The sequence below is a fragment of the Isoptericola haloaureus genome (assembly GCF_036689775.1).
In the GTDB taxonomy this organism is placed as follows: domain Bacteria; phylum Actinomycetota; class Actinomycetes; order Actinomycetales; family Cellulomonadaceae; genus Isoptericola; species Isoptericola haloaureus.
Map to the genome: position 1 here is coordinate 397418 of NZ_JBAGLP010000116.1, position 57169 is coordinate 454586.

55 protein-coding genes (2 of these 55 cut by a window edge) are annotated in these 57169 nt (G+C 73.7%); 3 read left to right on the forward strand and 52 right to left on the reverse strand.

Annotated features, from left to right (window positions below):
• Positions 1–576, reverse strand: partial view of a proline--tRNA ligase gene (locus tag V5O49_RS07285; RefSeq protein WP_332901637.1) — the beginning only. It extends 1251 nt beyond the left edge of the window; 576 of the gene's 1827 nt are visible here — the first part of the coding sequence; its start codon is at positions 574–576; the stop codon falls past the left edge of the window.
• A gap of 59 nt (positions 577–635) precedes the next feature.
• Here V5O49_RS07285 and V5O49_RS07290 point away from each other — a divergent pair, with 59 nt between their 5' ends.
• Positions 636–1514, forward strand: a complete 879-nt coding sequence (locus tag V5O49_RS07290) for an Fpg/Nei family DNA glycosylase (protein WP_332901638.1) — start codon at positions 636–638, stop codon at positions 1512–1514.
• 12 nt (positions 1515–1526) lie between these two features.
• Here V5O49_RS07290 and V5O49_RS07295 read toward each other — a convergent pair whose 3' ends face one another.
• From V5O49_RS07295 to rpsB, 11 genes are all read right to left on the reverse strand, one after another.
• Positions 1527–2450 (reverse strand): GNAT family N-acetyltransferase, encoded by a 924-nt coding sequence (locus tag V5O49_RS07295; RefSeq protein WP_278237075.1) that lies wholly within the window; start codon positions 2448–2450, stop codon positions 1527–1529.
• A 29-nt stretch (positions 2451–2479) separates the two neighbouring features.
• Positions 2480–3640, reverse strand: a complete 1161-nt coding sequence (ispG, locus tag V5O49_RS07300) for a flavodoxin-dependent (E)-4-hydroxy-3-methylbut-2-enyl-diphosphate synthase (protein ID WP_278237074.1) — start codon at positions 3638–3640, stop codon at positions 2480–2482.
• 89 nt (positions 3641–3729) lie between these two features.
• A complete protein-coding gene (locus tag V5O49_RS07305; protein WP_278237073.1) occupies positions 3730–4995 on the reverse strand; it encodes a M50 family metallopeptidase in 1266 nt (421 codons plus the stop codon).
• Between the two features lie 93 nt (positions 4996–5088).
• The gene (dxr, locus tag V5O49_RS07310) at positions 5089–6273 is read right to left on the reverse strand and encodes a 1-deoxy-D-xylulose-5-phosphate reductoisomerase (RefSeq protein WP_332901639.1); all 1185 of its coding nucleotides are present in this window, start codon (positions 6271–6273) and stop codon (positions 5089–5091) included.
• Positions 6274–6290: 17 nt separating this feature from the next.
• Positions 6291–6842, reverse strand: coding sequence for a DivIVA domain-containing protein (locus V5O49_RS07315; protein ID WP_332901640.1), 552 nt, complete (start codon positions 6840–6842; stop codon positions 6291–6293).
• Positions 6839–8029 carry a dual-specificity RNA methyltransferase RlmN gene (gene rlmN / locus V5O49_RS07320; protein ID WP_479686917.1) on the reverse strand — a complete coding sequence of 397 codons (1191 nt, stop codon included), beginning with the start codon at positions 8027–8029 and terminating at the stop codon, positions 6839–6841. The genes V5O49_RS07315 and rlmN overlap by 4 nt, the downstream gene beginning before the upstream one ends.
• An 18-nt stretch (positions 8030–8047) precedes the next feature.
• Positions 8048–8881: a phosphatidate cytidylyltransferase gene (locus V5O49_RS07325; protein WP_332901641.1), complete on the reverse strand. Its 834-nt coding sequence runs from the start codon at positions 8879–8881 to the stop codon at positions 8048–8050.
• Positions 8881–9438 (reverse strand): ribosome recycling factor, encoded by a 558-nt coding sequence (frr, locus tag V5O49_RS07330; RefSeq protein ID WP_278237069.1) that lies wholly within the window; start codon positions 9436–9438, stop codon positions 8881–8883. Before frr ends, V5O49_RS07325 begins: the two co-directional genes overlap by 1 nt.
• A gap of 42 nt (positions 9439–9480) precedes the next feature.
• A complete protein-coding gene (gene pyrH, locus V5O49_RS07335) occupies positions 9481–10245 on the reverse strand; it encodes a UMP kinase (RefSeq protein ID WP_332901642.1) in 765 nt (254 codons plus the stop codon).
• 161 nt (positions 10246–10406) lie between these two features.
• Positions 10407–11246: a translation elongation factor Ts gene (tsf, locus tag V5O49_RS07340; RefSeq protein WP_278237067.1), complete on the reverse strand. Its 840-nt coding sequence runs from the start codon at positions 11244–11246 to the stop codon at positions 10407–10409.
• Positions 11247–11327: 81 nt separating this feature from the next.
• A complete protein-coding gene (gene rpsB / locus V5O49_RS07345; RefSeq protein WP_332901643.1) occupies positions 11328–12275 on the reverse strand; it encodes a 30S ribosomal protein S2 in 948 nt (315 codons plus the stop codon).
• A 457-nt stretch (positions 12276–12732) separates the two neighbouring features.
• On the opposite strand from rpsB, the gene V5O49_RS07350 reads away from it, so the two are divergent.
• Complete coding sequence (locus V5O49_RS07350) at positions 12733–13386, forward strand: M23 family metallopeptidase (RefSeq protein ID WP_332901644.1); 654 nt, start codon at positions 12733–12735, stop codon at positions 13384–13386.
• A gap of 12 nt (positions 13387–13398) precedes the next feature.
• On the opposite strand, the gene V5O49_RS07355 is transcribed toward V5O49_RS07350, so the two are convergent.
• The 33 genes from V5O49_RS07355 to ileS all read right to left on the reverse strand — a co-directional run bounded on the left by V5O49_RS07355 (position 13399) and on the right by ileS (position 49124).
• Positions 13399–14343: a tyrosine-type recombinase/integrase gene (locus tag V5O49_RS07355; protein WP_332901645.1), complete on the reverse strand. Its 945-nt coding sequence runs from the start codon at positions 14341–14343 to the stop codon at positions 13399–13401.
• Positions 14344–14431: 88 nt separating this feature from the next.
• Complete coding sequence (gene dprA / locus V5O49_RS07360) at positions 14432–15715, reverse strand: DNA-processing protein DprA (RefSeq protein WP_332901646.1); 1284 nt, start codon at positions 15713–15715, stop codon at positions 14432–14434.
• Complete coding sequence (locus V5O49_RS07365; RefSeq protein ID WP_278237062.1) at positions 15708–17246, reverse strand: YifB family Mg chelatase-like AAA ATPase; 1539 nt, start codon at positions 17244–17246, stop codon at positions 15708–15710. Before V5O49_RS07365 ends, dprA begins: the two co-directional genes overlap by 8 nt.
• On the reverse strand, positions 17246–17602 hold the full coding sequence (locus V5O49_RS07370; protein ID WP_332901647.1) for a YraN family protein: 357 nt from the start codon (positions 17600–17602) through the stop codon (positions 17246–17248). The genes V5O49_RS07365 and V5O49_RS07370 overlap by 1 nt, the downstream gene beginning before the upstream one ends.
• A gap of 115 nt (positions 17603–17717) precedes the next feature.
• Positions 17718–18017, reverse strand: coding sequence for a DUF2469 domain-containing protein (locus tag V5O49_RS07375; protein ID WP_278237060.1), 300 nt, complete (start codon positions 18015–18017; stop codon positions 17718–17720).
• 7 nt (positions 18018–18024) lie between these two features.
• Positions 18025–18837 carry a ribonuclease HII gene (locus V5O49_RS07380; RefSeq protein WP_278237059.1) on the reverse strand — a complete coding sequence of 271 codons (813 nt, stop codon included), beginning with the start codon at positions 18835–18837 and terminating at the stop codon, positions 18025–18027.
• Positions 18834–19685, reverse strand: coding sequence for a signal peptidase I (gene lepB, locus V5O49_RS07385; RefSeq protein WP_332901648.1), 852 nt, complete (start codon positions 19683–19685; stop codon positions 18834–18836). The genes V5O49_RS07380 and lepB overlap by 4 nt, the downstream gene beginning before the upstream one ends.
• A 121-nt stretch (positions 19686–19806) precedes the next feature.
• A complete protein-coding gene (rplS, locus tag V5O49_RS07390) occupies positions 19807–20163 on the reverse strand; it encodes a 50S ribosomal protein L19 (RefSeq protein WP_278237057.1) in 357 nt (118 codons plus the stop codon).
• A gap of 168 nt (positions 20164–20331) precedes the next feature.
• Complete coding sequence (gene trmD / locus V5O49_RS07395) at positions 20332–21120, reverse strand: tRNA (guanosine(37)-N1)-methyltransferase TrmD (protein WP_332901649.1); 789 nt, start codon at positions 21118–21120, stop codon at positions 20332–20334.
• Between the two features lies 1 nt (position 21121).
• Positions 21122–21661 (reverse strand): ribosome maturation factor RimM, encoded by a 540-nt coding sequence (gene rimM / locus V5O49_RS07400; RefSeq protein ID WP_332901650.1) that lies wholly within the window; start codon positions 21659–21661, stop codon positions 21122–21124.
• 104 nt (positions 21662–21765) lie between these two features.
• Positions 21766–22005: an RNA-binding protein gene (locus V5O49_RS07405; RefSeq protein WP_278237054.1), complete on the reverse strand. Its 240-nt coding sequence runs from the start codon at positions 22003–22005 to the stop codon at positions 21766–21768.
• Positions 22005–22418 (reverse strand): 30S ribosomal protein S16, encoded by a 414-nt coding sequence (gene rpsP, locus V5O49_RS07410; protein WP_278237053.1) that lies wholly within the window; start codon positions 22416–22418, stop codon positions 22005–22007. The genes V5O49_RS07405 and rpsP overlap by 1 nt, the downstream gene beginning before the upstream one ends.
• A gap of 192 nt (positions 22419–22610) precedes the next feature.
• Complete coding sequence (locus tag V5O49_RS07415; RefSeq protein ID WP_332901651.1) at positions 22611–23723, reverse strand: amidohydrolase family protein; 1113 nt, start codon at positions 23721–23723, stop codon at positions 22611–22613.
• 18 nt (positions 23724–23741) lie between these two features.
• Positions 23742–25376: a signal recognition particle protein gene (gene ffh, locus V5O49_RS07420; RefSeq protein WP_332901652.1), complete on the reverse strand. Its 1635-nt coding sequence runs from the start codon at positions 25374–25376 to the stop codon at positions 23742–23744.
• A 55-nt stretch (positions 25377–25431) separates the two neighbouring features.
• The gene (locus V5O49_RS07425) at positions 25432–27294 is read right to left on the reverse strand and encodes a [protein-PII] uridylyltransferase family protein (RefSeq protein ID WP_332901653.1); all 1863 of its coding nucleotides are present in this window, start codon (positions 27292–27294) and stop codon (positions 25432–25434) included.
• A gap of 5 nt (positions 27295–27299) precedes the next feature.
• Positions 27300–27638: a P-II family nitrogen regulator gene (locus V5O49_RS07430; RefSeq protein ID WP_278237049.1), complete on the reverse strand. Its 339-nt coding sequence runs from the start codon at positions 27636–27638 to the stop codon at positions 27300–27302.
• Entirely contained in the window at positions 27635–28921 is a 1287-nt protein-coding gene (locus V5O49_RS07435) for an ammonium transporter (protein WP_332901654.1), read from the reverse strand. The genes V5O49_RS07430 and V5O49_RS07435 overlap by 4 nt, the downstream gene beginning before the upstream one ends.
• 194 nt (positions 28922–29115) lie before the next feature.
• Positions 29116–30264, reverse strand: coding sequence for a signal recognition particle-docking protein FtsY (gene ftsY / locus V5O49_RS07440; RefSeq protein WP_278237047.1), 1149 nt, complete (start codon positions 30262–30264; stop codon positions 29116–29118).
• A gap of 39 nt (positions 30265–30303) precedes the next feature.
• Positions 30304–30633, reverse strand: a complete 330-nt coding sequence (locus V5O49_RS07445) for a hypothetical protein (protein WP_278237046.1) — start codon at positions 30631–30633, stop codon at positions 30304–30306.
• A gap of 10 nt (positions 30634–30643) precedes the next feature.
• A complete protein-coding gene (gene smc, locus V5O49_RS07450) occupies positions 30644–34210 on the reverse strand; it encodes a chromosome segregation protein SMC (RefSeq protein ID WP_332901655.1) in 3567 nt (1188 codons plus the stop codon).
• 146 nt (positions 34211–34356) lie between these two features.
• On the reverse strand, positions 34357–34797 hold the full coding sequence (gene ndk / locus V5O49_RS07455) for a nucleoside-diphosphate kinase (protein WP_332901656.1): 441 nt from the start codon (positions 34795–34797) through the stop codon (positions 34357–34359).
• 52 nt (positions 34798–34849) lie between these two features.
• Positions 34850–35296 (reverse strand): DUF4233 domain-containing protein, encoded by a 447-nt coding sequence (locus V5O49_RS07460; protein WP_278237043.1) that lies wholly within the window; start codon positions 35294–35296, stop codon positions 34850–34852.
• Positions 35293–36996 carry an MDR family MFS transporter gene (locus tag V5O49_RS07465; RefSeq protein WP_332901657.1) on the reverse strand — a complete coding sequence of 568 codons (1704 nt, stop codon included), beginning with the start codon at positions 36994–36996 and terminating at the stop codon, positions 35293–35295. The genes V5O49_RS07460 and V5O49_RS07465 overlap by 4 nt, the downstream gene beginning before the upstream one ends.
• Before the next feature lie 52 nt (positions 36997–37048).
• Entirely contained in the window at positions 37049–37654 is a 606-nt protein-coding gene (locus V5O49_RS07470; protein WP_278237041.1) for a TetR/AcrR family transcriptional regulator, read from the reverse strand.
• Between the two features lie 58 nt (positions 37655–37712).
• On the reverse strand, positions 37713–38474 hold the full coding sequence (dhaM, locus tag V5O49_RS07475; protein WP_332901658.1) for a dihydroxyacetone kinase phosphoryl donor subunit DhaM: 762 nt from the start codon (positions 38472–38474) through the stop codon (positions 37713–37715).
• On the reverse strand, positions 38471–39076 hold the full coding sequence (gene dhaL / locus V5O49_RS07480) for a dihydroxyacetone kinase subunit DhaL (protein WP_278237468.1): 606 nt from the start codon (positions 39074–39076) through the stop codon (positions 38471–38473). The genes dhaM and dhaL overlap by 4 nt, the downstream gene beginning before the upstream one ends.
• Positions 39077–39108: 32 nt before the next feature.
• Positions 39109–40104, reverse strand: a complete 996-nt coding sequence (dhaK, locus tag V5O49_RS07485) for a dihydroxyacetone kinase subunit DhaK (RefSeq protein WP_332901659.1) — start codon at positions 40102–40104, stop codon at positions 39109–39111.
• A gap of 87 nt (positions 40105–40191) precedes the next feature.
• Positions 40192–40977, reverse strand: coding sequence for an iron ABC transporter ATP-binding protein (locus tag V5O49_RS07490; RefSeq protein ID WP_332901660.1), 786 nt, complete (start codon positions 40975–40977; stop codon positions 40192–40194).
• Positions 40974–42020 carry an iron chelate uptake ABC transporter family permease subunit gene (locus V5O49_RS07495; protein WP_332901661.1) on the reverse strand — a complete coding sequence of 349 codons (1047 nt, stop codon included), beginning with the start codon at positions 42018–42020 and terminating at the stop codon, positions 40974–40976. Before V5O49_RS07495 ends, V5O49_RS07490 begins: the two co-directional genes overlap by 4 nt.
• Complete coding sequence (locus V5O49_RS07500; protein ID WP_332901662.1) at positions 42010–43014, reverse strand: ABC transporter permease; 1005 nt, start codon at positions 43012–43014, stop codon at positions 42010–42012. Before V5O49_RS07500 ends, V5O49_RS07495 begins: the two co-directional genes overlap by 11 nt.
• 4 nt (positions 43015–43018) lie before the next feature.
• Positions 43019–43999, reverse strand: a complete 981-nt coding sequence (locus tag V5O49_RS07505; protein WP_332901663.1) for a siderophore ABC transporter substrate-binding protein — start codon at positions 43997–43999, stop codon at positions 43019–43021.
• 168 nt (positions 44000–44167) lie between these two features.
• On the reverse strand, positions 44168–45589 hold the full coding sequence (locus tag V5O49_RS07510) for a bifunctional folylpolyglutamate synthase/dihydrofolate synthase (protein WP_332901664.1): 1422 nt from the start codon (positions 45587–45589) through the stop codon (positions 44168–44170).
• 211 nt (positions 45590–45800) lie between these two features.
• Complete coding sequence (gene ileS, locus V5O49_RS07515) at positions 45801–49124, reverse strand: isoleucine--tRNA ligase (RefSeq protein ID WP_332901665.1); 3324 nt, start codon at positions 49122–49124, stop codon at positions 45801–45803.
• A gap of 351 nt (positions 49125–49475) precedes the next feature.
• On the opposite strand from ileS, the gene V5O49_RS07520 reads away from it, so the two are divergent.
• Positions 49476–50807, forward strand: a complete 1332-nt coding sequence (locus V5O49_RS07520) for an MFS transporter (RefSeq protein ID WP_332901666.1) — start codon at positions 49476–49478, stop codon at positions 50805–50807.
• Between the two features lie 130 nt (positions 50808–50937).
• Here V5O49_RS07520 and V5O49_RS07525 read toward each other — a convergent pair whose 3' ends face one another.
• From V5O49_RS07525 to V5O49_RS07555, 7 genes are all read right to left on the reverse strand, one after another.
• Positions 50938–51723 (reverse strand): SDR family oxidoreductase, encoded by a 786-nt coding sequence (locus tag V5O49_RS07525; RefSeq protein ID WP_332901667.1) that lies wholly within the window; start codon positions 51721–51723, stop codon positions 50938–50940.
• A gap of 19 nt (positions 51724–51742) precedes the next feature.
• Complete coding sequence (locus V5O49_RS07530) at positions 51743–53086, reverse strand: aspartate aminotransferase family protein (protein WP_332901668.1); 1344 nt, start codon at positions 53084–53086, stop codon at positions 51743–51745.
• Positions 53087–53167: 81 nt separating this feature from the next.
• A complete protein-coding gene (locus V5O49_RS07535; RefSeq protein WP_332901669.1) occupies positions 53168–54316 on the reverse strand; it encodes an ABC transporter substrate-binding protein in 1149 nt (382 codons plus the stop codon).
• 72 nt (positions 54317–54388) lie between these two features.
• Positions 54389–55171: an ABC transporter permease gene (locus V5O49_RS07540; protein WP_332901670.1), complete on the reverse strand. Its 783-nt coding sequence runs from the start codon at positions 55169–55171 to the stop codon at positions 54389–54391.
• Positions 55168–56055: an ABC transporter ATP-binding protein gene (locus tag V5O49_RS07545; RefSeq protein WP_332901671.1), complete on the reverse strand. Its 888-nt coding sequence runs from the start codon at positions 56053–56055 to the stop codon at positions 55168–55170. The genes V5O49_RS07540 and V5O49_RS07545 overlap by 4 nt, the downstream gene beginning before the upstream one ends.
• Positions 56052–56912, reverse strand: a complete 861-nt coding sequence (locus tag V5O49_RS07550) for an ABC transporter permease (RefSeq protein ID WP_332901672.1) — start codon at positions 56910–56912, stop codon at positions 56052–56054. The genes V5O49_RS07545 and V5O49_RS07550 overlap by 4 nt, the downstream gene beginning before the upstream one ends.
• Positions 56909–57169 carry the 3' end of a TIGR03842 family LLM class F420-dependent oxidoreductase gene (locus tag V5O49_RS07555; RefSeq protein ID WP_332901673.1) on the reverse strand. Its footprint extends 771 nt past the window's final position, so only the last 261 of its 1032 coding nucleotides appear in the window; its start codon lies off the right edge, out of view; its stop codon occupies positions 56909–56911. The genes V5O49_RS07550 and V5O49_RS07555 overlap by 4 nt, the downstream gene beginning before the upstream one ends.

A 57169-nucleotide genomic window follows, 5' to 3' on the forward strand; every position in this document is an offset into this window, starting at 1 on the left:
GTAGGCGCCGCGCTGCTTGTCGTACGCCGCGGCGAGACCGTCGTCGTCCAGGTCGAAGGAGTAGGCGTCCTTCATGATGAACTCGCGGCCGCGGATCAGCCCGGCCCGCGGACGGGCCTCGTCGCGGTACTTGGTCTGGATCTGGTACAGCGCCAGCGGCAGGTCCTTGTACGAGGAGTACAGGTCCTTGACCAGCAGCGTGAACATCTCCTCGTGCGTCGGCGCCAGGAGGTAGTCGGCGTCCTTGCGGTCCTTGAGCCGGAACAGGTTGGGGCCGTACTCGCTCCAGCGGCCGGTGGCCTCGTAGGGCTCGCGCGGCAGCAGCGCCGGGAAGTGCACCTCCTGGGCCCCGATCGCGGCCATCTCCTCGCGCACCACCTGCTCGACCTTGGCGAGCACGCGCAGTCCCAGCGGCAGCCAGGAGTACACGCCCGGGGCCGCCCGCCGGATGTAGCCCGCGCGCACCAGCAGCCGGTGGCTGGCGACCTCGGCGTCGGCGGGATCCTCGCGTAGGGTGCGGACGAAGAGGGAGGACAGGCGCAGCAGGTCACCGCTGCGGTGGGACGCGATCGACATGGGGCACAGCCTAACGGCGCGCACCGGCGTGCATCGGCGCCGTCGGCGACACTGGGACCATGCCGGAGCTGCCCGAGGTGGAGGCGCTGGCGCGCTTCCTCGACGAGCGCACGCGCGGTCGGACCGTCGTGGCCGCCGACCTCGCCGCCGTCGCCGCGCTCAAGACCCACGACCCGCCGGTGTCGTCCCTGGTGGGCGCCACGGTGCGCGGGTGGACGCGCCGGGGCAAGTGGCTGGTGCTCGGCACCGACGGCCCCGTGCTGGCGGTGCACCTGGCCCGCGGCGGCTGGGTGCGGTGGCGGGAGGACGCGCCGACGACGCCGGTGCGTCCTCGGCTGGGCGGCTCGTCCCGGGGTGCGGCGCTCGCGCTGCGGCTGCGGTTCGACGACGACGCGGGTGCGGACGTCACCGAGGCCGGCACGCGCAAGCGCCTCGCCGTGCACGTGGTCCACGCGGCCGAGGACGTCGAGGCGATCCGGACCCTCGGCGTCGAGCCCCTGTCCGAGGCCTTCACCCCGGCGGTGCTGGCCGAGCTGATGCGCGGGCGCAACCAGCAGCTCAAGGGGCTGCTGCGGGACCAGCACGCGATCGCCGGGATCGGCAACGCCTACTCCGACGAGATCCTGCACGCCGCCCGCCTGTCCCCCTTCGCCCTGACCCGGTCCTTCGACGCCGCCGGGGTGGCGGCGCTGCACACGGCCGTGGTGGGCACGCTGGCCGCCGCGGTGGACGCGGCGACGGGACGCCCCGCGGCCGAGCTCAAGGACGCCAAGCGGCGCGGCATGCACGTGCACGGCCGCACCGGCGAGGCATGCCCCGAGTGCGGCGACGTGGTGCGCGAGGTGTCGTTCGCCGACCGCTCGCTGCAGTACTGCGCGACCTGCCAGACCGGCGGTCAGGTGCTGGCCGACCGGCGGATGTCCCGGCTGCTGCGCTAGGCGGACCGCGGGCTAGAACAGGACGGTCGCGAAGGTCCCGGCCTGCTCGAAGCCCACCCGGCGGTAGGTGGCCAGCGCAGGGGCGTTGAACCCGTTGACGTACAACGAGACCACGGGGGCGACGTGCTGCCGGGTCAGGGCGACCACGGCGGCCATCCCCGGGACGGAGAACCCCCGCCCGCGCAGCTCCGGGTCGACCCAGACACCCTGGACCTGGGCCACGCCGCCGGACACCGCGCCCAGCTCCGCCTTGAAGACCACCCGGGGCGCGCCGTCGTCGTCGGGCTCGATGCGCACGAACGAGCGCCGCTCGGCCACCAGCGACCGCACCCGGGCGGCATAGGCGCTGCCGCCGCCCGCCACCGGGGAGTAGCCCACCTCCTCGGTGAACATGCGGACGCAGGCGGGCAGGACCAGCTCCAGCTCGGACAGGTCCGCGTGCCGCACGCCCGGGTCGGGCGCGACGAGCGGGTCGCGGTCGAGCACGAGGGAGGGCTGGTCGGTGCGCACCTCGCGCGGCGGGGGCCAGACCCGCGAGAGCAGCTCCCACAGGCGCAGCGTGGTGCGCTGCTCCCCCACGACCGAGCTGGACCGGCGGCCCTGCTGACGCGCCAGGGCCGCGAAGGACGCCACGGCGTCGTCGGCCTCGGCGGGGTCCACCGACGACGGCACCACCGGGACGAGGTTGGCCCCGGCCCAGCACACGGCGCGCAGCTCGCCAGTGGCCGGGTAGCCCCACACCTGCCCGCCGGCAGCGGCCAGCCCGACGTGCAGGGCCACGTCGAGCCGGGCGGCGGCGAGCACGGACGCCACCGGGTCGCGCGTGCAGACCCGGCGTGCCTCGACCAGGTCGTCGGGTCCCAGGACCCGAGCGCCGGCCCCGGAGCCGTCCCCGGGCGCGGCCGACCGGCTGCGCAGTGCCGGTCGCCATCCCATCGCGTGTGCCCCCTCGTCGTCGCTCTGGCCTAGGAGACCGTCACCACGGCGCCGGCCTGGTCGTCGTTCTCCGGCGCGTCCATGGTCGCGGCGATGCGGTTCGCCTCGTCGATCAGCGTCTCGACGATCTGGGCCTCCGGGACGGTCTTGATGACCTCGCCCTTGACGAAGATCTGCCCCTTGCCGTTGCCGGACGCCACACCCAGGTCGGCCTCGCGCGCCTCGCCGGGACCGTTGACGACGCAGCCCATCACGGCCACGCGCAGCGGGACCGCCATGCCCTCCAGCCCCGCGGTGACCTTGTCGGCGAGCTCGTAGACGTCCACCTGCGCCCGCCCGCAGGACGGGCAGGAGACGATCTCGAGCTTGCGGGGGCGCAGGTTGAGCGACTGCAGGATCTGCGTTCCGACCTTGACCTCCTCGACCGGAGGCGCCGACAGCGAGACGCGGATGGTGTCGCCGATACCCTCGCTGAGCAGCGCGCCGAAGGCCGTGGCGGACTTGATCGTGCCCTGGAAGGCCGGACCCGCCTCGGTGACCCCGAGGTGCAGGGGCCACGCACCCCGCTCGGACAGCTGCCGGTACGCCTCGACCATGACCACGGGGTCGTTGTGCTTGACGGAGATCTTGAAGTCGTGGAAGTCGTGCTCCTCGAAGAGGCTCGCCTCCCACACGGCCGACTCGACCAGCGCCTCGGGGGTCGGCTTGCCGTACTTCTCGATGAGGCGCTTGTCCAGCGACCCGGCGTTGACGCCGATGCGCAACGAGGTGCCGTGGTCCTTCGCCGCCTGGGCGATCTCCTTGACCTGGTCGTCGAAGCGGCGGATGTTGCCCGGGTTGACCCGCACGGCGGCGCAACCGGCCTCGATGGCCGCGAACACGTACTTCGGCTGGAAGTGGATGTCCGCGATGACGGGGATCTGGGACTTCTTCGCGATGATCGGCAGCGCGTCGGCGTCGTCCTGGGTGGGGCACGCGACACGGACGATGTCGCAGCCGGCGGCCGTCAGCTCCGCGATCTGCTGGAGGGTGCCGTTGATGTCGGTGGTCTTGGTCGTCGTCATCGACTGGACGCTGATCGGGGCGTCGCCACCGACGTAGACGTCACCGACCTTGATCTTGCGGGTCTTCCGGCGCGGGGCGAGCGTGGGCGCGGGGGGTGCGGGCATGCCGAGGTTCACTGCAGTCACCACGCCAGTATCGCGCGGTTTCGACCGTGCTGTGCACCTGTCGGCCCGGTGACGTCCCGATGGTCACCGGATCCCCACGTCGTCCGCCGTCAGAACAGCCGGACGGGATCGACCAGGTCGGCGACCATGAGTACCGCACCCACGCCGATGAGCAGCACGAAGACCACGTACGCCACGGGCATCATCCGCGCCACGTCGGCCGGTCCCGGCACGGCGCGACCGCGGACCCGGGCGACCTGGCGCCGTCCGCCCTCGTAGAGCGCGTTCGCCACGTGGCCGCCGTCGAGCGGCAGGAGCGGGATGAGGTTGAACATGAACAGCGCGACGTTCAGCGACGCCAGGAGCATGAGCATGAGCTGGACCCGGGCGAGCACCGAGTAGTCCTCGGCCCCCGCGGTGTCCACAGCGGCACGGCCCACGCCGACCACCGACATCACCGAGTCCTGCGAGCGCGGGGCGTCGGTGAACGCCTCGTAGGCGGCGTCGTAGATGCGCACCGGCAGGGTGACGATCGCGCGGGCGGTCTCCGAGACCTGGAGCCAGACGGCCTCGGGCACCGACGAGACCGGCAGGGCCTGACGCTCGACGCTGGAGGTGACGCCGAGCAGGGCGCCGTCGATCATCACGGGCTCGCCGTCGTCGTCGAGGACCGGGTAGCCCTGGTCGTCGGTCGCCGGCCGCTCCGCCGGCACGGGCGTGACGGTCAGGGCGACCTGCTCGCCGTCCCGCTCGACGACCATCGGCACGGCCTCGCCGGCCGAGTCGTTGACCATGCCCACGAGCTGGTTCCACTCCTCGACGGGCACCCCGTCGAAGGCGACCACCTCGTCACCGGCCTCGACCCCGGCGGACGACGCGGCGGAGTCGTCGCCGACCTGCGCGACGGTGGTCGTCGCCGTCGGCATGCCGATCGCCAGGAACACGACCGCCAGCAGCACGACGGCGATGACGAGGTTCATCACCGGACCGCCGAGCATGACGACGAGCTTCTTCGGCGTGGACAGCCGGTAGAACGCGCGGTGCTCCTCGCCGGGTCGGATCTCGGAGACGCTGGCGTCGCGGGCGTCGGCGATCACCTGGCCGAAGAACCCGCCGCGCGGACGGCGGCCCGCCGGGGCGGGCGGCATCATGCCGACCAGCCGCACGTAGCCGCCCAGCGGGATCGCCTTGAGGCCGTACTCGGTCTCGCCCTTGCGACGCGACCAGAGGGTGGGCCCGAAACCCACCATGTACTCGCTCACGCGCACGCCGAACTTCTTGGCGGGCACCATGTGCCCCACCTCGTGCAGGGCGATCGAGACGAGGATGCCGAGCACGATGACGACGATGCCGACGACGAGAGGAAGGATGTCCACACCAGCAGGGTAGGCGACCATCCTGGGAGCCGGGTGCGGGCCCCGTGCAGGTCCCCCGGAGCCGTCGGCGCCGGATCGACGGTCGTGCGGGCCTCAGCGGCGGGCGAGCAGCTCCTCCGCCCGGGCGCGCGCCCAGGTCTCGGTCTCCTCGACGTCCTCGAGCGTGACGTCCGCGGCCGCCGCGCCGTCGTGCTCGCCGAGCACCCGCTCGACGGTGCCCACGATGTCCAGGAACCCGATCCGCCCCTGCAGGAAGGCGGCGACGCCCTGCTCGTTGGCGGCGTTGTAGACGGCCGGGTGGGTCGCCGAGGCCGCAGCCGCCGCCCGCGCCAGCCCGACGGCCGGGAACGTGTGCTCGTCCAGCGGCTCGAAGGTCCAGCTCGCCGCCTGCGTCCAGTCGCACGGCGGGGAGACGACGTCGAGGCGCTCGGGCCACGACAGGCCCAGCGCGATGGGCAGGCGCATGTCCGGCGGCGAGGCCTGCGCGATGGTCGAGCCGTCGCGGAACTCGACCATCGAGTGCACGACCGACTGCGGGTGCACGACGACGGTGATGTCGTCGGTGGGGACGTCGAACAGCAGGTGCGCCTCGATGAGCTCGAGCCCCTTGTTCATCAGGGAGGCCGAGTTGACCGTGACCACCGGACCCATCGCCCAGGTGGGGTGGGCGAGCGCCTCGTCCGCGGTCACCGCCTCGATCTCGTCGCGGGTCCGGCCCCGGAACGGTCCGCCGGAGGCCGTCAGGACGATCCGGCGGACCTCTTCGCGGGCCCCGCCGCGCAGCGCCTGGGCGATGGCGGAGTGCTCGGAGTCGACCGGGACGATCTGCCCCGGGGCGGCGGCCGCCTTGACGAGGGCGCCGCCGACGACCAGCGACTCCTTGTTCGCCAGCGCCAGGGTCGACCCGGCGCCCAGCGCCGCGAGGGTGGGCCGCAGGCCGACCGACCCGGTGATGCCGTTGAGCACGACGTCGCTGCCGCGCCCGGCCAGCTCGGTGGCGGCGTGCGGGCCCGCGAGGACCTCGACGTCGGCCGCCCCCGGACCCATCGCCCCGACCAGCGCCTCGCGGAGCGCGTCCGCACGACCGGCGTCGGCGACCGCGACGGCACGCACCCCGTGCCGGGCCGCCTGGGCGGCGAGCACTCCGACGTCGGACCCGCCGGCGCTGAGCGCCTCGACCTCGAACCGGCCCGGGTGGGCGTCGACGACGTCGAGCGCCTGGGTGCCGATCGATCCGGTGGATCCGAGCAGGGTCAGGGTCCGTGCAGCGTGGGGCATGGCCCCATCATCCCAGGTCACTCGACCCCGAGGAGCACCTCGATCGCCCGGGCGAGGAACTTGTCCACCGCTCCCTCGGCGTAGGCGTCCTTGCCCTTGGCGCGGCTGAACGTGGCCGACCGCAGCTCGGCCGCCGTCAGCGGCTCCTGCCGGTCGAAGTAGCCCACGAGCCGGTCGCACAGGGCGTCGACGTCGTCCATGTCGTAGCCCTGCTGCCCACGCTCCGCCGGGGCGAACTTCAGCCCGTCGGGGCGGCCCAGCCGGCCGTACAGCGTGCGGGCACGCTCGGCCAGCGCCGCCATCCAGGCGTCCTGGCCGTGCTCGTTGACGAAGTCGGCCCGCTGGCGGGCGATGAAGGCACCCTCCAGGCGGTCCAGCGCCGCGTCGACCTCGTGAGTGTTGTAGCCACCGCGCACCAGCTCGAACGTGGACGCCGCGACGTCCGCGTTCGTCATCGGCTCGGGGGTCTGCCCCTCGTACGCCTGCCGGGCGTGGTCGAAGAACTCGTCGACCTCGTCCGGTTCATAACCCTGTCGCACCTTCGACACGGTGGAAAAGAGCGTGCTCACTCGTCGTCGTCCTCCTCGGCGGCCAGCTGCCCGCAGGCGCCGTCGATGTCGCTCCCGCGGGTGTCACGGATCGTGGTGGGGATCCCGTGCCCGCGCAATCGTGCCACGAACTCGTCCTCCACGGAACGGTCGGACGCTGTCCAGATCGAGCCGGGGGTCGGGTTGAGCGGGATCGGGTTGACGTGCACCCAGCCCCGGCCGCGGGCGTTGAGCTTCTCCGCGAGCAGGTCAGCACGCCAGCCGTGGTCGTTCATGTCCTTGATGAGCGCGTACTCGATGGACACGCGCCGGCCCGTCACCTCGTAGTAGTGCCGCGCCGCGTCGATCGCCTCGTCGACGCTCCAGCGCGTGTTGATCGGCACCAGCTCGCTGCGCAGGTCGTCGTCCGGGGCGTGCAACGACAGGGCCAGCGTGACGGGGATGCCGAGGTCGGCGAGCTTGCGCATCGCCGGCACGAGTCCGACGGTCGACACCGTGATGTTGCGCGCCGACATCCCGAACCCCTCGGGAGCGGGCGCCACCAGGGCCTTGACCGTCTCGATGACGGCGCGCGGGTTCGCCAGCGGCTCCCCCATCCCCATGAACACGAGGTTGTTCAGCCGGGCCGGGCCGCCCGGGATCTCGCCGCGGTCCAGGGCACGGAAGGCGTCCCGGACCTGCTCGAGGATCTCGGCCGTCGACAGGTTGCGGGTCAGCCCGAGCTGACCCGTGGCGCAGAACGGGCAGGCCATGCCGCAGCCGGCCTGGGACGAGACGCACAGCGTGGTGCGGTGCGGGTAGCGCATCAGCACCGACTCGACCTTGGCGTCGTCGAACAGGTGCCACAGCGTCTTGACGGTGGTGCCGCCGTCCGCCTCCATGCGGCGCGTGGGCCGGATCAGCGGCGGGAACATCGTGGTGGCCAGCTGGTCGCGGGTCGCCTTGGGCAGGTCGGTCATCTCCGCCGGGTCGGAGGTGTAGTGGGTGAAGTAGTGCGCCGCGAGCTGCTTGGCCCGGAACGCCTTCTCCCCCATCTCGGTGACGCTGGCGACCCGCTCGTCGGCGGTGAGGTCGGCGAAGTGCTTCGGGGGCTTGCCCCGGCGCCGCGGCGCCATCTGCAGCGGGATCGGGCGGGTCTCGTCGGACGGCCGCACCGCGGGGATGCCGAGGTCGGCGCCGGCGCCGGAGGGCGCGGTCGGTGATGCCATGGGTGTTTCCTTCGCAGCTCAGACGGTGGCGGCCAGGACCAGGTAGACGAACGGGGCGGTGATGACCAGGGAGTCGAGACGGTCGAGCACGCCCCCGTGGCCCGGCAGCAACGACCCCATGTCCTTGAGGTCGAGGTCGCGCTTGATGAGGGACTCGGCCAGGTCCCCCGCGGTGGCGGTGACGGCGGTCAGCACCCCGAGCGCGACGCCCAGCCACCAGGGGGCGTCCAGGACGAACAGCGCCCCGGCGACGCCGACGGCGGTGGTCAGGGCCACCGAGCCGGCCAGTCCCTCCCAGCTCTTCTTGGGACTGACCGAGGGCGCCATCGGGTGGCGCCCGAAGAGCACCCCGGCGACGTACCCGCCGACGTCGTTGGCCACCGCGAGGAGCACGAACAGCACGACCCGCAGCTCGCCGTCCGGCTGGTCCAGGACGAGCAGCACGAACCCGGCCAGGAACGGCAGGTACGTGGCGGCGAACACGCCGGCGGCCGCGTCCCGCAGCGCCTGCGGTCCCGAGCCGTCCAGCACGCGCCACACGACGACGGCGCCCACGGTGAGCATGAACGCCACGAGCAGCGCCTCGGGCCCGGCGACGTACGCCGACACGGCCATGCCGGCCCCGCCCACGAGCAGCGGGGTCAGCGGGACATGGATCTCCCGTCGGGCGAAGGCGACGCGCAGCTCCCACAGGGCCGCGCTCTGGGCCACGACCACGAACGCCACGAAGGGCTCGGGACGGAACCAGAGGGACGCGGCGAGCAGCAGGAGCAGCCCGACCCCGACCGCGACGGCGGCCGGCAGGTTGCGCCCGGCGCGGGACGGCCGGCGCTGCGCGTCGACGGGGGACATCAGACCTCGAGCAGCTCGCTCTCCTTGTGGGCGAGCAGCTGGTCGACCAGCTCCACGTGCTTCTTGGTGAGCGCCTCGAGCTCCTTCTCCGCCCGGGCGCCCTCGTCCTCGCCGACGTCGCCGTCCTTGACCAGCTTGTCCAGCTGCTCCTTGGCCTTGCGGCGCACGCCGCGGACCGAGATCCGGGCGTCCTCCGCCTTGGTCTTGGCCAGCTTGACGTAGTCGCGGCGGCGCTCCTCGGTCAGCGTCGGCATGATGACGCGGATCGCGTTGCCGTCGTTGGACGGGTTGACGCCGAGGTCGGACTCGCGCAGCGTCTTCTCGATGGCCGACATCGAGCTCTTGTCGAACGGGGAGATCAGCACCGTGCGGCCGTCGGGGATGTTGAACGAGGCCAGCTGCTGCAGGGGCGTCGGCGCGCCGTAGTAGTCCACCTCGAGCGAGGAGAACATGCCGGCGTTCGCGCGCCCGGTGCGGATCGAGCCGAACTGCTCCTTGGCGACCTCGATCGCCGTGTCCATCTTCTCCTCGGCCTCGAGGAGGGTGTCGTCGATCACCCGGTGCTCCTTGCTCGTGATGGGTTGGGGGGACGGTGCCGCTCAGCGGGTCGTGACGGAGGTACCGATCTTCTCGCCGAGCAGTGCACGGGTCACGTTACCGGTCTCCTCCAGGCCGAAGACACGCATGGCCACGTCGTTGTCCCGGCACATCGACAGCGCGGTGGCGTCCATGACGTTGAGCCCGCGCACGAGGGCGTCGGTGTAGGTGAGGTGCTCGAGCTTCTCGGCGTCGGGGTCGGTGCGGGGGTCGGCGGTGTACACGCCGTCGACCCCGTTCTTGCCCATGAGGACCTCGTCGCAGTGCGTCTCCAGGGCGCGCTGGACCGAGACCGTGTCGGTGGAGAAGTAGGGCATCCCGGCCCCCGCGCCGAAGATGACGACACGGCCCTTCTCCAGGTGACGCATCGCGCGCAGCGGGATGTACGGCTCGGCGACCTGCCCCATGGTGATCGCCGTCTGGACGCGGGTCTTGACGCCGTCCTGCTCGAGGAAGTCCTGCAGGGCCAGGCAGTTCATCACCGTGCCGAGCATGCCCATGTAGTCGGCGCGGGCCCGGTCCAGACCGGCCCGGGACAGCTCGGCGCCGCGGAAGAAGTTGCCCCCGCCGACGACGATGGCGACCTGGATCCCCTGACGGACCGCCTCACCGATCTCCTGGGCGACACGGCGCACGACGTCGCTGGCCAGCCCGACGGCGCCGCCGCCGAAGGTCTCGCCGGACAGCTTGAGCAGGACGCGCCGGGTGTCGGGGTCCTTCGGCGGGACGTGTCCGGTCGCCGTCTGGGTCTGGTCGATCTGCGTCATGCCACCGTCCGTCTCGTCGTCGTCCGGGTCAGCCCCGCACGGGTCTCTCCTGGGCGCATCCTGGCACCGGATGCCGTCGTCCGCCCTCCGGGGAGTGACCGGGAGCGGACGCACGACGGCCCGGCCGCATCCGTCGCCGGTGCGGCCGGGCCGTGGTCGCGTCAGCTGCCGACGCGGAAGCGGACGAAGCCGAGCAGCTCGCCGCCGGCGGCCTCGACGTGCTTGCCCACGGTCGTCTTGGTGTCCTTGGCCAGCGGCTGGTCCACCAGCACGGCCTCCTTGAAGAAGCCGTTGAGACGACCCTCGACGATCTTCGGCAGCGCGGCCTCGGGCTTGCCCTCGGCGATGGACCGCTCGCGGGCGATCTCGCGCTCCTTGTCGACGACCTCGGCCGGGACGTCCTCACGGGTGAGGTACTGCGGCGCCAGCGCGGCGACGTGCTGCGCGACGTCCTTGGCGACGGCCTCGCCCGCGGCGTCCGTCACGACCAGGACGCCGATCGACGGCGGCAGGTCCTTGGCGGTCTTGTGCAGGTAGGCGGTGACCTTCGGGCCCTCGACGCGAGCGACGCGGCGCAGGACGACCTTCTCGCCCATGGTCGCGCCCTGGGCGGCGATCGTGTCGGCGACCGTGCCGTCGGCGGCCGGGGCGGCCAGCGCCGACTCGGCGTCGGTGGCACCGGCCGCGGCGGCGGCCGCGAGGACGGTGTCGGCCAGCGCGACGAAGTTCTCGTTCTTGACGACGAAGTCCGTCTCGGCGTTCAGCTCGATCAGCGTGGCGACCTGGCCGTCGCCCGCGTCGGTGATCGTCGCGGCGACGAGACCCTCGGAGGCGGTGTTGCCCTCACGCTTGGCGGCCTTGGCCAGGCCCTTCTTGCGGATGATCTCGATGGCCTGGTCGGCGTTGCCGTCGGCCTCGTCGAGCGCCTTCTTGACGTCGAGCATGCCGGCGCCGGTGCGCTCGCGCAGCGCCTTGATGTCAGCGGCGGTGTAGTTCGCCATGGGGGGATGTCCTCCGTGCTGGTGATCGATGTGCGTTCCGAGAGGCGGGCCGGCCGCGCGTGCGGCCGGCCCGCCAGGGGCTCACTCGGACTTCTCGGTCTTGGCCTCGGCCTCGGGCTCGGCCACGGCGACGGCCTCGGCGGCCGGAGCGGCGTCGGCACCCGGGGCGACGGCGTCCCCGGCGCCCGTGGCACCCTCGGTCGCGGCGGCGCCCTCGGCCGGCGCGACCGGCTGCGCGGCATCCGCGGCCTGCTCGCCCTCGGCACCGGCGAGGAGCTCGCGCTCCCACTCGGCCAGCGGCTCGGACTCCTCGGGGGCCGACTCGCCCTTCTTGCCGGCGGCGCGCTGCATGAGGCCCTCGGCGACGGCGTCGGCGATGACCCGCGTGAGCAGCGTGACGGAACGGATCGCGTCGTCGTTGCCCGGGATCGCGTAGTCGACCAGGTCGGGGTCGCAGTTGGTGTCCAGGATCGCCACGACCGGGATGCCCAGCTTGCGGGCCTCGTCCACGGCGAGGTGCTCCTTGTTGGTGTCCACGATCCACACGGCCGACGGCGTCTTGGCCATGTCGCGGATGCCACCCAGCGTGCGCGAGAGCTTGTCCTTCTCGCGGCGCAGGACGAGGAGCTCCTTCTTCGTCAGGCCGGAGCCGGCGACGTCGTCGAAGTCGATCTCCTCGAGCTCCTTGAGGCGCTGGAGCCGCTTGTGCACGGTGGTGAAGTTGGTGAGCATGCCGCCGAGCCAACGGTGGTTGACGTAGGGCATGCCGACGCGGGAGGACTGCTCCGCGATGGCCTCCTGGGCCTGCTTCTTGGTGCCGACGAACAGGATCGTGCCGCCGTGGGCGACGGTCTCCTTGACGAACTCGTAGGAGCGGTCGATGTACGACAGCGACTGCTGCAGGTCGACGATGTAGATGCCGTTGCGCTCGGTGAAGATGAACCGCTTCATCTTCGGGTTCCAACGACGGGTCTGGTGCCCGAAGTGGACACCGCTCTCGAGGAGCTGACGCATGGTCACGACGGCCATGGCTGGTCCTTTCGCCGTGCGGCCCGGGATCCTCCCGGCTCCGCACGCATCGGGCGACCGCCGACGGTGTCGACGGTCGCGGGTGCTTCGGTTGTCGGTGGTGGGCATCGGGCCCGGCCACCCCTGGCGTCACGCCGCTCCGGCACCGCACCCGGGGTGCGGACCGCTGCCGACGCGGCGGTGCCGGTCGGTTCCCTGCGGGAGCCTCCGAGCACCACGTGACGCGCGATGTCGACCGTTCGTGCCGGACCACCCCGCGCAGGCGTCCGTGGCGGACGGAACGAGGTGGGGGTGGACACGAGTGGTCGCACGGGCGAGTCTACCCGACGCCGCCGCGCCAGGACGACGACCGTCGTGGTGTTCTCGCGCACGTCGTGAGCCACGCCCAGACCGGTTCGTCCACAGGTCCGGCCGGCCGGGGGGACGGCGCGGTCCACCGGTGCGGGACGGTGGCGGGATGACGCCCGACCCCCACCCCGACCGCCGTCCGCGCCGGCCCGGTCGTCGCCCACGTCGGCCCGTTCGCCGCCCGCGACGATCACGGCTGCGCGCCGCCCTGCCCGCGGCCGTGCTCACCGGTGCGGCCGTCGTGCTCACGACCGGACCGGCGGCGCCCGCTCCCCCGCCGCGCGCGGTCGTCGTCGCGGCCGAGCGACCCGTCGCGGCCCAGCCACCCGCGGCTCGCGAGCGGCCAGGGGCCCCCGACGGGTGGCGTCTCCCCCTGCCCGGACCGGTCCGCGCGGTCGTCGACCTGCCGGCCGAGCCCTGGCGGCCCGGGCACCGCGGCGTCGACCTGCCCGCCGCTGCCGGCTCGACCGTCCGCGCCCCGCGGGCCGGGACGGTCACGTTCGCCGGTCAGGTCGGCGGCAAGCCCGTCGTGGTCGTCGCGCACGGTGCGTTGCGGTCGACGTTCGAGCCGGCCGTGGCCCTGGTGGAGGTGGGAGGCACCGTCCGCACGGGCCGGCCGGTGGCCGTCGTCGCCCCCGCGGGCACGGGGCACTGCGCTCCCGGCCGGTGCCTGCACTGGGGCGTCCGACGCGGGGACCGCTACCTCGACCCGCTGGTCCTGGTCGGACGAGCCGTGCCCGTCGTGCTGCTCCCCCACGGCTGAGACCGGTCGGGTTCAGGCGCGGGGGAACGCCTGCTCGAACACCTGCCGCAGCCGGTCGGCGTCCACGTGGGTGTAGCGCTGGGTCGTGCCCAGGTCGGCGTGCCCGAGCACCTCCTGCACCGACCGCAGGTCGGACCCGCCGGCCAGCAGGTGCGTCGCGGCCGAGTGCCGCAGCGCGTGCGGGGCCACGTCGTCCACCTCGGCCCGGGCGGCCAGGCGGTGCACGGCGTCGCGGGCCTGCCGCTGCCCCCAGCGTCCGCCCCGGTCACCGAGGAAGAGCGCCGCCGGGCTCGCGGCACGCACGAGGGCGGGCCTGCCGTCCGCGACCCACGCCTGCAGCGCGCGGGCCGCCGGGACGCCGAACGGCACGACGCGTTCCTTGCCGCCCTTGCCGAGGACGCGCACGATCCGCTCGGAGACGTCGACGTCGGTCAGGTCGGTCGCCGTCAGCTCCCCGATCCGCACGCCGGACCCGTAGAGCAGCTCGGCCGCCGCCCAGGCACGCAGCGCCGCGGGCCGGTGCTCGGGCTCGGCCGCCTCCGCGTCGGACCGGGCGGTGTCGAGCAGCCGCGCCGCGGCCCGGGTCGAGAGCACGGTGGGCAGCGTCCGCGGGGTGCGCGGGGTGGCCAGCCGGACGGACGGGTCGCTCGCCACGAGGCCCTCGTGGTGGGCCCAGCGCAGGAAGGCCCGCGCCGCCGCGCCCCGCCGCGCGAGCGTCGCGCGCGACAGCCCGCGGTCGGCCTGCGCGCCGAGCCAGCCGCGCAGCATGGTCAGGTCGAGGCCGTCGAGACCGTCGGCACCGTGCCGGACGGCGTACCGCAGCAGCGCGGTCACGTCCGCCCGATAGGCGCGCCGGGTGTGCGCCGAGTGACCCTGGCGGGTGGCCAGGTGCCGCGAGAACCCGTCCACCGCGCCGGCGAGCGCGGCGGGCAGCGGCGGGACGTCGGGGTCGGTCACCTCGCCAGTGTGCCCCGCCGGCCTGCCGCGACGCTGCAGGTCGCGCGGCGTTTCTCGCCACGCTGCCCCGCGTCCACGCACCCGCGGGTCAGGTGCCCCGCAGCCACCGTCCGGCGTCGCAGCGCGCCAGCCCGCGGCGCTCGAACCCGCCCACCAGGCTCATCACCCGGCGTGGCGAGAGACCGGCGCTGCGCGCCAGGGCGTCGACGGTCGCCCCCGAGCGCAGCGGCAGCGCGTCCCAGAGCGCGCGCTCGTCCGGTCCGAGCCCGTCGAGCCGGTCGTGCGACCCGGGCAGCGGGTCCTCGGGAACCGCGTCCTCGCCCAGCCGCCCCGCCAGCTCGGCCACCTCGGCCGGGTCGGTCACGCAGACGGCGGCGCCGTCGCGCAGCAGGCCGTGGCACCCGGACGACGCGATCGACGTCACCGGCCCCGGCACTGCGCCGAGAGGACGCAGCAGCTCGGCCGCCCGCCGCGCCGTCGACAGTGCGCCGGACCGCCGCGCGGCCTCGACGACGACCGTCGCCCCCGTCAGCGCGGCGATCACGCGGTTGCGGGCCAGGAAGCGCCGACGGTACGGGGCCGATCCCGGAGGGACCTCGCTGAGCACGGCCCCGCCCTGCGCGACCAGGTGCCGCAGCAGGCCGTCGTTGCCCTGCGGGTAGTAGCGGTCCACGCCGCCGGCCAGCACCGCGCACGTCGCACCGGCCGCCGCGAGCGCCCCGCGGTGAGCGGCGGCGTCGATGCCGTAGGCACCCCCGGACACGACGGCGAAGCCGCGGTCGGTGACACCGGCGGCGAGGTCCTCGGCGACGCGCTCGCCGTACCGGGTCGAGGCGCGGGACCCCACGAGCGCCACCGCACGGGCCGCCCAGGTCGCGACGTCGGCGCGTCCGCGTACCCACAGCGCGAACGGCGCCGCTGCACCCAGGTCGCCGAGCGTCCGCGGCCACCGGTCGTCCTGCGGGGTCAGGAGCGTCCCCTGGCACCGGTCGAGCACGCGCAGCTCGCGGCGCGGGTCGAGGCTCTCCAGGCGAGGGGCCCACCGGCGCACGGCGGCACCGAGCCGGGCGGCGGCGTCCTGACCGGCCTCGGCGCGAGGCGGTGCAGCGAGGCCGCCGGGGACGGACGGCGGGTCGGGCAGCGCCAGGCCGTCGAGGCCGGCGGCACGGCGGGCCCCGACCGGGTCGGTGGTGGCGTCCACGAGCCAGGACAGGGCCCCGGACGCGCCCAGGTGCTCCACCACGGCGCCGGCCACCACGTCGCCGGGTTCGGCCAGCCGGCTCCAGGCCGCCGCGGCCAGCACCGGGTCGTCGACGTCGAACCGGACCCCCGTGCGGGCGGGGACGCGGCCGTCGAGGAGGTGATCAGCCACGGGACCCCTCCGTCCGCAGCACGGTCGCGGTGTCGACGTCGTCGGCGCGGGGGACGTCCCGTCCGTCCAGCTCGGCGACCGTCCACGCGACCCGCAGCACCCGGTGGGCACCGCGCATCGACAGCCGGCCCTCGTCGAGCTGCCGCTCGACGGGGCCGAGCACCGCGCGCTCGCCGCGGAGCCGTTCGTGCAGCCACGGGCCCGGCAGCTCGGCGTTGGTGCACCACGGCGTGTCCCGCAGGCGCTCGCGCGCCCGGTCCCGGGCGGCGGCCACCCGGGCGGCCACGACGCGGGTCGGCTCGCCCGCGGCGCCGAGCACACGGTCGGCGCGGCTGGGTCCGGGCAGGTGGACCTGGAGGTCGACCCGGTCCAGCAGCGGCCCCGACACCCGGCCCAGGTACCGGCGTCGTGCCGTCACCGAGCAGGTGCAGTCCTGGCCGGCGCGGGTGTCCGCCATCCCGCACGGGCAGGGGTTGGCCGCCAGGACAAGCTGGAAGCGCGCCGGATAGCGGGTCGCGCCACCGCTGCGGTGCAGCACGAGCTCTCCGGCCTCCAGCGGCTGGCGCAGCGTCTGCAGCACCCGCGGGGCGAACTCGGGCGCCTCGTCGAGGAAGAGCACCCCCCGGTGCGCGCGGGACACCGCACCCGGGCGGGCCAGGCCCGTGCCGCCGCCGGCGATCGCGACCGGGGTGGCGGTGTGGTGCGGGTCCTCGAAGGGTGGTCGGCGCAGGAGCCCGCCGCCCGGGTCGAAGGTGCCCGCCACCGAGTGCACCGCGGTGACCTCCACGGCCTCGGCGTCCGTGAGGTCCGGCAGGAGGCCGGGCAGGCGGGCCGCCAGCATCGTCTTGCCCGCACCCGGCGGGCCGACCATGGCCAGGTGGTGCCCGCCGGCGGCCGCGATCTCGAGCGCCGTCCGTGCCTCGGTCTGCCCGACGACGTCCGCCAGGTCTCCCCCGGGTCGACGCGGCACTGCGGAGCGCGCCGGGGCCACGGGCTCGACGCGACGGTGGTAGCGCAGCCGGCCGCCGTGGCGGAGCACGACGTCACCGAGGTGGGCCGCTCCGTGGACCCGGGCACCCGGGACCAGCGCCGCCTCGGCCTCGTCGCCGGCGGCCACCACGACGTCTCGGTGGCCCGCGGCGACCGCCGCGGCGACCGCCGGGAGCACCCCGCGGACCGGCTGGAGCCGGCCGTCGAGGCCCAGCTCGGCCAGGTGCACCACCGCGCCGAGCCCGGCGGCCGGCACCACGCCGTGACCGGCCAGGACGGCCATCGCGATGGCGAGGTCGAAACCCGAGCCGGACTTGCGCAGCGAGGCGGGCGAGAGGTTGACCGTGACCTTGCGCTGCGGCCACTCGATCCCGGTCGACAGCACGGCGGCGCGCACCCGGTCGCGCGACTCCGCCAGGGCGGTGTCGGGCAGCCCCACGAGCGTGAACCCCGGCACGGACCGGGCGAGCTGTGCCTGCACCTCCACCAGGTGGCCCTCCATCCCGGCGAGCGCGACGCCGGTGGTGGTGGCGTACCCCATCAGAGGACTCCCCGCAGGTGCTCGACCTGGGCGGCCCCGGAGCGGGGCAGCAGCACCGCCACCACGTCGACCCGTATCTCGCACCACGGGCCCGGGTGGGTGCGCAGCCACTCGGCGGTCAGCCGCCGCACCCGGCGCAGCTTGGCCCGGGTGACCGCCTCGGCCGGGTGGCCGTAGCCGGTGCCGCGTCGCGTCTTGACCTCGACGGCGACCACGCGGCCCCGGTCGCCGAGGACCAGGTCCAGCTCACCGCCGGTCCCCCGCCAGTTGCGGTCCAGGACCTCGTACCCGCGTTCGGTCAGGTAGCGCGCCGCCACCCGTTCGCCGTGCCGTCCGACGGCATCCTTGGCTCGCACGGAACCACCTCCGCGACCGAGGCTGCCGCGGCGGGGGTGCGACGCGCGGCCCGGGCGGGCCGGGCTGTGGACGAACCGCGCCGAGGGGCGGGCTGTGGACGGCCGTGCGGCGCCGCTACAGGGCGATCTCGGCCTTGGCGAGCTCCTCGACGTTGACGTCCTTGAAGGTCACCACCCGCACGGCCTTGACGAAGCGTGCGGAGCGGTACACGTCCCACACCCACGCGTCGGTCAGCCGCAGCTCGAAGTACACCTCGCCCGCCGCGGACCGGACCTGCAGGTCGACCTGGTTGGCGAGGTAGAACCGGCGTTCGGTCTCCACCACGTACGAGAACAGGCCCACGACGTCCCGGTACTCGCGGTAGAGGGCCAGCTCGGCGTCGTTCTCGTAGTTCTCGAGGTCCTCAGCGCTCACCGGGTCATCATCCCACCCGGTAGCGCGAGGCTGCCTCCTCGGGCGCCGCGGCGGCCTCGAGGGTGACCACGTCCGCCGGCTCGCCCGCCGTCGCGGAGGTCTCCGGCGCGGCCGGGGTGTCGTCGAGCACCCGCAGGTTCCAGGACCGCCGGTGCTGCGGCGTCGGGCCGAGGCGGCGCAGGCCGTCCAGGTGGGCCGGGGCCGAGTAGCCCTTGTTCTGCTCCCAGGCGTAGTGCGGGTACTGGGCGGCCAGCCGGCTGAGCAGACCGTCGCGCTCCACCTTGGCCAGCACGCTGGCCGCGGCGACCGACGAGCACTGCAGGTCGGCCTTGACCATCGTGCGCACCCCGGGCTCGGGGGCGTCGAGCGCCCCGCCCGGATCGAGGTCGGCAGCCTCGAAGAGGTCCGCCCCGGGCCGGCTGAGCCAGTCGTGCGACCCGTCCAGGAGCACGACGTCGACGTCGCCGTGGGTGCGCCGGATCTGCGCCAGCGCCCGGCGTCCCGCCAACCGCAGCGCCGCGACGATGCCGTGCGCGTCGATCTCGGCGGGGCCGGCGTGCCCCACGGCCCAGGCCACGGCCCACCGCCGCAGCGGGTCGACCATCGCCTCGCGGACCTTCGGGGCCAGCAGCTTGGAGTCGGTCAGCCCGCGCGGCGCGGTCCGGGTGCCGGCGTCGACCACGACGAGGCCGACGCTGACCGGGCCCGCCAGGGCGCCACGGCCGACCTCGTCCATCCCCCCGACCAGGCGTGCGCCGTCGGACAGCAGGGACCGCTCGGCCCGCAGGGTCGGGCTCCGGCGTCCGTTCCGGGTCGTCATGGCGCCGGCTCCTCGGCCCCGTCGGCCGCGGGGACGTCGGCGAAGACGTCGGCCGGGTTGCGCAGCAGCCGCGCGTCCTCGAACGGCCACATGATGACGAACGCGTTGCCCACGACGTTGTCGAGCGGGACGAACCCCCCGCCCGGCTTGCCGGTGTTGTAGCGGGAGTCCTGGGAGTTCTGCCGGTTGTCCCCCATGACGAACAGCATGCCCTCGGGGACCTCGTGCTCGAAGGTCGTCTGGCTCGGCACGGCGCCGTCGGCCAGGTACTCGCTCTCGTCGACCGGCTCGCCGTTGACCGTGACCCGGCCGTCGTCGTCGCAGCAGGCCACGGTGTCGCCCGGCGTGCCCACGACCCGCTTGATGAGGTGGTCGCCGGCGTCCTGCGGGAGCAGCCCGACGAAGGTCGCGGCCCCGCGCAGGGCGTTGCCGACCGGTCCGCGGTCCGGCTCCTCGTAGGGCGGCAGCCACCCGCCCGGGTCCTGGAAGACGACGACGTCGCCGCGGTTCACGTCCAGCGCGTCCGGGACCAGGCGGGACACCATCACGCGGTCCCCGATCTGGAGGGTGTCCTCCATCGAGGAGCTGGGGATGTAGAAGGCCTGGACGAGGAAGGTCTTGATCAGCCACGACAGCACCAGCGCGGAGACGACGATGATCGCCGTCTCGCGCAGCAGCCCGAGACCGCGGCTGCGCGAGTCGTCGGCGACGGCGGCGGCGTGCGCCGGGGGGCCGTCCGCACGCACGGAGCGCTCGGCCTCGTCGGACCGTCCCACGACGTCGTCGGTCGCGTCGCCCTGGTCCTCGGGTCGGTCCGGCGCGGAGGTCATGGGATCGGAGTCTGCCACGACCACACCTTGCCAGACGCCCGCACGACGCGCGAAACCCCCGCCGGGACGACGACGGGCGGCCCCTCCACGTGGAGGGACCGCCCGTCGGTCTCGCCAGGGCGGCCTGAGCCGCCGGCGATCACTTCTTGGGGGTCTCGCGCTTCTCGCGGATCTTGGCCTTCTTGCCGCGCAGCTCGCGCAGGTAGTAGAGCTTGGCGCGTCGCACGTCACCGCGGCTGACGACCTCGACGGACTCGACCGTCGGGGCGTGCACCGGGAAGGTGCGCTCCACGCCGACGCCGAAGCTGATCTTGCGGACGGTGAAGGTCGAGCCGACACCGGCGTTGCGGCGCGCGATCACGACGCCCTGGAACGCCTGGATGCGCGAGCGGTTGCCCTCGATGACCTTGACGTTGACCTTGACGGTGTCACCGGCGCGGAAGTCCGGGATGTCGGAGCGCAGCGTGGCTGCGTCGACGGAGTCGAGCGTCTTCATGGTTGTCTCCCCGCCCTGCCACAGGTCAGCGCAAGCTCTGGGTCCGCACGGGCGGACCGGATCTCGTCATGGTGGGTGCGTCGGCTCTCGGCCCGATGGTCTCCCCTGTGGCAGAGTTCGGGCTGCGACACACCAGCGCCCTATTCTGCCACACCGGGTCCGGCGCGGTCAGCCGCGCGGCTCGTGAGGCGCGCCACCGTCCGACAGGTCCTCGGCCGACGCGGCCAGGACCTCGCGGTCGCGGGCGTCCAGGTCCCCGTCCCCCAGCGCCGCGATCATGTCGGGACGCCGCCGGGCGGTGCGCCGCAGCGCCTCGTCGCGCCGCCAGCGCTCGATGCGGGCGTGGTGCCCGGAGAGCAGCACCTCGGGCACCTCGCGACCTTCCCAGACCGGGGGCTTGGTGTAGACCGGGTACTCGAGGAGCCCGGCCTCCCCGTGCGACTCCTCGACGAGCGAGTGCGGGTTGCCGACGACGCCGGGCAGGAGCCGCCCCACGGCCTCGACCATGACCAGCGCGGCCACCTCCCCGCCGTTGAGCACGTAGTCACCGAGCGAGAGCTCGTCGACGGCCACGCCGCGGTCCCGGTAGTGCTCGACCACCCGGGCGTCGATGCCCTCGTAGCGGCCGCAGGCCACGACCAGGTGCTCCTCGGTCGCCAGCGCCTCGGCGCGGCGCTGGGTGAAGACCTCGCCCGACGGCGCGGGGACCACGAGCCGGGCCGGGCCGTCCGCGGCCAGCAGCTCGTCGAGCGCACGACCCCACACGTCGGCCCGCATGACCATCCCCGCGCCCCCGCCGAACGGGGTGTCGTCGACGGTGCGGTGGCGGTCGTCGGTCCAGTCGCGCAGGTCGTGGACCCGCAGGTCGAGCAGGCCCGCGCGGCGAGCCTTGCCCACGAGCGACAGGTCGAGGGCCGCCAGGTACTCCGGGAAGATCGTGACGACGTCGATGCGCACGTCAGGCCTCCGGCTCGCCGGCGGCCTCGTCCGCGACCTGGTCGCGGGCGAGCAGACCACCGGGCGGGTCCAGGACGACACGGCCGCCGGCTACGTCGACGGTCGGCACGATGGCGTGCACGAACGGCACGAGCGTGCGGGCCCCGCCGTCCTCGCGCACCACGAGCGCGTCGTGCGCGGGCAGGTGCTCGAGCCCGGCGACCTCGCCGACCACGGTGCCGTCGACGAGCTCGGCCCGCAGGCCCGTCAGCTCGTGCGGGTACCAGGCGTCCTCCTCGTCGGACTCCTCGACGTCGACGAGCAGCTCGGTGCCGCGCAGGGCCTCGGCGGCCGTGCGGTCGGCGGTCTCGGCGAAGCGGACCAGCCAGCGCCCCTGGTGCACCCGGGTGCTCTCCACCGTCAGCGGCCCCGCCGCGGCCGGCTCGGTCGCCAGCACGGCCCCGACCGTGAACCGCTCCTCGGGGACGTCGGTGCGCATCTCGAGCGCGACCTCGCCGCGCAGTCCGTGCGCGCGGCCCACGCGGGCCACCACCAGCTCCATGTCGTCTCCTCGTCGTGCCGTGACGTTCCCAGTGAACACGACGAGGCCCGGCCCCGCGGGGGGACCGGGCCTCGTCGAGACTGCTCCGTGCCGTACCGGGTGGTTCAGCGCCGGTCGACGTCCACGACGTCGACCCGCACCGGACCGTCGGTGGCGAGCGCACCGACGACGGTGCGCAGCGCCTTGGCGGTCCGGCCGCCCCGCCCGATCACTCGGCCGAGGTCGTCGGGGTGCACCCGGACCTCGAGCAGATCGCCCCGGCGCTGCGTGCGGGCGGACACCTGGACGTCGTCCGGGTTGTCCACGATGCCGCGCACCAGGTGCTCGAGGGCGTCTGCCAGCATCAGGCCTCGGCCTCGGCCTCGTCGTCGGAGGACGTGGCGTCCTTCTCGGCGGAGGCCTTCGCCTTGGCCTTCTCCGCCTCGGCGTTGACCGCGTCGACGGCCGAGGTGGAGTCGGAGGCGGCCTGCTTGGTCTTCAGGGTGCCCTCGGCGCCCGGGAGACCCTTGAACTTCTGCCAGTCGCCCGTGACGCGGAGCAGAGCGGCGACCTGCTCGGTCGGCTGGGCGCCGACACCGAGCCAGTACTGCGCCCGCTCGGAGTCGATCTCGATGAACGAGGGCTCCTCGGTGGGGTGGTACTTGCCGATCTCCTCGATCACACGACCGTCGCGCTTGGTGCGCGAGTCGGCGACGACGACACGGTAGAAGGGGCTGCGAATCTTGCCGAAACGCTTCAGACGAATCTTGACGGCCACTGGTGTGGACTCTCCTGTGCTTGAGGGGGATCCGGGACGTCGCGCGGGTGGGGTGCCGGCGGACGATCGGATCGGGACCGGGCGCACGCAGGTGAGAGGGGCCTGGGCACGCCGAGTACCCCGCCATTGTGCCAGACGAGCGGCCCGGCACCCAACCGGACCTGCGTCACACGACAAGCCCGACCAGCGCGGCTACGGCGCGACGACCCGTCCCCGCAGCACGATCGCCGTCGGGTGGCGCAGCACCTCGATGTCCTCCCGGGGGTCGGCCGGGTAGACGACGAAGTCCGCGCTGGCGCCCTCGACCATCCCGGCCTGGCCCAGGAACGCCCGCGCGCGCCACGTGGCCATGGCCACCACCTCGGCCGCCGGGATCCCCGCCGCGACGAGCTCCGCGCACTCGTCGGCGATCCGACCGTGGTCGATGGTCCCGCCCGCGTCCGTGCCGACCAGCAGCGGGACCCCGGCCTCGTGCAGGGCGCGCACCTGCTCGTGGCGCCGGGCGTGCATGCGCCGCATCCGGGCGGCGTAGACGGGGTACTTGCCGTCGGCCTGGGCGGCGATGTTCTCGAACTGGTTCACCTGCAGCAGGGTCGGCGTGACCGGGATGCCGCGGTGGGCGACCTCGACGATCTGGTCGGCCGTCAGCCCGGTGCCGTGCTCGATGCCGTCGACCCCGGCGGCGAGCAGGTCCGGCACGACCTCCTCGGAGAAGGCGTGCACCGTCACCCGGGCGGCCTCGGCGTGCGCCGCGGCGACGGCCTCGGACAGCACGTCCGCCGGCCACAGCGGTCGCAGGTCGCCGTCGGCACCCAGGTCGCGGTCGATCCAGTCCCCGACGAGCTTGACCCAGCCGTCGCCGGCGCGGGCCTGCTCGCGCACGACGCGCGGGAGGTCGGCGACGTCGTCGAGCTCGAGGCCGTAGCGCCGCAGGTACCGCTTGGGCCGGGCCAGGTGGGCACCGGCCCGCACCAGGCGGGGCAGGTCGGCGCGGTCGGCCACCCAGGAGGTGTCCAGCGGGGACCCGGCGTCACGGATCAGCAGCACCCCGGTGTCGCGGTCGGCCAGCGCCTGCTTGGCGGCGGTCGCGGGGTCCGTCGCTCCCCCGGCGTCGAGCCCGACGTGGCAGTGCACGTCGACGAGGCCGGGGACGACCCACCCCTCCAGCTCCGTGGCGGAGCTGCCCTGGGGCGTCGGGCGCAGCAGGCTGAGGCGTCCGTCGCGGACCCACATCTCGCCGACCTCGCGCTCGCCGTCGAGCAGGATCCGGCCGGTGACGTGCAGCGGGACGTGCGGGACGGACATGGCGTCAGCCTACTCCGGTCAGCGTCCGCCACCCAGGAGCTTGCTGACGTCCGACGGCAGCTCGAGGTTCTCCACGTCCTGGGCCTCGGGCTGGTCGCCGCCGATGCCGAACGCGGACCCGGACGCGGCCGGCTTCTTGCCGCCCCCGCCGAGCGCCCGCTGCATGGCCTCGCGCTCCTGCTGCGCCCGCTTGGCGGGGTTGCCGGACTTGCCCTTGACCTTCTTCTTGGGGGCCTGCTTGCCCCGGGACTTCTTGCCGCCGCCCGGCATGCCCGGCATCCCGGGCATCCCCGGCATGCCGCCGGGGCCACCGCCCGGCATACCGCCTCCCGAGGACATCTGGCGCATCATCTTCTGCGCCTGGGCGAAGCGGTCCAGCAGGCCGTTGACCGCCGCCGTCGTCTGCCCCGCACCGCGGGCGATGCGCGCCCGGCGCGAGCCGTTGATGATCTTGGGGTTGTCCCGCTCGGCGGGCGTCATCGACTGGATCAGCGCCTGGACGCGGTCGACCTCACGCTCGTCGAAGTTCTCGATCTGCTCGCGCATCTGGGCCATGCCGGGCATCATCCCGAGCATCTTCTTCATCGACCCGAGCTTCTTCATCTGCTGCATCTGCACCAGGAAGTCGCTGAGCGTGAAGTCCTCGCCACCGGCCACCTTGGCGGCCATCTTCTCGGCCTCTTCGGCGTCGAACGCTTTCTCGGCCTGCTCGATGAGGGTGAGCACGTCACCCATGTCGAGGATGCGCGAGGCCATGCGGTCCGGGTGGAAGACCTCGAAGTCGGTGAGCTTCTCACCGGTCGAGGCGAACATGATCGGACGGCCAGTGACCTTCGCGACGGACAGCGCCGCGCCACCGCGGGCGTCGCCGTCGAGCTTGGACAGGACGACACCGGTGAAGTCGACACCCTCGGCGAACGCGCTGGCCGTGCTGACGGCGTCCTGACCGATCATCGCGTCGATGACGAACAGGACCTCGTCCGGGTCGATCGCCGTGCGGATGTCCGCGGCCTGCTGCATGAGCACCTGGTCGATGCCCAGCCGGCCAGCGGTGTCGACGATGACGACGTCGTGCTGCTTGGCGCGCGCCTCGCCGACGCCGTCGCGCGCGACCCCGACCGGGTCGCCGATGACGGCGTCGGTGTCCTCGGCGGAGGTGTTGCCCGGGTGCGGCGCGAAGACCGGCACCCCGGCCCGCTCGGCGACCACCGAGAGCTGGGTCACGGCGTTGGGCCGCTGCAGGTCGGCGGCGACCAGCAGCGGGGTGTGCCCCTGCTCCTTGAGCGCGAGCGCCAGCTTGCCGGCCAGCGTCGTCTTCCCGGCGCCCTGCAGACCGGCCAGCATGATGACCGTCGGCGGGTTCTTGGCCAGCGACAGCGGGCGGGTCTGCCCGCCGAGGATCTCGACGAGCTCGTCGTTGACGATCTTGACGACCTGCTGGGCAGGGTTCAGCGCGGCCGAGACCTCGGCGCCGAGCGCACGCTCGCGCACGGCGCGCGTGAACTCCCGCACGACGGGGACGGCGACGTCGGCATCGAGCAGCGCGCGCCGGATCTCCCGCACGGTCGCGTCGATGTCCGCCTCGGACAGCCGTCCCCGGCCGCGCAGGTTCTTGAACGTCGCAGCGAGACGGTCCGACAGGGAGTTGAACACCAGGTGGTCCTCTTCACGGGATGGATGAAGTGCGGTCCCCTAGCCTACCGGCCTCCTACCGGCGGGGTTCACCGTCGGCCGGACCGTCGGCCGGGGCGCCCTCCTCGGCCAGGGCGGCTCGCGTCAGGTCGGTGAGCTGGTCGACGAGGCTGCCCCGCCAGCCGGTCCAGCCGGCAGGCCCCAGGGAGGTCGCGTCGCACTCGGTGAGCGCCCGCAGCACCTCGAGCAGGTCGGGCCGGTGGTCGACCGCCTCGAGCAGCGCCCGCACGGTCGCCGGGTCCTCGGGGTCGGAGCGCGTGGCGAGACCGGACAGCGTCAGGTGGTGGCGCACCAGCCGTTCGACGTCGGCGGTGAACTCCTCGGAGAAGCCCATGCGCCGCACGATCGGCGGAGCGATCGCCGCACCCTCGACGGAGTGGTCGCTGCTGGTCGCGCGCCGTCGCTTGCCGATGTCGTGCAGGATCGCGGTGACGAGCAGCAGGTCCGCGGGCAGCAGGCGCGCGGGGACGCCGTCGGCGATCTGCCGCTTGCGCACCCCCGTGGCCAGCGCCGCCGTCTCGACCAGGTGCCGGTCCACCGTGTGGCGGTGGATGGCGGCCCGTTGCGGCTTGTTGCGCACGTCGGCCCACTCGGGGATCCACGTGGTCACCGCGCCGGCCAGGTCGAGCGCCTCCCAGACGTGGATCTGCGCGGGTCCGGAGGCCAGCAGGGTCAGCAGGTGGCTGCGCGCCGTCTGGGGCCACGGCTCCGGGATGGGCGGGCACTCGCCCAGCGAGTGCATGGTCACCGGGGAGAGCACGAGCCCCGTGCGCGCGGCCGTCGCGGCGGCGCGCAGCGAGAGCTGGGGGTCCTCGCGCGGCGAGACGTTGACGCCGAGCACGAGCTCGCCGTCGTGCTCGACCAGCCCGTCGCCGACCGAGCGCAGCCGGGGCGGCTGCCGGCGGCCGCGCACCACCATCGGACGCCGGGCCGCGGGCCGCTGCAGGGCCTGGCGCGCACGTCGCACGGTGGAGTCGAGGGCGAAGGAGATCTCCCGGCCGGCGGCCGCCAGGCTCGCCAGCAGCTCGTCCGGGTCGTCGTAGCCGCACCGGGCCGCGACCTCGTCCAGGTCGGCCAGGAGCAGCCGGGTGGCCCGTCGGCCGGTCACGACGTGCAGCGTGTCGCGGACGTCGAGCAGGTGGGCGTAGGCCGAGTCGACCCGTCCGTGGGGCCGGTCGGTGAGCCAGGTCGCGGCGAGCGCCGAGACGACGACGGCGTCCCGGATGCCGCCGCGGGCCTCCTTGAGGTCGGGCTCGATGAGGTAGGCCAGGTCCCCGGACCGTTCGGCGCGCTCGCGCACGCTGGAGAGCAGCTCTGGCAGCCGGCGGCGAGCGGCGGAGCGCCAGTCGGTGAGGATCCCCGAGGCGGCCCGGTGCACGACGACGGCGTCGCCCGCCACGGGGCGCACGTCCAGCCAGCCGACGGCGGCGGGCAGGTCGCGCATGGCGAGCTGGCGGGTCTGGTTCAACGAACGCACCGCGTGGTCGATGTCGACGCCCGAGTCCCACAGCGGGTACCAGAGGCGCTCGGCGACCTGGGCGAGCTCGTCGGGCTTGTGCGTGCGCCCGTCGTGGACGAGCACGAGGTCCAGGTCGGACAACGGACCCAGCTCCCCACGGCCCAGGGAGCCGACGGCGGCCAGCGCCAGCCCCGCGGGGTCGACGTCGGCGGTGGCCTCGGCGTACAGGGCACCGAGGCGGTCGGTGACGAGCTGCTGGAGCATGGCGCGTCGCGCGACGCCCGAGCGTCCCGGACCGGTGAGGTCCCGGGCGGTGGTGAGCAGGTCTTCGCGGAGCCCGACGACAGGGCCCCGCACCCCGGTGGTGGGGTGCGGGGCCTGCTGCGCGGGGCCGCCGCCCGGGATCGGGTGGTCGGCCATCGGCGTCAGAGAGCGGAGTCGCCGTGCTCGCCGGTGCGGACCCGGGCGATGTCGTCGACGGGGACCGTCCAGACCTTGCCGTCACCGATCTTGCCGGTCTGCGCCGCGTTGACCACGACGTCGACGATCGATGCGGCGTCCTCGTCCCCGACGAGGATCTCGATCCGGACCTTGGGAACCAGGTCCACGGTGTACTCGGCACCGCGGTAGACCTCGGTGTGGCCCTTCTGCCGGCCGTAGCCGCTGGCCTCGCTGACGGTCATGCCCCGGACCCCCGAGGCCTCGAGCGCCGACTTCACGTCGTCGAGACGGTGGGGCTGGATGACTCCGGTGACGAGCTTCATGAACGGACCTCCTTGATGACAGAACCCTGAGCGATGGTCTCGTACGCCGTCTCGGAGTGCACGGCGAGGTCGATACCGCTGACCTCGGCCTCCTCGGAGATCCGCCAGCCCATCGTGGCCTTGAGCACCAGGCCGATGACCAGGGTGACGACACCGGCGAAGATCATCGCGACGAGGGCGATGACCGCCTGGACGCCGAGCTGGGCGAAGTCGCCGCCGTAGAACAGGCCCGTGCTGGTGGCGAAGAAGCCGAGGGACAGCGTGCCCCACAGACCGGCCACGAGGTGGATGCCGACGACGTCGAGCGAGTCGTCGTAGCCGAACTTGAACTTCAGGCCGACCGCGAAGGCGGACAGCGCACCGGCGATCAGGCCGACGAAGATCGCGCCGACCGGCGAGACGTCGCCCGCGGCCGGGGTGATGGCGACCAGACCGGCGACGATGCCCGAAGCGGCACCGAGCGAGGTGGCCGAGCCGTCGCGCAGCTTCTCGGTGACGAGCCAGCCGATGATGGCCGCGGCGGTCGCGGTGGTGGTGTTGACCCAGGCCAGACCCGCGGCGCCGTCGGCACCGTAGGCGGAACCGGCGTTGAAGCCGAACCAGCCGAACCACAGCAGGGCGGCGCCCAGCATGACGAACGGCAGGTTGTGCGGGCGCATCGGCTCGGAGCCGAAGCCCTTGCGCTTGCCGACGATCAGGGCCAGCACGAGCGCGGCGATACCGGCGTTGATGTGCACCACGGTGCCGCCGGCGAAGTCGATCGGTGCGGCGTCGCCGAAGACGAACGGGCCGGCGTCTGACAGCAGGCCGCCGCCCCAGACCATGTGCGACAGCGGGAAGTACGACAGCGTGGCGAAGAGGCCCGCGAAGACCATCCACGTGCCGAACTTGACGCGGTCGGCGATCGCACCCGAGACGAGCGCGACGGTGATGATCGCGAACGTCGCCTGGAAGCCGACGTCGACGACGACGGGCAGGCCCTCGCCGACGAACTCACCGGCGTCGTCCATGATCGCGCCGCCACCGAGGCCGAACTGCTCGAACGGGTTGGCGAAGAGCGAGTAGCCCTCCGGCCCCACGCCCGTGGCGTAGGACATCGACCAGCCCCACAGGACGTAGATGACACCGACGACCGCCATGGCGCCGAACGACATCATCATCATGTTCAGGACGGACTTGCCGCGAACCATGCCTCCGTAGAACAACGCCAGACCAGGCGTCATCAGGAGCACGAGGGATGCTGACGTCAGCATCCATGCGGTCACTCCGGTATCCAGCTCCATCGTGTGTTACTCCCCTCGCCAGCCCGTGTGGCCGGTCGGTGACCACCGTGGCGGCGTCGGGTTTCCCCTGGACTGTCCTGGTGTTACGTCCGTGTGACGAACGCCCTGCGGGGGTAAACATCGAGTTTCTGTCCGGACTGCGAGACACCCAGGGGGGTGTCGTGACCTTCCCGTGACCTCGAGGCGGTCGTCGGTCAGCCCCCGAGGATCCCGTCCACGAAGTCCTCCGCGTCGAAGGGCGCGAGGTCGTCGGGCCCCTCGCCGAGGCCCACGAGCTTGACCGGCACGCCGAGCTCGCGTTGGACCGCCACGACGATCCCGCCCTTGGCCGTGCCGTCCAGCTTCGTGAGCACGATGCCCGTCACCCCCGCGACCTCGGAGAAGACCTTCGCCTGCTGCATGCCGTTCTGCCCCGTCGTGGCGTCCAGCACGAGCAGGACCTCGGACAGCGGCGCCTCGCGCGTGATGACGCGGGAGATCTTGCCGAGCTCGTCCATGAGCCCCGCCTTGTTCTGCAGCCGGCCGGCGGTGTCCACGACCACCACGTCCGTGTCGTTCGCCGCGCCGGTGCGCACCGCGTCGAAGGCGACGGCGGCCGGGTCGGCGCCGTCCCGGTCGGACCGGACGGTCTCGACGCCCACGCGCGAGCCCCACGTCTGCAGCTGGTCGGCCGCGGCGGCGCGGAACGTGTCGGCCGCACCCAGCACGACGGACCTGTCCTCCGCCACCAGCACGCGGGCCAGCTTGCCCACCGTCGTGGTCTTGCCCGTGCCGTTGACGCCGACCACGAGCAGGACCGCCGGCTTCGTCTCGCCGTCGACCACGGGACGGTCCAGCGCGAGCGAGCGGTCGAGGGTGGGGTCGACGACCTTGAGCAGCTCGTCGCGCAGCAGGTCGCGCACCGCCGACGGCTCGCGCACCCCCAGCACGCGCACCCGGGTCCGCAGCGACTCCAGCAGCTCCTCGGCGGGACCGGTGCCGAGATCGGCCAGCAGCAGGGTCTCCTCGATCTCGTCCCAGTCGTCCTCGGTGAGCTGGTCGCGCGAGAGCATCGTCAGCAGCCGGGCGCCCAGCGGCGACCCGGAGCGTGCGAGCCGGTCGCGCAGGCGCACCATCCGGCCGGCGGCCGGCTCCGGGCGCTCGAGGACCGCCGTCGCGGTGCCGGTCCCCTGGTCGGCGGCACCCGCGTCGGCGGGCTCGTCCTCGACGTCGGACGGAGGCGGCGCGAGCGTGGTCCCGTCGTCGGACCGGCCCCGACGCAGGCGCGGGACGACGAGAGCGGAGCCGAGCCCCACGACTAGGACGACACCGAGAAGGATGTAGAGCCACAGAAAGTCAGTCACGGTCCCTCAGTCTCCCAGACCGCGGGACCGACGGCGGGCTCAGCGCGGCGACGCCCCGCCGTCCGACGCCGCTCCCGGCGCCTGCCCGTGCGGGCGCACCCGGCCCTGCGCGCGCTGCAACGCACCCGAGAGCTCGTCGGCGTCGACGTAGCCCGGGGCCGACTCGAGGTTGGCGGCGAAGAAGTCGTCCATGTCGGTGTCCACCGGCCGGGACGTGCCGCCCCGGCGCCTCAGGCCGGCCCGGAAGTCGCGGACGAACCCGCGCAGGCCCTCGCCCTCGTCGTCGCCGCGGTCCATCACGCTCGCTACGAGGAACACCGCTGCGCACAGCAGCAGCGAGACGCCGAACCAGACGATGAACGTGACCACGGCAGCATTCTCACCCCGTCTCGGCGGTTTCGCTCAGCCGCTGGGAGATGACCGTCGTCACACCGTCGCCGCGCATGGTCACGCCGTACAGGGCGTCGGCGATCTCCATGGTGCGCTTCTGGTGGGTGATGACGATGAGCTGGGAGTCGTCGCGCAGCTCGCGGAAGATCTCCAGCAGGCGGCCCAGGTTGACGTCGTCCAGGGCGGCCTCGACCTCGTCCATCACGTAGAACGGGCTCGGGCGCGCCTTGAAGATCGAGACCAGGAACGCGACCGCCGTGAGCGACCGCTCGCCCCCGGACAGCAGCGACAGGCGCTTGACCTTCTTGCCCGCCGGCCGGGCCTCGATCTCGAGACCGGTCGTCAGCAGGTCGCTCGGGTCGGTGAGCACCAGGCGCCCCTCGCCCCCGGGGAACAGCCGGGAGAACACGCCCTCGAACTGCTCGGCCGTGTCCCGGAACGCCTCGGCGAACACCTGCTGCACGCGGTCGTCGATGTCGGCGACGATCTGGAGCAGGTCCTCGCGCGACTTCTTCAGGTCCGCGAGCTGGTCGGCGAGGAACTGGTGCCGCTCCTCCAGGGCCGCGAACTCCTCCAGCGCGAGGGGGTTGACGGTCCCGATGCGCTTGAGGGCGCGCTCCGCCGACGCCAGCCGCTTCTCCTGCTCGGCGCGCACGTACGGGACGGGGTCCGGGTCCGGGTCGTCCTCGGCGGCGTCCGCCGGCCGGGCCACCGGCACCGGGTGGTGCGGACCGAACTCCTCGACGAGCACCTCGGGGTCCGTGCCGAGCTCGTCGACGGCGCGGGTCCGCAGCTGCTCCAGACGCGCGAGCTGCTGGGCCCGGGCCACCTCGTCCCGGTGGGCCACGTCCGTCAGGTCCCGCAGCTCGCCGGTCAGCCGGTCGACGTCGGTGCGCACGTCGTCGACCTCGCGCCGCTGGCGGTCCCGGTCCGCCCGCGCGCGGGCCTGCTCGTCACGGGCACGCTCGATCGACCGCGAGATCGCGCCGAGCGCCGTGGCCACGTCCTCGCGCACCTCCGCCGCACGGTGCGCCTGGGCGGCCCGCCGACGGGCGCGGGCGGCCGCCTCCTCACGGGCGCGGCGCTCCTGCTCGGCCGCGTGCGCCAGCGCCTGGGCCCGGCCGGTCACGGCGCGGGCCCGCTCCTCGGCGGTCCGCAGCGCGAGGCGGGTCTCGGTCTCGGCCTGACGAGCGGTCGTCGCCGCCTGCTGCGCGGCGTCCCGGTCCGCCGTCGCGGCCTCGACGTCCTCCTCGGAACGCGCCGGTTCCGCCTCGGCGACCTCGAGCCGGCGCTGCAGGTCGACCAGCTCCTCCTCGGCGGTCCGCCGGCGCTCCGTCGCGTCCTCCATCGTCGCGCGGTGACGCTCGGCCTCCGTCTGGGCCGCACGGCGGGCGGCGCCGAGGGTGCCGAGCTGCTCGGCCACCGCCGCCAGCGCGGCGTCGGACTCGTGCAGGCGCTCCAGAGTCTCGTCGTGCCGCTGCTGGGCGGCCTCGCGGGCCCGGCGGGCGTCGGCCAGCTCGCTCCCCGAGCGCTCGCCGCGACGTTCGGCGTCCTCGAGGCCGGCGCGCGCCTCGTCCAGGGCGCTGGTCAGGTGCAGCACGCTCGGGGCCCCCGCCGACCCGCCCGAGGCGCGGGTCGCGGCGAGCAGGTCGCCCGCCCGGGTGGCGGCGACGACGTCGGCGCGGGCCGCGACGAGCGCGCGCGCCTCGGCCAGGTCCTGCACGACGACGACGTCGGCCAGCAGCGAGCGCACCGCCGCAGCGGCCCCTCCCGACGCCGTGACGACGTCGACGGCGGGCCGGGCTCCCCCGGGCAGCTCCCCCAGGACGCGGGGCGTCCCGGCCGACGATCCGCCGACGACGAGGCCCGCGCGTCCGCCGTCGTCGTCCCGCAGCAGCCGCAGGGCGTCCACCGCCGCCTCGAGGCTCTCGACGGCCACGGCGTCGGCCAGCGGTCCGAGGGCGGCGGCGACCGCCTCCTCGTACCCGGGCTCCACGCCGAGCAGCGCCGCGACCGAACCGAGCACGCCCGGCTGGTCGGCGGCGAGCAGCGCGCCGGCCCCGTCCTTGCGGTCGAGGCTCAGCTCGAGCGCCTCGACCCGGGCCGTCCAGGTCGCCCGGTCCTTCTCGGCGGCGGCGACGAGCTCCTCGAGGCGGGCGACGGCGTCGCGCGCCCCGGCCAGCTCCTCGACGGCGTGCTCGTGGTCGGCGTCCAGCCCCTCCTCGCCGGCCTCGGCCCCGACGGCCTCGGTCTCGAGCGCCGCGAACTCCCGCGCCGCCTCCTGGGCGCGCCGCTCGGCCTCGGCCAGGCCGTCGCGCACGCGCTCGATCTCGGCGTCGGCGGCCTCGACGCGGCTGCGGCAGGTGGACACCTGGCCGGCCAGCCGGGCCAGACCCTCGCGCCGGTCGGCCGCACCGCGGTGCAGGGTGGCGAGCTCGCGCTCGGCCTGCTGGGCCGCCCGCTCGGCGTCGGCCCGCCGTCCCTCGGCCGTCTCCAGCGCCTCGCGGGCCAGCTCGACCTCCCGGGTCAGCTCCGACTCCGAGACGCGGGCGCGCTCGGCCTGGGCCTCGAGCTCGTCGGGGTCCTGGCCGCGGTGCTCCGGCTCGGCCGCGCCGAGCAGCCGCACGCGTTCGTCGGCCAGGGAGCCCAGGCCGCGCAGCCGCTCGCGCAGCCCGTCCAGGGCGTGCACCGTCTCGGCGGCACGGGCCGCGGCGCGTCCGGTCTCGGCGGCGGCTGCCTCCAGGCCGGTCAGGCGCCGTCGGCTCGCGGCCAGCTCGTCCTCGGTGGCGCGCCGGCGCTCCGCGAGCGCGGCCTCGTCGGCCCGCTCCTGCTCCAGCCGGGCGCCGAGCTGGGCGAGGTCGTCGGCCAGCAGCCGGGCGCGGGCGTCGCGGACCTCGCTCTGGACGGCCCGGGCCTTGCGGGCGGCCTCGGCCTGCTTGCCGAGCGGGCCGAGCTGGCGTCGCAGCTCGGTGGTCAGGTCGGTGAGCCGGGCGAGGTTGCCGGCCATCGCCTCGAGCTTGCGCAGCGCCTTCTCCTTGCGCTTGCGGTGCTTGAGGACCCCCGCGGCCTCCTCGATGAAGCCGCGCCGCTCCTCGGGCGTCGCGCGCAGCACGGCGTCGAGCTGGCCCTGGCCGATGACGACGTGCATCTCGCGGCCGATGCCGGAGTCGCTGAGCAGCTCCTGGACGTCGAGGAGGCGGCAGGCGCTGCCGTTGATGGCGTACTCCGAGCCGCCGCTGCGGAACAGGGTCCGCGAGATCGTCACCTCGGTGTAGTCGATCGGCAGGGCGCCGTCGGTGTTGTCGATGGTCAGGGCGACCTCGGCGCGCCCCAGGGGCGGCCGGCCGGACGTGCCGGCGAAGATGACGTCCTCCATCTTGCCGCCGCGCAGGGACTTGGCGCCCTGCTCCCCCATGACCCACGACAGGGCGTCCACGACGTTGGACTTGCCGGAGCCGTTCGGCCCGACGACGCACGTGATCCCCGGCTCGAAGCTCAGCGTCGTCGCCGAAGCGAACGACTTGAAGCCCCGCAGGGTGAGCGTCTTGAGGTGCACGACGGCGAGCCTATCGGCCCGTACCGGCGAACCCGGGCATCTGGGCCCGGCGTTCCGGCGTCCCGGCACGGCACCGCCGCGGGGAGGAGCTCGGTCGTCGTCCTCCCCGCGGCGGGACGGTCGCCCCCGGTCCGGGGGCAGGGTCGTCAGCGGCCGGGGAACCAGATCGCGATCTCGCGCTCGGCCGACTCCGGGGAGTCCGACCCGTGCACGAGGTTCTGCTGGACCTTCAGGCCCCAGTCGCGGGCCATGTCGCCGCGGATGGTGCCCGGGGCGGCGGCCGTCGGGTCGGTGGCGCCGGCGAGGGAGCGGAAACCGGCGATGACGCCCTGGCCCTCGGCGATCACCGCGAGGGTCGGCCCGGAGAGCATGAACTCCACCAGCGGGGCGTAGAAGGGCTTGCCCTCGTGCTCGGCGTAGTGCGTGGCGAGCTGGTCGGGGGTGGCGTGCTGGAGCTCGACGGCGGCGAGCGTGTAGCCCTTGGCCTCGACGCGCCGCAGGATCTCACCGGTCAGGCCGCGGCGGACGCCGTCGGGCTTGACGAGGATCAGGGTGCGCTCGATGGCAGGCGTGGTCGGTTCGGTCATGGCGCCACCCTATCGGCGCGCGCCGCCGGTCCGGCCCGGCGCGAGGCCGGGATCAGGCGTTGGGCGCCGTGTCCGGGTTCTCGGCGTCGTACGCGGCGCGCTCGGCGTCGATCCGGCCTCCGAGGCGCAGCGCCACGACCCACAGGATCACGAAGATCCCCGCCACGAGGAACATCATCGGCAGCAGCAGCCCGAGGGCCAGGACCGGTACCTGCACCACGGACCCCGCCAGGAAGCCGCCCGGCTTGCCCACGAGGCGCGAGAGCACGATCAGCACGACGAACAGCACGCCGGTGACGGTCCACATCGCCGGCATCGACTCGATGACCAGCGGCCCGCGCTCGTAGGGCGAGTCGCGCAGCCCGTACAGGGCGAGCGCGGCGAACACCACCACGAACGCCTCGAGCTGGAGCATGGTCGCGGCGAACTGCACCTTCGCCGGCTTGCGCGGTGCGATGCGGTCGCCCGGGCGGGGGCGGTCGTCCTTCGTACGGCTCACCGCTTCAGGGTATCCGTTGCCCGGACCCCGGCGGTTCCGTCGTCGTCGGCGTCGGTCCCGTCGCCGGTCGGCCCGTCGCCCGCCCCGGCGGACGGCGCGACGACGGCGGCCGGCGGCGCCGGCAGCTCGCTCTCGTCGGTCACGGCCTCGCCCCGGGCGACCATGCCGGCGACGTCGGAGAGCTTCAGCACGGGCAGGAACAGCGCCAGCACCAGCCCGAACGCCACGAGCGGCACCAGGTACCAGAACGACGGCGCCAGCGAGTCGGCGTAGGCGTCGACGACCCCGGAGCGCACGGGCTCGGGCAGCTGGTGCACGACCTCCGGCGTCAGGCCCGCCTCGGCCTCCGCCGCACCGCCGGGCGCCCCGGCGAACACCTCCGCGAGGTTGTCCGTCAGGCGCGAGGTGAACATCGTGGTGAACAACGCCGACCCGACCGCGGCGCCGATCTCCCGGAAGAAGTTGTTGGCGCTGGTCGCGGTGCCCAGCTCGTGGGGGTCGACGGCGTTCTGCACCGCGAGCACGACGACCTGCATGACCAGCCCCATGCCGGCACCGAGCGTGAAGATCATCGCGCCGAAGGTCCACATCGAGATGTCCCCGGTCAGGGTCGTCAGCCAGACCATGGACAGGCCCACCACGATCAGTCCGACGACCGGGAACGCCTTGTACCGGCCGGTCCGCGTGATCGCCAGCCCCGAGCCGATGGAGGTGATCATCATGCCGGCCATCATCGGCAGCATCAGCCAGCCGGACTCGGTGATCCCGGCACCGGTGGACATCTGCAGGAATGTCGGCAGCATGGCCATCGCCGAGAACATCCCCATGCCGAGGACCAGCCCGATGAGCGTGGAGAGCGTGAAGGTGCGGTTTGTGAACAGGCGCAGCGGCAGCAGCGGCTCGGCGGCACGGTTCTCGGCCACGACGAACACCGCGATCGCGGCCAGGGTGCCCACCACGAGCGCACCCAGGCGCCAGTCGGACCAGTCGTAGCCGCCGTCGGCCAGGGACTCCCAGCTGGTCACGAGCACGATGCCCGTGGTCGCCAGGGCCATCGAGACGATGCCGGGCCAGTCGACCGGCCGCGCCGAGCGGAACGATGGCAGCCGCAGCGCGAACCAGGCCACGGCGAAGGCCGCCAGACCGATCGGGATGTTGAGCCAGAAGGCCCAGCGCCAGCCCGGACCCTCGGTGAGCCAGCCGCCGAGGAGCGGTCCGAGCACGGCCGAGATCCCGAACAGCGCACCCAGCGGACCCATGTACTTGCCGCGCTCGGAGGCGGGCACGATGTCGGCGATGATCGACTGCGACAGGATCATCAGCCCGCCGCCGCCGAGACCCTGCACGGCACGCCAGAGCACCAGGGCCAGCATCCCGTCGGCCAGGGCCGCCCCGGCCGAGGACACGGTGAACAGCCCGATGGCGACGAGGAACGGCCACCGGCGTCCGTACAGGTCGCCGAACTTGCCGTACAGGGGCATGCCGATCGCGACGGCCAGGATGTAGGCGGTGATGACCCACCCCTGGTGGGCGACCCCGTCGAGCTCGCCGACGATCGTCGGCATCGCCGTGCCGACGATCGTCTGGTCCAGCGAGGCGAGGAACATCGAGGCCAGCAGGGCGCTGAAGATCAGCCAGACGGTGCGCTGCGTCAGGACGACGACCGGCTTCTCCGGCGCGGGTGCGGGGGCGTGAGCCATGGCGAGCCCTTCGGGGACGGGAGTGGGAGGGGGGTCAGAAAGGGCCGGGGGGTCAGGCCCGGGAGAGGGCGCGCAGCGCCGCGACGGCACCGGGCACGTGGTCGGTCAGCTCGCCCGTGCGGCCGGACCGCTCCCAGCGCTCGCCGGTCGCCCGGACGAGCAGGAACACGGTCATCGAGCAGAAGTCCGGGTCGGCCGGGCCAGAGGCATGCTCGGCCCGGCGGGCGAAGAGCGCCGCGATCTCGGTGCGGTGCTTCTCCAGCCACGTGACGTGACCGGCCAGCAGCCGGGGCTCGGACTCCATCAGGCCGAAGGCGCGCTCGGCCCGGTCGTGCCCGCCGGCCATCGCGGCGACCAGGGCTGTCACGAGCGCCTCGACGTCGTCGAGGAAGTCGCCGGTCGGTCCGCCGGCGACGAAGGTCGCCACGGCCGCGTCGTCGACGTCCAGACCGCGCTGGCCGAGCACGGCGTCGTCCTTGGAGTCGAAGTAGTTGAAGAAGGTCCGCGGGGAGATCCCCGCCGCCTCGGCGATCCCCTCGACGGTGACGGCGTCCAGGCCGCGGTCGAGCACGAGCCGCTGGGCGGCGTCGACGATGGCGTCGGCGCGCGCCTGCTTCTTGCGGGCGCGCAGCCCGGCGGGCGGGTCGGTCGGTGTCACCGTCACATTCTGCAGCCGGTGCAACTTTGCAGTCAATGCAATGTTGTCGTGACCGACCTCACGCCTCGCCGAAACCGCCCTCGATCAGCCCCGACACCAGCGCGACCGCGCCCTGTGCGCCGTCCCCGCGAGCCGTCACGGTCACGCGTTGCCCCGCTGTCGTCCCGAGGGACATCAGGGCGAGCACGCTCGTGGCGTCCGCCCCCTCGATCGTCACCGGCACCCCCAGGTCGGCCGCGGCCCGGGCCACCACCGCCGCCGGCCGCGCGTGCAGCCCGAGCGCGTTGCGGATCTCGACGGTCGCGCTGACCTCGTCCGCGGCGCCCGACGACGGCGCACCCGGCTCCGGCACCACCTCGCCCTGCGCCCACGTCCCCGCGATCGGCGGGCTGCCGGTCCCGGCGGCCTCCACCACCTGGTAGACCGGTTCCGGCCCGATCGACCGCGCGGCGTCCTCCGCGGCGGCCGTCACCCCGTCCAGGTCCGCCCCCTGCTGGGCGCTCACGGCCGCCGCGACGGCACCCTCGACGAAGGGTGCCGAGACCATCCGCACCCGCGGTGGCAGGTCCGGGTCCAGCTCCAGCACCGACTCCACCACGAGCACCGCGGACCCGAGGTCGGCCAGCACGACGACGGAGTCGGTCCGTGCCAGCGCCGCCTCGACCGCCTCCTGCACACGGTCGAGCGAGGTGCCCAGGCCGCCGTCCACGTCGCCCGCCGCACAGCGCACCACGACGTCCGGGGCCATCTGGGCAGTCAGCTCGGCAAGTCCGTCGGCCAGCCGCGGCGAGTGGGAGACGAGCACCAGGGCCACGCTCACCCGGCCACCTCCTCGGCGGCGGTCACCGCCGCTGCCAGCAGCATCGCCGTCGACCGGGCACCCGGGTCCTCGGTGCCGGCGCTGCGCTCGCCCAGGTAGGACGCGCGACCCTTGGTGGCCACCAGCGGGATCGTCGCGACCGCACCGGCCTCGGCGGCCTCGGCCGCGGCGCGGAGCACGTCCAAGACGTCCCCCGACCCCGCGGCCTGCTCGGCCGCCTCGACGGCCGGCTGCCACGCGTCGATCATCGTCTTCTCCCCCACGTGGGCGCGACCGCGGGCCACGATCCCCTCGGTCGCCGCCTCGGCGAGCGAGACCAGGCAGGCCGGGTCGACCGTGGCCCGGTCCACCACCTTCGACGCGCGCAGGAACGCCGTGCCGTACAACGGGCCCGAGGCCCCACCGACGGTGGACATCAGCGTCGTGGCGACCAGCTTCAGCACCTGCCCGACGGTCTCCGGCGAGCCCGCGTCGTCCAGCTTCGCGACGACGGCGGTGAAGCCGCGGTCCATGTTGCTGCCGTGGTCACCGTCGCCGATGCGGCGGTCCAGCTCGGTCAGCTCGTCACGACCCGCCTTCAGGTCGCTCGCCGCCTGACGCATCCATCGTTCGGCCCATCCGGCGTCCAGCGAGCTCACCACGTCAGGGCCGGGGTCCGGACCGGCGCGTCCCAGAGCTCGATCAGCTCGTCGTCGAGCACCGCCACGGTCACCGACACCCCCTGCATCTCCAGCGACGTCACATAGCTGCCCACCAGGGAGCGCTCCACCTGCGCCCCGTGGTCGACCAGCATCTGCCGGGCGATCCCGTACACGACGTAGAGCTCGCTCGCGGGCGTGCCACCCATGCCGTTGACGAACAGCAGCACGCGAGCGCCCTCGGCCAGCTCGATGTCGTCCAGGACCGAGTCGACCAGGCGCCGCGTGATGTCGCTCGCACCGCTCGCCGTCACCCGGTGACGACCGGGCTCGCCGTGGATGCCGATGCCGATCTCGACCTCGTCCTCGCCGAGGTCGAAGCTCGGCTTGCCGACGTGGGGCACCGTGCACGCGGTCAGGGCCACCCCCATGGAGCGCACCGCGGACGCCGCGCGCTCGGCCAGCGCGGTGACCTGCGCGAGCGAGTCGCCCCGGGCCGCCGCGGCACCGGCGACCTTCTCGACGAACAGCGTGCCGGCGACGCCGCGGCGTCCGGCCGTGTACAGCGAGTCCTCGACCGCGACGTCGTCGTTCACCAGCACGCTGGTGGTCTCGATGTCCTCGGCCTCGGCGAGCTCGGCGGCCGTCTCGAAGTTGAGCACGTCGCCGGTGTAGTTCTTGACGATCAGCAGGACGCCGGCGCCGCCGTCGGCGGCCTGCACGGCCGCCAGGACCTGGTCCGGTGTCGGCGAGGTGAACACCTCGCCCGGGACCGCGGCGTCCAGCATGCCGGCCCCGACGAACCCGGCGTGCAGCGGCTCGTGCCCGGAGCCACCGCCGCTGACGACGGCGACCTGGCCGGGCGGCGTCCCACCGGCCCGGACGACGTAGTTCGGATCGTGGTGCACCGAGACCTGGTCGGCGTGCGCCAGACCGAACCCCCGGAGCGAGTCAGTGACGGCCTGTGACGGGTCGTCGAGCAACTTCTTCATCGCACAACCTCCTCAGCGCGGGTGCCACGGTCCTATCCAACACCCGAGCGGGAGTCGTCGCAGCCCACGGGGACCGTACGGGACCGTTCACGTGTAGTACAACGCGACCGGTCGACCGTCGACCTCGTGCACGGCCACGTCCATGTCGAAGACCGCACCCAGGACGTCGGGCCGCATGATCTCGGCCGGGGTGCCGTGCGCCGCGACGCGACCGTCCTTCATGGCCACGACGCGGTCCGACCAGGCGGCGGCGAAGTTGATGTCGTGCAGCACCGTCACGACCGTCTTGCCGAGGTCGTCCGCCGCGCGACGGGCCAGCCGCATCATGGCGCGGGCGTGCACCATGTCGAGGTTGTTCAGCGGCTCGTCCAGCAGCACGTAGTCCGTGTCCTGGGCGAGGACCATCGCGACGAAGGCCCGCTGGCGCTGCCCGCCCGACATCTCGTCGAGGAACCTCCCCGCGAGCCCCGTGAGGTCCAGGTACTCCAGCGCGGCGTCGACGTGGCGCCGGTCCTCCGCGGTCGTGCGCCCCTTGCTGTGGGGATACCGGCCGAAGGTCACCAGCTCGCGCACCGTCAGGCGCACCGCCAGGTGGTTGTCCTGGCGCAGGATGCCCAGGCGCCGGGCCATCACGTCCCCCGGCGTGCGGGCGAGGTCGTCCCCGTCCACGACCACCCGGCCGGCGTCCACGGGCAGCAGGCGCGACACCATGCCGAGCAGCGTCGACTTGCCGGCCCCGTTGGGGCCGATGATCGAGACCACGCCGCCGGCCGGGAGCTCGAGGCTCACGTCGTCGACGACGACGGTCCGCCCGTAGCGCTTGGTCAGGCCCTCGACGGCGATGGCGCGCCGGACCTCGGTCGGTGCCGTCATCGCCGTCCCCCGGCGACGAGCAGGGCGATGAACACGATGCCTCCACAGAACTCGATGACGACGGACAGCACGGTCTCCATGCCGAGCAGGTGCTCGAGCACGGTCTGGCCCCCGACCAGGGTCACGACGGACAGCAGCGCCGCCACGGGCAGGGTCAGGGCGTGCCGCTGGGTGCCGAGCAGCGCGTAGGCCAGGTTGGCCACCAGCAGGCCGAAGAACGTGATCGGCCCGACCAGGGCCGTGGAGACCGAGACCAGGACGGCGACCACGACCAGCACCAGCAAGGACGTGCGGCGATGGTCCACGCCCAGGGACACGGCCGTGTCGCGCCCCAGGGCGACGACGTCGAGACGGCGGCGCAGGACCCACAGCACGCCGCAGCAGACCGCGACGACGGCGGCGCTGACACCCAGGAGTCGCTCGTCGACCCCGGTGAAGCTGGCGAAGAGCCGCGACTGCAGCACCTGGAACTCGCTCGGGTCCATCATCCGCTGCATCAGCGCGGTGGCCGAGCGCAGCAGCGTGCCGAGCACGACGCCGATGAGCAGCACGAGGTGCAGGGACCGGCGCGCACCGCCGAACAGGCCGAGGAAGAGGGCCAGGGAGGCACCCACCATGAGGGCGACCGCGAGACCGAACTGCTCGACCACCCCGACCGAGGCGAGGGCGTACGAGCCGAGCACGAACACCAGCGTGGTCTGCAGCAGCTGGTACAGGGAGTCGAAACCGAGGATCGACGGGGTCAGGATGCGGTTCGTCGTCAGGGTCTGGAAGACGACCGTCGACGCGGCGACCGCCACCCCGACGACGACCATGGCCGCCACCCGTCGACCGCGGAAGGGCAGGGTGAACTCCCAGCCCGCGCGCACGTCCACGGTCAGGTACAGCACGGTCACCGCCAGCGCGAGCACGCCGATCCCACCCAGCACGCCGAGGGCGCGACGGCGCAGGGCCTGCTCGGTCGGGTCGCTCGCGGCGACGGGGGTCCCGGCGTCGGACCGGGCGCCCGGCACCGCGTCGAGCGGGTGGGTGTCAACCGACATCGGGGGCCTTCCGCAGCAGCAGCCACAGGAAGACGGCCGCGCCGACCACGCCCATGACGACGCCGATCGGGATCTCGTAGGGGTAGCGGACGACGCGGCCGACGACGTCGCACACGAGCACGAGCGCCGCACCCCCGATGGCCACCCAGGGCAGGGAACGACGCAGGTTGTCGCCGCGCAGCAGGCTGACGACGTTCGGCACGACCAGCCCCAGGAACGGCAGCGCACCGACCACCACGACCACGACCGCGCTCGTGACCGCCACGACGCCCAGACCCAGGGCCATCACGCCGCGGTAGCCGAGGCCGAGGGCGGTGGCGGTGTCCCGCCCGAGCCCGACGACGGTGAACCGGTCGGCGAGGACGTAGACGACGACGGTCAGGGCCGCGACGACCCAGAGCATCTCGTACCGGCCGGCCGTCACGCCGGAGAAGTCTCCCGTCAGCCAGGCGGACAACGTCTGCATCAGGTCGTACCGGAACGCGATGTACGCCGCCACGGCGCCGATGACGCCGCCGAGCATGAGGCCGACCAGCGGCACGGTGACGACCGACCGGATCGGCACCGCCCGCAGCACGCACAGGAACAGCAGGGTCCCGGCCACCGCGAACACCGCCCCGACGCCGATCTTGCCGGGCAGCGCCAAGCCGGGCGCCCAGATCGTGACGATCAGCAGGCCCAGGGCGGCCGACTCCGAGGTGCCGACGGTGGACGGCTCGACGAACCGGTTGCGCACCAGCATCTGCATCACGACGCCGGCGACGGCGGTGCAGGCACCGGCGAGCAGGATCGCGACGGTGCGCGGCAGCCGCGACACCGTCAGGAGCTGGCGGGCGTGCCCGTCGTCCGCCCACAGCGTGGCCGGCGAGACGTCGCTGACGCCGATGAACACCGAGGCGACGGCCCCGAGGGCCAGCCCGAGCAGCGCCAGGGGGACGCCGAGGACGGCGCCGCGGTGCGACGCCGTCCCGGCGGGTGCGGTCGTGACGCTCACGAGATCAGGAGGCGTCCTGCAGCGCGGCGGTGACCTCGTCGGCCATCCCCGTCAGGGTGGGCACGCCGCCGTTGACGATGTACCAGGCGACCGGGTCCAGGTAGACGACCTGGTCCTCGGACCACGCGGTCGTCTCGTGCACCACGGCGTTGTCGAGCACCTGCTCGGCGTTGTCGGTGCCCTCGCCGATCGCGGCGTCCCGGTCCAGGACGAAGAGCCAGTCGGGGTCCGCCTCGAGGACGAACTCGAAGGAGACCGCCTCGCCGTGCGTCTCCGCCTCGACGTCCTCGACCGCCGGCGTGACACCGAGCGCGTCGTGCAGGTACCCGAAGCGGGACCCCGGTCCGTACGCGGTGACCTCGCCGCCGGAGGTCAGGACGATCAGGCCCGTCCCGGCGTCGGCGGCGACCTCCTGCGCGGCGGCGACGGACTCGTCGAGGTCGGCGACCAGCTCGTCGACGCCCTCCTCGGCACCGACCGCCTGGCCGAGCAGCTCGGTGTTGGCGACCACGGACTCGTGGAAGGTCGACCAGTCGTTGGACAGGTCGATGGTCGGGGCGATCTCCGACAGGTCCGGGTACGCGGTGGAGGAACGGCCCGCGACGATGATGAGGTCGGGCTGCTCGGCGGCGACCGTCTCGTAGTCGGGCTCGAAGATCGTGCCGATGTCGGTGACGTCGTCCCCGGCGTACTCGGAGAACACGTCGGGCAGGTTCGACTTGGCGACGCCGGCGACGTCGACGTCCAGCGCGTCGAGGACCGCCAGCGCCGCGTAGTCGAAGGTGAAGATCTTCTCCGGGACGCCGTCGAGCTCGGTGGTGCCCTGCGCGTGCTCGATGGTGAGGGTCGTGGCCCCGGCAGCGGTGTCCGCCTCGGCCGCGCCGGCCTCGGTCTCGTCGGTGTCGGCGCAGGCCGACAGGGACAGCGCCAGGACGGCGGCGGGCGCCGCGACGACGGCCGCGCGACGCAGGGAGCGAATGCTCACGGTGGAACTCCTCGGGTGAGGGACGTGTGGGGACGGCGTGACGACGCCGGTCACAACATAGGTGAGCCTCACCTAAATAGTCCACCTTTACGCAACACGAGTGTTGCGTAATCTACGTCACAGCGCGCGGCGCGGGCGCCGCCGCGGCGGCGGCCCGGTCGGCCCCGGTCAGCCGCGCCCGAGAAGGATCCGGGTGTCCGCCACCGTGACGACGGAGCCCGTGACGACGACACCGGTGCCGTGCCCGACGCCGACCGTGTCCGCCGCCTCGAGCAGGTCCGTCGCCACCTGCAGCGCCTCGTCGAGGCGCTCGGTGACCTGGACCCGGTGGTCGCCGAAGATCTCGCGGGCGATCTCCGCCACCGCGAAGGGGTCCGCCGAGCGCTCCGAGGAGTTCCGCGTCAGCACCACCTGGGACAGCCCCGGCTCCAGCGCGGTGAGAAGTCCCTCGGCGTCCTTGTCGGCCATCATGCCGACCACGCCGACCACGGTGCGCAGCGTGAACGCCTCGTCCAGCGCCGCCACCAGCGACTCCGCGCCGTGCGGGTTGTGCGCCACGTCGACCAGGACCGTCGGGCTGGAGCGGACGAGCTCCAGCCGGCCGGGGACGGCGACGTCGGCGAAGGCCGTCTCGACCGCTCCCCCGTCCAGGGCGCGGCCGCCCAGGGCCTGCTCCGCCGCCGCGAGCGCCAGCAGGGCGTTGTGGGCCTGGTGCTCACCGTGCAGCGGGACGAAGATCTCGGTGTAGGTGGCCAGCGGGGTGCGCAGGCTGACCATCTGGCCGCCCACCGCGACCTGGCGCGCCACGACCTCCAGGTCGACGTCCTCGCGCAGCAGCCGGGCGCCGACCTCGAGGGCCCGCTCGACCAGGACCTCGTCGACCTCGGGGCGCTGGACGGCCGAGAACGCCGTCGCGCCGGGCTTGATGATGCCGGCCTTGATCGCCGCGATCTCGGCCGGCGTGGAGCCGAGCCACTTCTCGTGGTCGACGCTGATCGGCGTGATCACGGCGACGTCGGCGTCGACGGTGTTGGTGGTGTCCCAGGTGCCGCCCATCCCGACCTCGAGCACGGCGATGTCGACCGGGGCGTCGGCGAACGCCGCGAAGGCCAGACCCGTCAGCACCTCGAAGAAGTTCAGGCGCGACTGCCCGGCCTCGACCAGCTCGGCGTCGACGACCTGGATGTAGGGGTGGACGTCGTTCCAGATCTCGACGAAGCGCACCGGGCTGAGCGGTTCGCCGTCGACCTGGATGCGCTCGGTGACGCTGCTCAGGTGCGGCGAGGTGAACAGTCCGGAGCGCAGCCCGTGCTCGCGCACGAGCCGTTCGGCCATCCGGGCGGTCGACGACTTGCCGTTCGTGCCGGTCAGATGGATCGCCCGGAAGGTGTGCTGCGGGTCCCCGAGGAGCTCGAGCAGCCGCGCGACCCGGTCGAGGGTCGGCGAGATGTCGTGCTCCGGCGCCCGGGACACGATGTGGGCGTAGATGCGCTCCAGGTCCTCGCGCGCGGCGGCGTCCTCCGCCGCGGCGCGCGCTGCCTTGCGCTCGTCGGCCTTCTGCTTCTTGGTCTTGCCTTGCTCGTCGCTCACGCACCGAGATTACGCGACCCCGCGCCCCCCGAGGTAGGCAAGGGTCCGGCCAGGTAGGCAACTTCCCCACCAGGTAGGCACAGGGTCGGCGAGGTAGGCAACTTCCCCACCAGGTAGGCAACCTCCGGGCGAGGTCGGCGGTCCCACCGTGCTACCTCGCAGAGTTCTTGCCTACCTCGCCGGAGCGTTGCCTACCTCGCCGGATGGTTGCCTACTTCGCGCGGGCGACCTCGACCGAACGCTCGCCGCCGTCGACGGCGGCCACGGTCATCGATGTCGCCAGGGTCTCGCGCATCACCAGGTCGCGGTGCGCCTCGACGGCGGCCACGTGCTCGGCCGGCACCCCGAGCGACAGGTCGATGCGGTCGCTCACCTCGAGCCCGGCGGCCTTGCGGGCGTCCTGGACGTCGCGGACGACGTCGCGGGCGTACCCCTCGGCGCGCAGCGCGTCGTCGAGGGCCAGGTCGAGGACGACGAACCCGCCGCCGGGCAGCACGGAGGCGGCCACGTCGGCGCCGGCCTCGGAGCCGACGACGGTGGTCAGCTCGTACTCGGCCGGCAGCAGCGGCACCTCGCCGTCGTCGGTGGTCACCACGACCTCGCCGTCGACCTGGTGCCAGGCGCCGGTCTTGGCCGCCTTGATGACCGCCTGCACGCCCCGCCCGAGCCGAGGACCGGCGGCCCGCGCGTTGACCGCGAGCCGCTCGGTGATCCCGAACCGCTCGGAGGCCGCGGCGTCCGCCACGACCAGGTCGACGGCCTTGACGTTGAGCTCGCCGGTCAGGAGACCGGTGTAGTCGGCCAGCGCCTCCGGGTCCGGCACGGCCACGGTGAGCCGGGCCAGCGGCTGTCGGACGCGGAGCTGGTTCGCCTTGCGCAGCGCGAGCGTGGACGAGACCACGGCGCGCACCTCGTCCATGGCGGCCACGAGCGCGTCGTCGGCGACGAGTGCGGGATGCGTGTCCGCCGTCGGCCAGTCGGCCAGGTGCACCGAGCGCTCCCCGGTCAGCCCGCGCCAGATCTCCTCGGTCACCAGCGGGGCGAGCGGTGCCATGACGCGGCACAGCACCTCGAGAGCCGTGTACAGGGTGTCGAACGCGTCCGCGTCCTCCGCCCAGAACCGGTCCCGCTGGGTGCGCACGTACCAGTTGGTGAGCACGTCGAGGTGCTCACGCACGGTCTCGCAGGCACCCGCGACGTCGAACGCGTCGAGCTGGTCGGTCACGCGGCCCACGAGGTCGTGGGTGCGGGCCAGCAGGTAGCGGTCCAGGGCGGGCAGGCCGGGCACCCGGTCGGACGTCACGGGCTTCGCGAGGTATCCCGCCGCGGAGCTCTCGGAACCGCTCGCGCTGTTCGCGTACAGGGTGAAGAAGTAGTACGTGCTCCACAGCGGCAGCAGCACCTGACGCACGGCGTCGCGGATGCCGTCCTCGGTGACCACGAGGTTGCCGCCACGCAGGATCGGCGAGGCCATGAGGAACCAGCGCATCGCGTCGGAGCCGTCGCGGTCGAAGACCTCGTTGACGTCCGGGTAGTTGCGCAGCGACTTGCTCATCTTGCGACCGTCCGAGCCGAGCACGATGCCGTGCGAGACGGCGGAGCGGAACGCGGGCCGGTCGAACAGGGCGGTGGCCAGGATGTGCAGCGTGTAGAACCAGCCGCGGGTCTGGCCGATGTACTCGACGATGAAGTCGCCCGGGTAGTGGTCCTCGAACCACTCCCGGTTCTCGAAGGGGTGGTGCACCTGGGCGTAGGGCATCGAGCCGGAGTCGAACCAGACGTCGAGCACGTCCTCGACGCGCCGCATCGTCGACCTGCCCGTCGGGTCGTCGGGGTTCGGCCGGGTCAGGTCGTCGACGAACGGGCGGTGCAGGTCCGGCTCGCCCGCCGCGTTGCGCGGCAGCGTGCCGAAGTCGCGCTCGAGGTCGGCGAAGGAGCCGTAGACGTCGACGCGCGGGTAGGCGGGGTCGTCGGACTTCCACACCGGCACCGGGGAGCCCCAGAACCGGTTGCGGGTGATCGACCAGTCGCGGGCGTTCTCCAGCCACTTGCCGAACTGGCCGTGCTGGATGTGGTCCGGCGTCCAGGCGATCTGCTCGTTGAGCTCGAGCATCCGCTCCTTGATCTTCGTGACCTCGACGAACCAGGAGGACACGCCCATGTACATCAGCGGCTGCCGGCAGCGCCAGCAGTGCGGGTAGGCGTGGTCGTAGGACTCGCGGCGCAGCAGCACCGTCCCGGCACTGACGGACCCGGCGTCGACCTCGCCGCGGGTGCGGGCCCTGAGGTGGTCGATGATCGGGGCGTTGGCGTCGAACACCTGCAGGCCCGCGTACTCGGTGACGGGGGCGGTGAACGTGCCGTCGGCCTTGACAGGCATGACGCTCGCCACGCCCTCGCGGTCGCAGACGACCTTGTCGTCCTCGCCGAACGCGCCCGCGGAGTGGACCAGCCCGGTGCCGTCCGTCGTGGTGACGAAGTCCGCCTCGACGACGCGGTGCGCCCGCTCGCGCCCGGCGTAGTAGGAGAACGGCGGGGCGTAGGTGGTCTCGAGCAGGTCGCGGCCCGTCAGTCGACCCACGACGCGCGGCTCCTCCGCACCGTCGTCGGTCAGCTCGCGGGCGTAGGCGCCCACCAGCGCCTCGGCGAGCACGAACCGCTGCGGCGTCCCGGTCGGCGAGGCCTCGACGACGACGTAGTCGATGTCCGCGCCGACCATCACCAGCAGGTTCGACGGCAGCGTCCACGGCGTGGTGGTCCACACGAGCAGCTTGTCGCCGGCGCGCACGACGTCGGTGCCGCCGTCGGGCACGGACGTCACGTCCAGCCCCACGGTCACCGCCGGGTCCTGGCGGTTCTGGTAGACGTCGTCGTCCATGCGCAGCTCGTGGTTGGACAGCGGCGTCTGGTCGTTCCAGCAGTACGGCAGGACGCGGAAGTCCTCGTACACCAGACCCTTGCGGTACAGCTCGGAGAACGCCCAGATCACCGACTCCATGTAGTCGGGGTTGAACGTCTTGTAGTCGTGGTCGAAGTCGACCCAGCGCGCCTGGCGGGTGACGTACTCGCGCCACTCGGCGGTGTACTTCAGCACCGACGAGCGGCAGGCGTCGTTGAACGTCTCGATGCCGAGGTCGAGGATCTCGTCCTTGGTCTTGATGCCGAGCTGGCTCATCGCCTCGAGCTCGGCGGGCAGGCCGTGGGTGTCCCACCCGAAGCGGCGCTCGACGTGCTTGCCGCGCATCGTCTGGTACCGCGGCACGACGTCCTTGACGTAGCCGGTGAGCAGGTGGCCGTAGTGGGGCAGACCGTTGGCGAACGGCGGGCCGTCGTAGAAGACGAACTCGTTCTCGCCGTTCTCGCCGGCCGGGTTCTTGGCGACCGAGGCCCGGAAGGTGTCGTCGGCCTCCCAGTGGGCCAGCACCTCGCGCTCGATCTGCGGCAGCTGCGGGGACGCGGGGACGCCGGCGATGCCGAACGCCTCGCCGGGCGTGGACGCGGACGCGTCGGGGGTGCGGTGCAGCGGGTAGGCCATGGGCGGGCTCTCCTGAACGAGCGGGCGGTACGGGTCGTCGTCGTGCGTCGCTGCGAGGACGACGTCGGCTCCCCCGGCGTCCAGGTCGGACGACGGCGGTGCCGGGCCGCGGTACCACCCCGCTTGCGGACCGTGCTCACCCGAGACCGGTCCACCGCTCGTTCCAGGCTGTGACGGGCCCACCCGTCCGGTTCTACTGGGGCCGACGAGTCGGCCCGTTCTTCCGGAGGCTCGCCGGTGATGGCCGGGTCGACGCCTGTGCGGACCATGGTAGCCCGGGCGGCGGCGGGACCGCACCGACATTCGAGGCGTACCCTGCGGGGTATCCCTGCCTGCACGTCCTGGAGGAGCATGTCCGCCGCACCGGCCCCCACCCGTCCCGTCGCCGCGGTGCAGCGGCGCACCCTGCGCGTCCTGGTGCTGGCCCAGGTGCTGTCCGGTGCCGGGCTCGCGGCGGGCATCACCGTCGGTGCTCTGCTGGTGACCGACCTGCTCGGGTCCGCGCGGTTCGCGGGCCTGCCCGCGGCGCTGTTCACCGGCGGGTCGGCCCTGGCCGCACTGGCCGTCGGGCGGCTGTCGCAGCGCCACGGGCGTCGCGCCGGGCTCGCGGCCGGGTACGTCGCCGGCGCCGTGGGCGCCTTCGTCGTCGTGGTCGCGGCGGCCGCGGAGAACGTCTGGGTCCTGATGGGCGCGTTCGCCCTGTACGGCGCCGGGACGGCCACCAACCTGCAGGCCCGCTACGCCGGGGCAGACCTCGCCGCGCCGGACCGCCGTGCCCGCGCCCTGAGCACCGTGCTCGTCGCCACCACGCTGGGTGCCGTCGCCGGCCCGAACCTCGTGGGCGTCATGGGGGACGTCGCCACCGGCTGGGGCCTGCCGGCGCTCACCGGCCCGTTCATCCTCGGCGGGGCGGCCTACGCGGCGGCCGGGATCGTGCTCTGGGTCGCGCTGCGGCCCGACCCGCTGCTGCTGGCCCGCCAGCGGGACGAGGCCGCGGTCGAGAGCGCGACGGTGCCCGCGGCGGAGAAGGCCGTGGACGCGACCGCGGACCACGCGGACGACGACGGCGGAACCCCCGCCTCGACGGCCCCGGACGTCGTCGAGGCGGACGGCGGGGATCCCGGGGCGGTGCGCCGCGCGGTGCTGGTCGCCGGGACGGTCATGGTCCTCACCCAGGCCGTCATGGTCGCGATCATGACGATGACCCCGGTCCACATGGCCGACCACGGCCACGCGGTGGCCACGGCGGGGTTCGTCATCGCCGTGCACGTCGGGATGATGTACCTGCCCTCGCCGCTCTCGGGCTGGCTGACCGACCGGTTCGGACCGCTGCGGGTGGCGGTCGCCGCCGCGGTGACGCTGCTGGCCTCGGGGCTCGTCACGGGTCTCGTGCCGTCGTCGTCGGTGATCGGGCTCGCCGTCGGCCTGGGGCTGCTGGGGCTGGGCTGGAGCCTCGGGCTGGTCTCCGGGACCGCGATGCTCACGTCGTCGCTGCCCCTGGCGACCCGGGCCCGCACCCAGGGCGCCGTCGACCTGGCCCTCGCGCTGGCGGGAGCGGCCGGCGGGCTCGGGTCCGGGTTCGTCGTGGCGTCCAGCAGCTTCGCGACGCTCTCGCTCGGCGGCGGGCTGCTGGCCCTGGCCGTCCTGCCCGTGGTGGCGGTGACCGCCCGGTCCCGCACCTGAGCTCGGTCCCCTCCCTTGCCCGCGAGATACCGGTCCGTCGCCGAGATACCGGCCGGTCGACGTTCCAGGACGCGACGCAGCGGTACCTCGGCGACCGACCGGTATCTCGGCGGAGACGGGTGCTGCCCGGTCAGACCCCCGTGCGCGCGATCTTCTGGTTGTGCGCCTGGGCGCGCGGCCGGATGACCATCAGGTCGGTGTTGACGTGCGCGGGCCGCGTCAGGGCCCAGGCGACCGCGTCGGCGATGTCTTCGGCCACCAGGGGCTGGTACCCCTCGTAGACGGCCGCCGCCCGCTCGGCGTCGCCGTCGAACCGCACCAGGGAGAACTCCTCGGTCGCGACGTTGCCGGGCGCGATCTCCATGACGCGGATCGGCTCGCCGGCGATCTCCCAGCGCAGCGTCGTGGTCAGCATCCGCTCGGCGTGCTTGACGCCGGTGTACCCGGCGCCGCCCTCGTAGGCGCCGTGCGCGGCGGTGGAGGTCACGACCACGACGTCCGCGCCGCCGGCGGGACCCTGCGCCCCCGCGGACGCGCGCAGCAGCGGCAGCACCGCCTGCGTGACGCGCAGCGTGCCGAGCACGTTCAGCTCGTACATCTGCCGCCAGCCGTCCAGGTCGCCGTCCTCGACACGGTCGAGGCCGAGCGCGCCGCCGGCGTTGTTCACCACGGCGTCCAGCCCGCCGGTCGCCTCCAGGTGCGTGGCCAGCGCGGCCACGGCGTCGGCGTCGGTCACGTCCAGCGGGTAGGCCTCGGCCCCGGTCTCGGCGGCCAGGTCCTCCAGGCGGTCCGCGCGCCGGGCGGACGCGACGACCTGCCAGCCCTCGGCGCGCAGGCGACGGACGACGGCGGCGCCGATGCCGGAGGACGCCCCGGTGACCAGGGCGCGGCGGGCGGGCGTGGGGGTGGTGCTCATCGGTGGTGCTCCTCGGGTCTCAGGCGGACGGTCGGTCGGCGGCGACGTCGCGCAGGACGCCGGCGAGGATCGCCAGGCCCTCGCGCGCCTCGTCGTCGGTGACGACGCACGGCGGCACGACGTGGACGCGGTTCTCGGCCACGAAGGGCAGCAAACCACGCTCGAGGCAGAGTGTCTTGATCCGGGCCATGTCGGCGGCCGGCAGCGGCTCGCGCGTGGCCGGGTCCGCGACGAGCTCGACCGCCCAGAACACCCCGGTGCCGCGCACCTCCCCGACGAGCGGGTTCTCGGCCGCGAGCGCCGCCAGGCCGGGGCCGAGCACCTCGCGTCCGACCCGGGCCGCGTTCTCGACCACCCCCTCGGCCTCCATGGCGTCCAGGGCGGCCACGATCGCGGCCATCGCCAGCGGGTGGCCCGAGTAGGTCAGCCCGCCCGGGAAGACCCGCTCGTCGAAGGTCGCGGCGATCGTGTCGCTGACGAGGACGCCGCCGGCGGGCACGTACCCGGAGTTGACCCCCTTGGCGAAGGTGACCAGGTCGGGCACGACGCCGTGGTCGTCGAAGGCGAACCAGGCCCCGGTGCGGCCGAACCCGGCCATCACCTCGTCGAGGATCAGCACGAGCCCGTACCGGTCGCAGATCTCGCGGACCCCGGCGAGGTAGCCGGGCGGCGGCACGAGCACGCCCGCCGTGCCGGGGATCGTCTCGAGCAGGATCGCGGCGACCGACGCGGGCCCCTCGCACTGCACCACCCGTTCGAGGTGGTGCAGGGCGCGCTCGCACTCCTCGGCCTCCGACGTCGCCCAGAACTCCGAGCGGTAGGCGTAGGGCCCGAAGGCGTGCACGTGGCCGCGGGCGTACTCGTTGGGCACGCGCCGCCAGTCCCCCGTGGCGACGACGGCGGCCCCGGTGTTGCCGTGGTACGAGCGGTAGGTGGAGACCACCTTGTCGCGGCCGGTGTGCAGGCGGGCCATGCGCACGGCGTTCTCGTTGGCGTCGGCGCCGCCGTTGGTGAAGAAGACCTTGGCGAAGCCCTCCGGGGCGCGGGCCAGGATGCGCTCGGCGGCCCGGCCGCGGGCCAGGTTCGCGGTGGCGGGCGAGATCGTGGTCAGGGTGCGGGCCTGCTCGGCGATGGCGGCGACGACCGCCGGGTGCTGGTGGCCGATGTTGGTGTTGACGAGCTGGCTGGAGAAGTCCAGCCAGGTGGTCCCGGCGTGGTCCCAGACCCGGCAGCCGGCCCCGCCGGCGACGACGAAGGACGGCAGGTGCGCCTGGGCGGACCAGGAGTGCAGCACGTGCCGGTGGTCGGCCTCGACGACGGCGGCGTCGAGCGCCGCGCCGGTCAGCGGTTCGGTGGCGGTCATGGGACGTCCTTCCGGGACACGGTGGGCAGGGCCGGGCGTGGCGCCGCCGGGGACTGCGGCGCCACGCCCGGAGGGCAGGTGTTACGCGCCGCCCTCGGTGAGGGTGACCTCGATCGGGGCGAAGTCCTCGCCCATGACGTCGACGCCCTCCTCGGTGAGCTCGGCCAGGGCCTCCTCGACGTACTCGTTGGAGTAGGCCGTCTCCGGCGGCTCGGTGGTGATGATCGTCGACCCGGTCTCGTTCTGGGTGTTCATCGCGATGTCGACGGTCTGGTCCCACTGGTCGGCGTTGATGGTGCCGACGCCCGAGGTGGACGGCCAGATGAGCTTGTTGGTCTCGTTGGTCTGCCAGAGCTGGTGGCTCGTGCCGAGCGTGGACCCGGCGGCGGTGACGATGTCGGCCGCCGCCTCGGCGTCGTCGCGGGCGTACGCCCAGCCCTTGAGGGACGCCTTGATGAAGTCGACGGTGGTCTCGGCGTAGGCCTCGTCGTCGGCCAGGCGGGTGGCGTCGGCCCAGATGGCGTCCTGCAGCATCGCCGTGCCGACCTCGTTCCAGTCGATGACCGTCAGGTCCTCGGGCTGGTAGAGCTCACCGGTGTCGGGGTTCACGGTCTCCAGCACCTGAGCGTACTCGTTGTACGTCATCGCCTGGGCGGCGTCGATGTCACCGGCCAGGAAGCCGTTCATGTCGAAGGCCTGCTGGACGAGGGTGATGTCCTCGCTGGTGTCCAGGCCGGCCTGCTGCATCCCGGCGAAGAGCTCCCACTCGTTGCCGTAGCCCCACGAGCCGACGTTCTTGCCGGCCAGGTCCTCGGGGCCCTCGATGCCGGAGTCGGCCATGGCGACCTGCAAGGTGCCGGAGCGCTCGAACACCTGGGCGACGTTGGTCACCTCGGTGCCCTGCTCGATCGACCCGAGCACCTTCGGCACCCAGGAGATGGCGTAGTCGGCCTCTCCGGCGGCGAGCACGTCGATGGGGACGGTGTCGGTCCCGGCCTCCTGGATCGTGACGTCCAGCCCCTCCTCCTCGTAGAAGCCCTGGTCGACGGCGGCGTAGTAGCCGGCGAACTGGGCCTGGGCGACCCACTGGAGCTGGAGCGTGACCGGGGTCAGCTCCTCGCCGTCGGCGGACTCGGTGGGTTCGGTCTCGCCGCCGCAGGCGGACAGTACGAGCGCTGTGCTCGCGACGACGGCCCCCGTGGTGACGACGGTGCGTGCTGTGTGCTTCATCGTGCGTTTCCTCTCGAGTGCTGGGACGTGCTGGACGGTGCTGCTCGGTACTACGGGTGGTCGGCGTCCGGGTCAGCGCTGGGAGCGGCGGTGCAGGACCGCCCGCTCCAGCCCGGAGCTGCCGCAGAAGAACAGGAGCCCGACGACGACGGCTCCCACGACGTAGGCCCACGCCAGCGGGTAGTTGCTCGACGACACGGCCGACGTGATCGCCTTGCCGAGCCCGTCCACCGGCCCGCCGAAGTACTCCGCGACCAGGGCGGAGATCACGGCCAGCGAGGTGGCGACCCGCAGGCCGCTGAAGAAGAACGGCAGTGCACCGGGCAGGGTGACGGTGAGCGTCGCCTGCCGGCGGGTCGCGGCATAGGCGCGCAGCAGGTCGCGGTGCACCGGGGCCACGGTGCGCAGGCCCCGCAGGGTGTTGACGTACACCGGGACGAAGGACACGATCGCGGCCACGGCGACCCGCGCGGTCTGGGTGCTCGCCCCGAACATCGTGTAGAGCACCGGGGCGAGGGCGACGATCGGCACGACGGCCGCGGCGGCGGCCAGGGGCGCCGACATCTCGTCGATCGTGCGCACGGCGGCGGAGACCGCGGCCGCGACCAGCGCGACGACGACGCCGATCACCAGTCCCCACCAGGCGTTGAGGGCCGTGGAGAGCGCGGCGGTGGTGATGATGCCGGCGTTGCCGGTGAGCTCGGCGCCGATGCTGGTCGGGCTGGGCACGACGAACGGTCGCAGCTCGAGCACGACGACGGCGGTCTCCCACAGCGCCAGGGCGAGCAGCCCGAGCAGGACGGGGGCGAGGACGACCTCGGCGCGGCGCCAGGTGGTCGTCGCTGATCGGGTCATCGCCGGTCCACCCCCCGGGGTGTGGTGCCGTCGGTGCCGTGCAGCGCCTCGCGCACGGCCCGCACCCGGTCGAAGAAGGCGTCGTCCTCGCGGACGTCGTCGCTGCGGTCGTGGGCCTCGCCGAGGCCGACCGGCACGACCTCGCGCACCTGGCCGGGGCGGGCGGACATCACGACCACGCGGTCCGAGAGGTAGACCGCTTCCGGGATGGAGTGGGTGACGAACACGACGGCGGCCCCGGTCTCGGCGCGCAGCCGCAGCAGCTCGGTCTGGACGTGCTCGCGGGTCATCTCGTCCAGCGCACCGAAGGGCTCGTCCATCAGCAGCAGGCTGGGCCGCTCGGCGAGCGCCCGGGCGATGGCGACGCGCTGCTGCATCCCGCCGGAGAGCTGGTGCGGCAGGTGCTCGGCGAAGTCGGCCAGCCCGACCATCTCCAGCAGCTCGGTGGCCCGGGCGCGGCGAGCGCCGCGCCCGGTGCCGTGCAGCTGCAGCGGCAGCTCGACGTTGGTGCGCACGCTGCGCCACGGCAGCAGCCCGGCCTGCTGGAAGGCGATGCCGAAGTCGTGGTTCTGCCGGGCCACCCGGGGCGGCCGGCCGAAGACGGACAGCTCGCCGGCGGTGGGCTCGTCGAGGTCGGCGATCAGCCGCAGCAGCGTGGACTTGCCGCAGCCCGACGGGCCGATGAGCGAGACGAACTCCCCGGCGCGGACGGTGAGGTCGACGTCGGACAGCGCGACGACCTCACCGGACCGCGAGGTGAAGCGCCGGGTGACGCCGCGGACCTCGACGGCGGCCGCGGCGTGCGCGTCGGGGGCGGTCCCGACCGGGGTGCCGGCCGGGCCGGCCGACGTCGCGATGGCGCGGGTGGGCGCGGACGAGTTCATGAGACCTCCGAGACGCGGTAGCGGGCCAGGCCGCGGGCGATCAGGGCGCACACGCCCGCGGCGACGAGACCGACGAGGACGGCGCCGAAGATCGGCGACCACTGCTTGGCGGGGTCGGCGCTGGCGCTGGCGCCGAACTCGACGATCATCCGGCCGATCCCGCCGCGCAGGCCGATGGAGACCTCCGCGACGACGGTGCCGATGACCGCGTTCGCCGCCGCCAGGCGCAGGGCGGGGATCAGGTGGGGCACGGCGGCCGGCAGGCGCAGGCTGCGGTAGGTGCGCCACCACCCGACCCCGTAGGAACGCATGAGGTCCAGGTGCACGGCGTCCGGGGAGGACAGCCCGCGCAGCGCGCCGACCGAGACGGGGAAGAACGCCAGGTAGGACGCGATCACGGCGACCGACATCCAGTCCTGCCAGTCGAAGGTGCCGACCTCGAGCTGGCTGCCCCACCGCCGCACCAGCGGCGCGAGCGCGATGAGCGGCACCGTCTGGGACAGCACCACCCAGGGCAGCAGCGCGGACTCGGCGGTGCGGAAGCGCTGCATGAGGGTGGCGGTGCCCAGCCCGACGACGACGCCGACGACCCAGCCGACGGCGGCCACCCCGAGGGTGAACGCGGCGGCGATCAGCACGGCGACCCACAGCGGCAGGGCGTCCGTGGCGGAGTTCACCGGTTCGGCCGCCCGGGCCGCCATGTCCCACAGGTGCGGCATGGCGATGTCGTTCGTGCGGGGCAGGACGGTGAGCCCGCCGACCACGACGCCGTCGTCGGGCGCCACCAGCTTGTACCCCTCCCACAGCAGCGCCAGCGCCCCGACGCCGGCGGCGCCCAGGAGCACCTGGCGTCTCATGCGCTCGCCACCACCGGCTCGCGCATGGCCGGGATGACGCGCTCGCCGTAGGTGCGCAGCGTGTCGTCCTTGTTGTCGTGCTGCAGGTAGAGGGCGAACTGGTCGACGCCGAGCTCGCGCAGCGCCTGGAGCTTCTCGACGTGCTCGTGCGGGGAGCCGAGCAGGCAGAACCGCTCGACGATCTCGTCGGGGACGAACGCGGTGTGGGTGTTCCCGGCGCGGCCGTGCTCGTTGTAGTCGTAGCCCTCGCGGTCGCG

What these genes read in the sequence shown, in the direction of transcription:
- V5O49_RS07290 (WP_332901638.1), top strand. Translation starts at nt 636, where the DNA reads ATGCCGGAGCTGCCCGAGGTGGAGGCGCTGGCGCGCTTCCTCGACGAG.
- V5O49_RS07295 (WP_278237075.1), bottom strand. Translation starts at nt 2,450, where the DNA reads ATGGGATGGCGACCGGCACTGCGCAGCCGGTCGGCCGCGCCCGGGGAC.
- dxr (WP_332901639.1), bottom strand. Translation starts at nt 6,273, where the DNA reads ATGCCCCACGCTGCACGGACCCTGACCCTGCTCGGATCCACCGGATCG.
- rlmN (WP_479686917.1), bottom strand. Translation starts at nt 8,029, where the DNA reads ATGGCATCACCGACCGCGCCCTCCGGCGCCGGCGCCGACCTCGGCATC.
- V5O49_RS07325 (WP_332901641.1), bottom strand. Translation starts at nt 8,881, where the DNA reads ATGTCCCCCGTCGACGCGCAGCGCCGGCCGTCCCGCGCCGGGCGCAAC.
- pyrH (WP_332901642.1), bottom strand. Translation starts at nt 10,245, where the DNA reads ATGACGCAGATCGACCAGACCCAGACGGCGACCGGACACGTCCCGCCG.
- tsf (WP_278237067.1), bottom strand. Translation starts at nt 11,246, where the DNA reads ATGGCGAACTACACCGCCGCTGACATCAAGGCGCTGCGCGAGCGCACC.
- rpsB (WP_332901643.1), bottom strand. Translation starts at nt 12,275, where the DNA reads ATGGCCGTCGTGACCATGCGTCAGCTCCTCGAGAGCGGTGTCCACTTC.
- V5O49_RS07350 (WP_332901644.1), top strand. Translation starts at nt 12,733, where the DNA reads ATGACGCCCGACCCCCACCCCGACCGCCGTCCGCGCCGGCCCGGTCGT.
- V5O49_RS07365 (WP_278237062.1), bottom strand. Translation starts at nt 17,246, where the DNA reads ATGGGGTACGCCACCACCACCGGCGTCGCGCTCGCCGGGATGGAGGGC.
- V5O49_RS07380 (WP_278237059.1), bottom strand. Translation starts at nt 18,837, where the DNA reads ATGACGACCCGGAACGGACGCCGGAGCCCGACCCTGCGGGCCGAGCGG.
- rplS (WP_278237057.1), bottom strand. Translation starts at nt 20,163, where the DNA reads ATGAAGACGCTCGACTCCGTCGACGCAGCCACGCTGCGCTCCGACATC.
- rimM (WP_332901650.1), bottom strand. Translation starts at nt 21,661, where the DNA reads ATGGAGCTGGTGGTGGCCCGCGTGGGCCGCGCGCACGGACTGCGCGGC.
- V5O49_RS07405 (WP_278237054.1), bottom strand. Translation starts at nt 22,005, where the DNA reads ATGCTGGCAGACGCCCTCGAGCACCTGGTGCGCGGCATCGTGGACAAC.
- V5O49_RS07415 (WP_332901651.1), bottom strand. Translation starts at nt 23,723, where the DNA reads ATGTCCGTCCCGCACGTCCCGCTGCACGTCACCGGCCGGATCCTGCTC.
- V5O49_RS07425 (WP_332901653.1), bottom strand. Translation starts at nt 27,294, where the DNA reads ATGGCCGACCACCCGATCCCGGGCGGCGGCCCCGCGCAGCAGGCCCCG.
- V5O49_RS07430 (WP_278237049.1), bottom strand. Translation starts at nt 27,638, where the DNA reads ATGAAGCTCGTCACCGGAGTCATCCAGCCCCACCGTCTCGACGACGTG.
- V5O49_RS07435 (WP_332901654.1), bottom strand. Translation starts at nt 28,921, where the DNA reads ATGGAGCTGGATACCGGAGTGACCGCATGGATGCTGACGTCAGCATCC.
- ndk (WP_332901656.1), bottom strand. Translation starts at nt 34,797, where the DNA reads ATGACCGAACCGACCACGCCTGCCATCGAGCGCACCCTGATCCTCGTC.
- V5O49_RS07465 (WP_332901657.1), bottom strand. Translation starts at nt 36,996, where the DNA reads ATGGCTCACGCCCCCGCACCCGCGCCGGAGAAGCCGGTCGTCGTCCTG.
- dhaL (WP_278237468.1), bottom strand. Translation starts at nt 39,076, where the DNA reads ATGCGTCAGGCGGCGAGCGACCTGAAGGCGGGTCGTGACGAGCTGACC.
- dhaK (WP_332901659.1), bottom strand. Translation starts at nt 40,104, where the DNA reads ATGAAGAAGTTGCTCGACGACCCGTCACAGGCCGTCACTGACTCGCTC.
- V5O49_RS07490 (WP_332901660.1), bottom strand. Translation starts at nt 40,977, where the DNA reads ATGACGGCACCGACCGAGGTCCGGCGCGCCATCGCCGTCGAGGGCCTG.
- V5O49_RS07495 (WP_332901661.1), bottom strand. Translation starts at nt 42,020, where the DNA reads ATGTCGGTTGACACCCACCCGCTCGACGCGGTGCCGGGCGCCCGGTCC.
- ileS (WP_332901665.1), bottom strand. Translation starts at nt 49,124, where the DNA reads ATGGCCTACCCGCTGCACCGCACCCCCGACGCGTCCGCGTCCACGCCC.
- V5O49_RS07520 (WP_332901666.1), top strand. Translation starts at nt 49,476, where the DNA reads ATGTCCGCCGCACCGGCCCCCACCCGTCCCGTCGCCGCGGTGCAGCGG.
- V5O49_RS07525 (WP_332901667.1), bottom strand. Translation starts at nt 51,723, where the DNA reads ATGAGCACCACCCCCACGCCCGCCCGCCGCGCCCTGGTCACCGGGGCG.
- V5O49_RS07530 (WP_332901668.1), bottom strand. Translation starts at nt 53,086, where the DNA reads ATGACCGCCACCGAACCGCTGACCGGCGCGGCGCTCGACGCCGCCGTC.
- V5O49_RS07535 (WP_332901669.1), bottom strand. Translation starts at nt 54,316, where the DNA reads ATGAAGCACACAGCACGCACCGTCGTCACCACGGGGGCCGTCGTCGCG.
- V5O49_RS07540 (WP_332901670.1), bottom strand. Translation starts at nt 55,171, where the DNA reads ATGACCCGATCAGCGACGACCACCTGGCGCCGCGCCGAGGTCGTCCTC.
- V5O49_RS07545 (WP_332901671.1), bottom strand. Translation starts at nt 56,055, where the DNA reads ATGAACTCGTCCGCGCCCACCCGCGCCATCGCGACGTCGGCCGGCCCG.
- V5O49_RS07550 (WP_332901672.1), bottom strand. Translation starts at nt 56,912, where the DNA reads ATGAGACGCCAGGTGCTCCTGGGCGCCGCCGGCGTCGGGGCGCTGGCG.